Annotated in this window: 49 protein-coding genes and 2 tRNA genes (2 of these 51 only partly in view); 24 read left to right on the plus strand and 27 right to left on the minus strand. The window is 60.9% G+C overall.

Annotated elements, in window-relative coordinates; all coding sequences use genetic code 11:
• Positions 1-784: the 3' portion of a hypothetical protein gene (locus IH944_07275; GenBank protein ID MCH7904355.1), read on the plus strand. Its footprint begins 560 nt before the window's first position; only the last 784 of its 1344 coding nucleotides appear in the window; its start codon lies off the left edge, out of view; it ends in the stop codon at positions 782-784.
• A gap of 108 nt (positions 785-892) precedes the next feature.
• On the opposite strand, the gene IH944_07280 is transcribed toward IH944_07275, so the two are convergent.
• Positions 893-2053 (minus strand): beta-lactamase family protein, encoded by a 1161-nt coding sequence (locus tag IH944_07280; GenBank protein MCH7904356.1) that lies wholly within the window; start codon positions 2051-2053, stop codon positions 893-895.
• 68 nt (positions 2054-2121) lie between these two features.
• On the opposite strand from IH944_07280, the gene IH944_07285 reads away from it, so the two are divergent.
• Positions 2122-4665 (plus strand): PQQ-like beta-propeller repeat protein, encoded by a 2544-nt coding sequence (locus IH944_07285; protein ID MCH7904357.1) that lies wholly within the window; start codon positions 2122-2124, stop codon positions 4663-4665.
• A gap of 63 nt (positions 4666-4728) precedes the next feature.
• Here IH944_07285 and IH944_07290 read toward each other — a convergent pair whose 3' ends face one another.
• From IH944_07290 to IH944_07315, 6 genes are all read right to left on the minus strand, one after another.
• On the minus strand, positions 4729-5292 hold the full coding sequence (locus IH944_07290; protein ID MCH7904358.1) for a HEAT repeat domain-containing protein: 564 nt from the start codon (positions 5290-5292) through the stop codon (positions 4729-4731).
• 68 nt (positions 5293-5360) lie between these two features.
• A tRNA-Ala gene (locus IH944_07295) sits at positions 5361-5436 on the minus strand.
• A gap of 591 nt (positions 5437-6027) precedes the next feature.
• Positions 6028-6870, minus strand: a complete 843-nt coding sequence (locus tag IH944_07300) for a menaquinone biosynthesis protein (GenBank protein ID MCH7904359.1) — start codon at positions 6868-6870, stop codon at positions 6028-6030.
• Positions 6871-7596, minus strand: coding sequence for a class I SAM-dependent methyltransferase (locus IH944_07305; GenBank protein MCH7904360.1), 726 nt, complete (start codon positions 7594-7596; stop codon positions 6871-6873).
• Entirely contained in the window at positions 7586-8329 is a 744-nt protein-coding gene (locus IH944_07310) for a glycosyltransferase family 2 protein (GenBank protein ID MCH7904361.1), read from the minus strand. The genes IH944_07305 and IH944_07310 overlap by 11 nt, the downstream gene beginning before the upstream one ends.
• A 51-nt stretch (positions 8330-8380) precedes the next feature.
• On the minus strand, positions 8381-9115 hold the full coding sequence (locus IH944_07315) for a phosphodiester glycosidase family protein (GenBank protein MCH7904362.1): 735 nt from the start codon (positions 9113-9115) through the stop codon (positions 8381-8383).
• A gap of 326 nt (positions 9116-9441) precedes the next feature.
• Between IH944_07315 and IH944_07320 the strand changes: the two genes are divergently transcribed.
• From IH944_07320 to IH944_07380, 13 genes are all read left to right on the plus strand, one after another.
• Complete coding sequence (locus IH944_07320) at positions 9442-11271, plus strand: protoheme IX farnesyltransferase (protein MCH7904363.1); 1830 nt, start codon at positions 9442-9444, stop codon at positions 11269-11271.
• Between the two features lie 84 nt (positions 11272-11355).
• The gene (locus tag IH944_07325) at positions 11356-12102 is read left to right on the plus strand and encodes a cytochrome c3 family protein (GenBank protein ID MCH7904364.1); all 747 of its coding nucleotides are present in this window, start codon (positions 11356-11358) and stop codon (positions 12100-12102) included.
• 7 nt (positions 12103-12109) lie between these two features.
• Positions 12110-15226 carry a TAT-variant-translocated molybdopterin oxidoreductase gene (locus IH944_07330; GenBank protein ID MCH7904365.1) on the plus strand — a complete coding sequence of 1039 codons (3117 nt, stop codon included), beginning with the start codon at positions 12110-12112 and terminating at the stop codon, positions 15224-15226.
• A 2-nt stretch (positions 15227-15228) separates the two neighbouring features.
• Complete coding sequence (nrfD, locus tag IH944_07335; GenBank protein MCH7904366.1) at positions 15229-16635, plus strand: polysulfide reductase NrfD; 1407 nt, start codon at positions 15229-15231, stop codon at positions 16633-16635.
• Entirely contained in the window at positions 16635-17195 is a 561-nt protein-coding gene (locus IH944_07340; protein MCH7904367.1) for a DUF3341 domain-containing protein, read from the plus strand. Before nrfD ends, IH944_07340 begins: the two co-directional genes overlap by 1 nt.
• Positions 17195-17830, plus strand: coding sequence for a cytochrome c (locus tag IH944_07345; GenBank protein ID MCH7904368.1), 636 nt, complete (start codon positions 17195-17197; stop codon positions 17828-17830). The genes IH944_07340 and IH944_07345 overlap by 1 nt, the downstream gene beginning before the upstream one ends.
• Complete coding sequence (locus IH944_07350) at positions 17830-18990, plus strand: hypothetical protein (GenBank protein MCH7904369.1); 1161 nt, start codon at positions 17830-17832, stop codon at positions 18988-18990. Before IH944_07345 ends, IH944_07350 begins: the two co-directional genes overlap by 1 nt.
• Complete coding sequence (locus IH944_07355; GenBank protein ID MCH7904370.1) at positions 18983-19519, plus strand: hypothetical protein; 537 nt, start codon at positions 18983-18985, stop codon at positions 19517-19519. Before IH944_07350 ends, IH944_07355 begins: the two co-directional genes overlap by 8 nt.
• Before the next feature lies 1 nt (position 19520).
• Positions 19521-20411, plus strand: coding sequence for an SCO family protein (locus IH944_07360; protein ID MCH7904371.1), 891 nt, complete (start codon positions 19521-19523; stop codon positions 20409-20411).
• Positions 20411-21499, plus strand: coding sequence for a cytochrome c oxidase subunit II (coxB, locus tag IH944_07365; protein MCH7904372.1), 1089 nt, complete (start codon positions 20411-20413; stop codon positions 21497-21499). Before IH944_07360 ends, coxB begins: the two co-directional genes overlap by 1 nt.
• Entirely contained in the window at positions 21496-23178 is a 1683-nt protein-coding gene (locus IH944_07370) for a cbb3-type cytochrome c oxidase subunit I (GenBank protein ID MCH7904373.1), read from the plus strand. The genes coxB and IH944_07370 overlap by 4 nt, the downstream gene beginning before the upstream one ends.
• On the plus strand, positions 23178-23843 hold the full coding sequence (locus tag IH944_07375; protein ID MCH7904374.1) for a cytochrome c oxidase subunit 3 family protein: 666 nt from the start codon (positions 23178-23180) through the stop codon (positions 23841-23843). The genes IH944_07370 and IH944_07375 overlap by 1 nt, the downstream gene beginning before the upstream one ends.
• Positions 23840-24211 carry a hypothetical protein gene (locus tag IH944_07380; GenBank protein ID MCH7904375.1) on the plus strand — a complete coding sequence of 124 codons (372 nt, stop codon included), beginning with the start codon at positions 23840-23842 and terminating at the stop codon, positions 24209-24211. The genes IH944_07375 and IH944_07380 overlap by 4 nt, the downstream gene beginning before the upstream one ends.
• A gap of 9 nt (positions 24212-24220) precedes the next feature.
• Here the strand turns inward: IH944_07380 and IH944_07385 are convergent, their stop codons facing one another.
• From IH944_07385 to IH944_07400, 4 genes are all read right to left on the minus strand, one after another.
• Positions 24221-24850 (minus strand): 1-acyl-sn-glycerol-3-phosphate acyltransferase, encoded by a 630-nt coding sequence (locus IH944_07385; GenBank protein ID MCH7904376.1) that lies wholly within the window; start codon positions 24848-24850, stop codon positions 24221-24223.
• Complete coding sequence (gene purN, locus IH944_07390) at positions 24840-25436, minus strand: phosphoribosylglycinamide formyltransferase (protein ID MCH7904377.1); 597 nt, start codon at positions 25434-25436, stop codon at positions 24840-24842. The genes IH944_07385 and purN overlap by 11 nt, the downstream gene beginning before the upstream one ends.
• A 56-nt stretch (positions 25437-25492) precedes the next feature.
• Positions 25493-27376, minus strand: coding sequence for a hypothetical protein (locus IH944_07395; protein ID MCH7904378.1), 1884 nt, complete (start codon positions 27374-27376; stop codon positions 25493-25495).
• A 110-nt stretch (positions 27377-27486) separates the two neighbouring features.
• A tRNA-Sec gene (locus tag IH944_07400) sits at positions 27487-27580 on the minus strand.
• A gap of 70 nt (positions 27581-27650) precedes the next feature.
• On the opposite strand from IH944_07400, the gene IH944_07405 reads away from it, so the two are divergent.
• Positions 27651-28070 carry an OsmC family protein gene (locus tag IH944_07405; GenBank protein ID MCH7904379.1) on the plus strand — a complete coding sequence of 140 codons (420 nt, stop codon included), beginning with the start codon at positions 27651-27653 and terminating at the stop codon, positions 28068-28070.
• Here IH944_07405 and IH944_07410 read toward each other — a convergent pair.
• Genes IH944_07410 through IH944_07420 form a run of 3 tightly spaced genes read right to left on the minus strand, consistent with a single transcriptional unit; the run spans position 28067 to position 31453 of the window.
• Positions 28067-28999, minus strand: a complete 933-nt coding sequence (locus IH944_07410; protein MCH7904380.1) for a polysaccharide biosynthesis/export family protein — start codon at positions 28997-28999, stop codon at positions 28067-28069. The genes IH944_07405 and IH944_07410 overlap by 4 nt on opposite strands.
• Before the next feature lie 57 nt (positions 29000-29056).
• On the minus strand, positions 29057-29746 hold the full coding sequence (gene rsmI / locus IH944_07415; protein ID MCH7904381.1) for a 16S rRNA (cytidine(1402)-2'-O)-methyltransferase: 690 nt from the start codon (positions 29744-29746) through the stop codon (positions 29057-29059).
• Positions 29747-31453, minus strand: coding sequence for a peptidyl-prolyl cis-trans isomerase (locus IH944_07420; protein MCH7904382.1), 1707 nt, complete (start codon positions 31451-31453; stop codon positions 29747-29749).
• 194 nt (positions 31454-31647) lie between these two features.
• Between IH944_07420 and lexA the strand changes: the two genes are divergently transcribed.
• Complete coding sequence (lexA, locus tag IH944_07425; GenBank protein ID MCH7904383.1) at positions 31648-32280, plus strand: transcriptional repressor LexA; 633 nt, start codon at positions 31648-31650, stop codon at positions 32278-32280.
• Here lexA and IH944_07430 read toward each other — a convergent pair.
• Complete coding sequence (locus IH944_07430) at positions 32277-32831, minus strand: hypothetical protein (protein MCH7904384.1); 555 nt, start codon at positions 32829-32831, stop codon at positions 32277-32279. The two genes, lexA and IH944_07430, sit on opposite strands and share 4 nt — an antisense overlap.
• Complete coding sequence (locus IH944_07435) at positions 32828-35050, minus strand: UvrD-helicase domain-containing protein (GenBank protein MCH7904385.1); 2223 nt, start codon at positions 35048-35050, stop codon at positions 32828-32830. Before IH944_07435 ends, IH944_07430 begins: the two co-directional genes overlap by 4 nt.
• Positions 35051-35255: 205 nt before the next feature.
• Here IH944_07435 and IH944_07440 point away from each other — a divergent pair, with 205 nt between their 5' ends.
• From IH944_07440 to IH944_07450, 3 genes are read left to right on the plus strand one after another with little or no spacing between them, the layout of a single operon-like run.
• Positions 35256-36767 carry a hypothetical protein gene (locus tag IH944_07440; protein ID MCH7904386.1) on the plus strand — a complete coding sequence of 504 codons (1512 nt, stop codon included), beginning with the start codon at positions 35256-35258 and terminating at the stop codon, positions 36765-36767.
• 54 nt (positions 36768-36821) lie between these two features.
• Positions 36822-37577, plus strand: a complete 756-nt coding sequence (gene tatC, locus IH944_07445; protein ID MCH7904387.1) for a twin-arginine translocase subunit TatC — start codon at positions 36822-36824, stop codon at positions 37575-37577.
• Between the two features lie 2 nt (positions 37578-37579).
• The gene (locus tag IH944_07450; GenBank protein ID MCH7904388.1) at positions 37580-39817 is read left to right on the plus strand and encodes a DEAD/DEAH box helicase; all 2238 of its coding nucleotides are present in this window, start codon (positions 37580-37582) and stop codon (positions 39815-39817) included.
• Here IH944_07450 and IH944_07455 read toward each other — a convergent pair.
• Positions 39814-40638: a dienelactone hydrolase family protein gene (locus IH944_07455; GenBank protein MCH7904389.1), complete on the minus strand. Its 825-nt coding sequence runs from the start codon at positions 40636-40638 to the stop codon at positions 39814-39816. The two genes, IH944_07450 and IH944_07455, sit on opposite strands and share 4 nt — an antisense overlap.
• Before the next feature lie 68 nt (positions 40639-40706).
• Between IH944_07455 and aroF the strand changes: the two genes are divergently transcribed.
• On the plus strand, positions 40707-41735 hold the full coding sequence (gene aroF / locus IH944_07460) for a 3-deoxy-7-phosphoheptulonate synthase (GenBank protein ID MCH7904390.1): 1029 nt from the start codon (positions 40707-40709) through the stop codon (positions 41733-41735).
• Here aroF and IH944_07465 read toward each other — a convergent pair whose 3' ends face one another.
• Positions 41736-43070 (minus strand): hypothetical protein, encoded by a 1335-nt coding sequence (locus IH944_07465; protein MCH7904391.1) that lies wholly within the window; start codon positions 43068-43070, stop codon positions 41736-41738.
• Between the two features lie 93 nt (positions 43071-43163).
• On the opposite strand from IH944_07465, the gene IH944_07470 reads away from it, so the two are divergent.
• Positions 43164-43817 (plus strand): hypothetical protein, encoded by a 654-nt coding sequence (locus IH944_07470; protein ID MCH7904392.1) that lies wholly within the window; start codon positions 43164-43166, stop codon positions 43815-43817.
• Here the strand turns inward: IH944_07470 and coaBC are convergent.
• Genes coaBC through IH944_07490 form a run of 4 tightly spaced genes read right to left on the minus strand, consistent with a single transcriptional unit; the run spans position 43789 to position 47204 of the window.
• A complete protein-coding gene (gene coaBC, locus IH944_07475; protein ID MCH7904393.1) occupies positions 43789-44970 on the minus strand; it encodes a bifunctional phosphopantothenoylcysteine decarboxylase/phosphopantothenate--cysteine ligase CoaBC in 1182 nt (393 codons plus the stop codon). The genes IH944_07470 and coaBC overlap by 29 nt on opposite strands.
• Positions 44967-45515: a guanylate kinase gene (gene gmk / locus IH944_07480; GenBank protein ID MCH7904394.1), complete on the minus strand. Its 549-nt coding sequence runs from the start codon at positions 45513-45515 to the stop codon at positions 44967-44969. Before gmk ends, coaBC begins: the two co-directional genes overlap by 4 nt.
• Positions 45512-46831, minus strand: a complete 1320-nt coding sequence (yvcK, locus tag IH944_07485) for a uridine diphosphate-N-acetylglucosamine-binding protein YvcK (protein ID MCH7904395.1) — start codon at positions 46829-46831, stop codon at positions 45512-45514. The genes gmk and yvcK overlap by 4 nt, the downstream gene beginning before the upstream one ends.
• A complete protein-coding gene (locus tag IH944_07490; GenBank protein MCH7904396.1) occupies positions 46812-47204 on the minus strand; it encodes a phage holin family protein in 393 nt (130 codons plus the stop codon). The genes yvcK and IH944_07490 overlap by 20 nt, the downstream gene beginning before the upstream one ends.
• Positions 47205-47258: 54 nt before the next feature.
• Between IH944_07490 and mutS the strand changes: the two genes are divergently transcribed.
• On the plus strand, positions 47259-49847 hold the full coding sequence (gene mutS / locus IH944_07495; GenBank protein MCH7904397.1) for a DNA mismatch repair protein MutS: 2589 nt from the start codon (positions 47259-47261) through the stop codon (positions 49845-49847).
• Positions 49848-49941: 94 nt separating this feature from the next.
• On the plus strand, positions 49942-51915 hold the full coding sequence (locus tag IH944_07500) for a hypothetical protein (protein MCH7904398.1): 1974 nt from the start codon (positions 49942-49944) through the stop codon (positions 51913-51915).
• A gap of 207 nt (positions 51916-52122) precedes the next feature.
• On the opposite strand, the gene IH944_07505 is transcribed toward IH944_07500, so the two are convergent.
• The 5 genes from IH944_07505 to IH944_07525 form a co-directional block, all read right to left on the minus strand.
• The gene (locus IH944_07505) at positions 52123-52407 is read right to left on the minus strand and encodes a hypothetical protein (protein ID MCH7904399.1); all 285 of its coding nucleotides are present in this window, start codon (positions 52405-52407) and stop codon (positions 52123-52125) included.
• A gap of 41 nt (positions 52408-52448) precedes the next feature.
• Entirely contained in the window at positions 52449-53357 is a 909-nt protein-coding gene (gene selD, locus IH944_07510; protein MCH7904400.1) for a selenide, water dikinase SelD, read from the minus strand.
• A gap of 147 nt (positions 53358-53504) precedes the next feature.
• A complete protein-coding gene (locus IH944_07515; protein ID MCH7904401.1) occupies positions 53505-54605 on the minus strand; it encodes an XRE family transcriptional regulator in 1101 nt (366 codons plus the stop codon).
• Position 54606: 1 nt separating this feature from the next.
• Positions 54607-54939 carry a killer suppression protein gene (locus IH944_07520; GenBank protein ID MCH7904402.1) on the minus strand — a complete coding sequence of 111 codons (333 nt, stop codon included), beginning with the start codon at positions 54937-54939 and terminating at the stop codon, positions 54607-54609.
• Positions 54940-55122: 183 nt separating this feature from the next.
• On the minus strand, positions 55123-57671 hold the 3' portion of the coding sequence (locus IH944_07525) for a peptidase (GenBank protein MCH7904403.1). 70 nt of this gene lie beyond the right edge of the window; only the last 2549 of its 2619 coding nucleotides appear in the window; its start codon lies off the right edge, out of view — the gene reads right to left on this strand; the stop codon is at positions 55123-55125.

A 57671-nucleotide genomic window follows, 5' to 3' on the forward strand; every position in this document is an offset into this window, starting at 1 on the left:
GGAGAGCCGCGACAACGAGTTCCAGCACGAGCCGATCATCGCCAGGTCGAAACAGGTGATCGACATCCCCGGCGACTTCAACGGAGACATGTCCGACACCAAGATCACGATCGCTGGCCAAGAGGCGACGATTATCGCCGAGAACCCGCGCGGCGCGGTCTTCGCAGTGCCCGACCTCGGTGAGAGGGTCGGCGAACTGGGGTGCGTCGTGGAGGAGGCCGGCGAGACGTATGAGATCCCAATGGTCGCTATCTCACTGAGCATCGAAGGCCCAAAGACCATGGTGCTTGGTCAGACCTCGAACATCAAGATCACGATCAACGGCCTGGGCGCTCTGGAGGACCTTCCAGAAGGGCAGATGGTCGACAGTATCTACATCAAGTACCGCAACGACACCCCTGCGACGATCAGCTTCCCGAACCACAACGTGGACTCGCACGCGGTCGACATCTCGCAGGTCAAGGACGGTTCGTACACGTTCGAGGCGCCGATTACAGCCGTGTCGCCTGGTTCGTTCATGGTCGAAGCATGGAGCTGGGTCTATCTGGAGGCGTCGTACGGCCAATACTGTACGTCGCGGCAGTGCTGCTTGGTCACGTGCGGAACCTGCACAGAGGGCTGGTTCTTCTGCAACGACGACGGCACGGTCAACTGCGCCAAAGTGGACAAAGACAAGATTCAGTGCGGCCGGTGCGGCCAAGCCAACTGCAACAACAACCACTCGGGCGGCGCCGCTTGCGGTCACTGGTGGTGCAGTTGCCCCTTCGGTGCCTGCGGCTGCTGACGCCTCAGGAACGGCTGTGCGTTCCGGTGCGACCTGTCAGGTCGCACCGGAACCCGGAAACTACATCCTGAAACTCAAGTACATCGGCAAGAACCCCCTCTCGAACGGCTACTGCCTCGGCATCGAGTTCATGCGCTTAAGAGATCGACGGTCGAGGGTCAAACATTGCGCCCACGACAAGGACAATGAGTGGCGAACTGAGTGAACGCTGCGCGGCTCGTCTGCCTTGCGCCCGCTCTGCTCCTTGTATGCCGCTAGAATCCCCCGTGCCAGAGACTGCGCCTCGCTTCCAGAGCCGTTTCGAAAAACGAACACGGTCACCCCGCTTTCCAGCCCGCGGATCACGTGCGCCGTAAACCCCTGCGTGTTGCCGTGGTGCCACACCACGCGCTCGCCATCGACCTCGTCCGGAAACCACCCGAACCCATACTCGCCGAGCGAACCGTCGTTCAGGGTGAACCGGGTCCACATCTTCTCCTTGATCTCAGCGCTCAACAGGTCGTCCGACCGCAGGGCCTTGTCCCACAGAGCGTAGTCGAGAACGCTCGTCAAAACCCCGCCGCTGCCGTCGTAAGCCCTTGGCCGCGCGGGGTTGGGGTTGGAGTACGAACCGTCGCGCCGCCGGTAGCCGTTCGCGCGATGAGGGACGATCCGCCCCATCTCATAGTAGTGCGTCGCGGTCATCCCCAGAGGCTCCAATATCCGCTCGGTCACGTACTCGCGCAGTAGCATCCCCGTGACCTTGTGCACTATCTGGCCTAGGGTCGCGAAACCGAAGTTGTTGTAGCGGTATTTCTCGCCCGGCTCCTCAGCAAGCTCTATGCCGTCAAAGAGAGCGACGAACTCCTCCGGCGTGTACTGTGCTGAGAACTGGAAGCCCGGCGCCCTGGGTATCCCCGATGTGTGCGACAGCAGGTGCTTGATCCGGATCTTGCCCCAAGACTCCGGCGCCGTCGGCAGATGATAGACAACGCGGTCCTCCAGCGAGAGCTTCCCCTCCTCGATCAGCATCATAGTCACCGCGGCGCAGAACGCCTTGGAGAGCGAGGCGATCTTGAACACCGTCTCCGGCCAGACCGCGGTGCCCGTCTCGATGTTCGCGAGCCCGTAGCTCCGGCTTTCTTGCAGTACGCCGTCCACGACGATCCCGAGTGCGACCCCGTTGATCCCGTCGGCGTCCATGTTCGCCCGCACCAGGTCGTCGATCTCGTCTGCCCGTGCGACCGAGCCGAGCAACAGCAGGAGAAAAAGCAAGCTCCGAGTTCGCATCAGCGAATCTTACACAGTTTCCGCATTTGAACGGCCAGCCGGGGTCGAGACACTGATAGAATAGAGCCATGCTTGGGGTGCTGTTACTATCGATCGTGCAACAGGGGCAGACCTTCCCGTTGCCGCCATTCGTGCGTGAGTGGACGCATCTTCTCGACCGATCGATGGGCTACATGGAGACTCCCACGGTCGCCGGCAGCTCTGTCTACTTCACGAGCGGGGGTTCGTGCGTTTCGTTCGACGTTTCTGCCCAGAGAGTGGACTGGACGTGGCGGCCTAGAGGTGAGCAGTACGCCCGGTCCGTCGCGGTAGACGAGGATTCGGTCTACGTATTGATTACTGCTTCGGGGGAAGGCCCAGGCTGGATCGCTGCGCTCGATAGGGCCACTGGCGAGCACAAACGGTCAGTCCGCAGGAGCGGAGAGGACTCACCGATGGCGGCCCAGGACGGCGTACTCGTCGCAATGACCGAACCGAGGACTCTCTCCGGCATAGATACCGCCAAGATGGAGATCATTTGGTCGACCGAGGTGTTCGTCGAAAAGGGCGAGGAGGAGTTCAAGTGGTGGGCGCTGAGGTCGCCGCCGGTCATCTCAAACGGTCAGGTGTACATCAACACGTGGGAGTTCGAGACCCTTGCGCTCGACCTGAAGACGGGCGAGATATTTTGGAAGGTCACGAATTCGAGGAGCCAAGTTGCTGTCGCGGACGAGGCAGGGGTCGTCCTTGTTTCACAGGGCGGGGGTCTCGTAGGACGCCAAGTAAAATCGGGCCAAGTAATCTGGCGGGCAGATGGCGACGCAAACGATTACGCGGGAGTATTCGCTGGCAACTTTGTCACGCTGGGCAGAAATATCGTGCGGGCGCTGGACATTAGAACCGGCAGCCTCAGCTGGTCTGTCGACGTAGGCGATCAGAACATGTCGGGCGGTTACCAATTTGGGCTGGTCGCTGACAGCACGCTGATCATTAGATCGATGGATGAACTTGTTGCTTTCTCGCCCACCGGCGCGCGCAAGTGGACTGTTCCAGCGGACATCGGTTTCAGCTTCCCCATCTGGATCCAGGGAGACAAGTTCGTCTGCACCGATGGTGAGCGGTTCTTGGGATACCGGACGGGCGAGTACGACCCGATCCCGGATAGTGCGGCCGGGCGACAGGAGTTGGCCAGGTCGATGGCGTCGCAGTACGTTCTTCTGGACAACGCCGAAAGGGCGCGGCTAAAAAGCATGGGCGCCGATGCGATACTCCCTCTGGCCGAGGCGATGGCCGAAAACGGTCGTCTCTATGACAAGTACAAGGGCAGAGAAGATGAGATCGACAACTTCAGATTCTACTCATTGGTCATGGACATCATGGGGGACTTGGCAGGGATATTCTACGGAGAGCACACGGACGGCATCATGCAGATTGCAGAGGCGCTGCCAAAAGGCAACCTCGCCCGCGACAATCTCCTTCGCCTCCTTGCGGATCGAGGCGACCCAGCTCATTCGACGTCGTATTTCCTCATCCAGGTTGCCGACATCCCAGCTGATGAACTCGAGTTCGGTAAATTCTCGTCGGCGCTAACCTCGCTGGCCAACTCTCCCGAGCCGGAGGCCGTCGAGTTTATGATCGGTCTCCTGCAAAACGAGGCCGTCGATTCGCGTGTGCGCGAGCTCGCCTACGTCAATCTCGCGCGGGTCGGCGGGGCGGCCGGACTGAAGGCGGTGCTGGCCGAGCGCTTTGGTCGTCGACTTCTTGCGCCGCTTGAAAAGAGGATGAAGCTGAGCGAGCTCGTTGAAGACAGCGAGCGCAGGACGGCGATCATCGACACCCGCAAGGACGACGACGGCACTTTGTGGGCGCTGATCACGAGCGACGCGATGGGCAGCTACAGCGACCTCTGGATCGTGCACAGAGAGAACGACAAGTGGGTGCAGCCGCTCTTTACCGGCCTCACCCAGGTCTCAAGGAGGATCAGGAACCGGCCCGACAACGTCGAACAGTCGTACAAGGGGTACTCGGTCAGCGACATCGTCGCCGGCCTCTGGTTCGACCTGCTGGTCGGTGAAAAGACGGTATCGAGCGACAGGGACGGCGACGGCCTGACAGACCTGATGGAGGAGCGGCTGGGGACCGACCCCGCAGACCCGGATACGGACGACGACGGCACCGGCGACCTCGTCGATCCATGGCCGATGGTCAAGCCGAGGACCCTCACGAACAAAGAGGCGTTCTTCGCGGCCGTGTTCGAGGCGCGGTACCACTTCGACACCGACGTTTCACCTGCGATCTTCACAGGCGAGAAGGGCATGGAGCCGTTCGAGATGCCAGGTTGGCACGGGCCGGTCATCTGGACGGACGAAGAACGGCGGTCGAACAGAACCGACAAGCTGAGCGGCCTGTGGGAAGAGGGCGTCGCCTTCTTGGGCTTTGAAGAGGCGAGGGACTTCGACGACGACAGCCCGCCGTCTGGCCAGACGATCACGTGGAACGAAGACTTGAGCGAAGGGACAGTGATCATCTCGACCTACTACGGCGGCTTGAACGGCACCGGCTACTTCGTGCGAGCCAAGAAGTTCGGCAACCGTTGGGTCGTCATCGAGATGTATATGCAGTACATCTCTTAGGCCGTGCTAAAGTTGATCGCCGGATCGTTCTGTGGCTGAAACTGCGAACGACGGTGCTAGACTTCACTTGCCTGAATCGTATCGTTTGAGCGCGTTCATGACTTCCCATCGAACGCCCTCGACCGGGTCGTCCTCCATCGTCTTGATGATCGGGAGTGCCTGCTTAGCAACTTGTCTGCTCAACGCGAATACGCTCACCGACCTGACGGTCGCGTTCTTATGGCGCAAGTCGTTGCACAAGAAAGTCACGTACTTTCGCTCGGTGTACCGGGTCAGTAACAGCCCTATCTCCCAGGCGTTGCCGTCCAGCAGGCTCCTCTCTAGCGCGTGAAACCCCGCAGGCCCTTTGTTCTTCCGCATGGTGTCCCGCGCAAGCTGCCTCACCGACTGGTCCGAATCGGTCATGGCTCCTACTACCAAAAAGAGGTTGTCCTCCGTCCCAGTCCGGCCTAGCACCCTGACGATCGCCCGTCGCGCGGTGACATTCTCGTCGGCGATCACATCTTTCCAAGCCTTGGCGATTTTGAGATCGTCGGCTCGAGCAAATGTGCCAAGCGCGAGAAGAAGGACGACTGCGATTGCCTGCAGCAGGCTCTTGCCGCGAGCTCTCGGTTGTCTTGTACACATGGGTGATCACCTAGCCGTGCTGATATGAGATTAACACGATTTTGTGCTGTTGACTCGATTGCTGGAACTGGTGGAGCTGAGGGGGCTCGAACCCCTGACCTCTGCAGTGCGATTGCAGCGCTCTCCCAACTGAGCTACAGCCCCATGTCGAAGCGGGTGAATTATACCGGGGCGTTGGGATTTGTTCGGGTTTGTCCGGGTTTGTTCGGTTTGGTTCGGACGGGGGCGGCCGTTCTGACCACAGGCTAGGGTGCCACGGTCTGTCCCGAAGGGCAGGCCGTGCCGCAGCTGCGACGTAACGCCAGCAGGGGAGGGCGAGCGTCCCCGCGAGCCGGACGGATGCTCACGGGCTATCGCGCCGTTCGCCGACGCCCTCTAGGTTGCTTGCGGAAGAGCCAGCCCAGGAACAGTGGACAGATGTGCGCTGTAAACCATGTCCTGTCGCAAAGTGTGGCCGCATCCTTCCGGTTGCCTCCGGGCGCGTTGGACGGCCTTGCAGGTGGGAGCCTGTGGTAAGCGCGCAAGCTGAAGCATGCGGCTGCATTTCGACCGGTCTCCTGCTATCCGCGAGCCGTTTCAGCCCATGCGACAGACCCGTTAAGGCTAAAATAGCGGGCACATATGTACTCGTTGACCAAGAACAGCACGCTCAGGGATCTCGCGGTGGTCGAAGCGCCAAGCTTCGCAGTGTCGCTCATTGTCGCCCAAGTCTTCTTCAAGTTCGGCAGCTTCGCCCTAGAGCTTGCTGGCTTTCTCGCGCTGTGGTACGTCACCTCCGGCGCGATCAAGTGGCTGGACGGTCGGAAAGACCGCAGAGTCGACAAGCCCGCAACGTAGGAGCGCGTCCCGGAAAGCAGCCAGACCCGCAAGCTCCCGATCGCCCATCGGGTAGAGCATCGTGCGCGTCAGGTACCGAGCGCAGGCGTTGCGATCCCAGCCGGACGACTCTGCCGCTTGGTCGATCACGTCCTGGATGTGTTCGTTGCTCCACCGTTCAGCCCGGTGCAAGAGCGTTGCTAGCTCTGTCGTCAAACCCTCGCCACCGATCCACGCCGCCCATACGAACGGCAGTCCGGTCATCGACGTCCAGGCCTCACCGAGGTCCAGCACGTGCAGCCCGTCTCCGGACGTCGTCATCCCGATGTCGCCGATCAGCACCGCCGCGTCGTGCAACTCCAGCATCGCATCGAGATTCGGCTTGGCGACTTCGACAGACGGGCGCGCTCCGTAGGTTTCGATCAAAACGATCTGCGCAAGGTAGTTGCTTGTCATCGAACTCTGGTCGAGCGCAAGCGAACCGATTTCCGGGAACGGCACGTTGCTGAAGAGCTTCACGCTCTCCGCTTTGCCGTAGCTCCCAATGCACACGCCTTCTGCGATCCGGCGGCCGGGCGTCACCAGGGCGTCGAAGCTCGATGCCAGCACCGCGTCCGCGCGCCCCTCATCGAGCATTTTTGGAAGCAGGGATGGGATCTCGTAGACGACTCTGACAGGACTCTCGGCACCCAGAGAATCGAACCACGCGACGAGGGGGCGGGCGTTGACGAACGGCACGCATCCTACAGTGAACTTCGCCATCTAGCCCTCCTTGCGCGCCACGGCGACGACACTGCTGCCCCAAGGGAGCGAACCGCCCATGATCCAACGCGCCTCCATGTCCTGCAGTTTGACAAGAAACGTGTTGATTCCGCCCGAAACCCTGGGCAAAGAGACCTTCGCCGGGCCCCAGCGGAACTTGTCGATCGTTCGCACAAGGATCACCATAGGGAACAGCAGGAACACGCTGTAGGAGAGCTTTTCGAGCTTCAGCCCGTGCCGCTCCAGCAGATCCCTGACTTGCCTCTTCGTGTACCGGCGGTGGTGCATCAGCGCCACGTCGTGCGGCCCCCAGAGCCACTTGAAGGCGGGCACGTTCAGAATCAGCACGCCGCCCGGTTTGAGCACCCGGGCGATCTCAGAGACAGCGGCCTCGTGGTCTGGGACGTGCTCGAGGGTGTCGAGAGACACGACCGCGTCGAACTGTCCGCCCCGCACCGGTAGCGTCTCCGCGTTGCCCACCATAAGGTTTGGGAGTCCCCGCTCTTGGCAAAACTGCATCGCCAGAGGGCTGAAGTCGACGCCGCCGGCCCAGCCCAGCTTCTGGAGCTCGGCCAGCACCGCGCCAGTGCCCGACGCGACGTCCAACACCCGCTCTTTTGAACCTGCGAACTGGTCAAGCATCGCCAAAGCCAGTCGACGTCGCGAGACGAACCACCAGTAGTGGTCTTCAGCCTTGCGCATCTTGGCGTACTCTTCAGTCTGCATCGCGGGGCCTCGTGCGGCCTCCTTTGCCCGCTAACCGGAGCTTGACCAACTCGGCCATCATCCTGGACCCGTCGCGGAGCATATTGACCTTCGACCCCTCCTGGTGCGACCAGCGGATCGGGACTTCGGCGATCTCGTACCCCAGGTCGCGCGCGATCATCAGAGCCTCGAAGTCGAACCCGTACCCATCGAGCTTGCTCCGGCCGAACACGTCGCGCGAGACATCCTGCCGGAACAGCTTAAACCCGCACTGGGTGTCCTTGATCCCGCGCACGGCGAAAAGCTGAACCATCAGGTTGAAGGCTCGGCCCGCCATTTCACGGTACCACGGCTGGCGGACCTCCAGATCGGACTCTTTCAGCGGACGGCTGCCGATCGCGATCAGCGCGCCCTTCTCGACTGCGAGGAAGAGCTTCTCGACCTCCTCGATCGGCGCGGCGAGGTCGGCGTCGGAGAAGAGCAGCCACTCCGCCTCGACCTCGGTCATGCCCTTGCGCACGACGAACCCTTTGCCGCGGTTAGGCTGGGAGTCGATCAGCTCGAAACCGGGGTGCAAGGCGGAGAAGTCGGCGACTATCTGGACAGTGGAGTCCGTGCTGCCGTCGTTCACGACCACCACCTTCCACGTGTAAGACTGGGCAGCGAGGTACTCGTTCAGTCGCTCCAGGGTCGGACCGATCCGGTCTTCCTCGTTGTAGGCCGGGACGATGACGGCGAGGTGCGGCTTTTCCAAGTCGGTTTCGAGTCTACCAGTGGAATGTCAATCGCGGGCGCAGCGAATGCGCTAACCTTTTGGTTTGTCCAGTGGTCGCTCGTGGAGGATGAAAATCGTGCTCAGACCGCGCTTAGGCGGAATGACGAGTTTCCCGCGGTAGTAGAGCATGGTCGAGCCTCCGCCATCGAGCGATACCGCGTTGACGACACCGAGTCGCTTCATGGCGTTGCCAAATTCGCGGAGCGTCACGCGGTTGTTGGTCGCCATCATGACCAGTTCGCCCGACGCCGTTAGACCGATGCCGGTCCGAGGAGCTTTGCCCAGCAGTCCGATGTCCGTGAAGTGTTGCGCCCGCGGATTAGGCGAAACCTTTCCGTTGCGAATGAGCCGCACCGTTCCCCGCAGCAGATGCCTATAGCCGTACCAGTCGATCTCTCGCTGGTACGGCGTATCGAAGATCTTGACCTGGCCGTACCAGTCGACGCCGACGGCGCTGCCACGATTGCCTTGGGCGACCAGTTTTCCGTTGACTACCACGTCGGCAACCGGCTGCTGCGTCTTCCAACCGAAGAACGTGCCCGTGATCGCCGCCGCAGGCCGTTGCGCATCGATCATCTTTGAAGCGTTGGTGAGCTTGTCCGCGTAATATGCCTCTGCGGTTACCCTGCGGCTGGGCATGTCTGCGACCACCGCGTGGTAGTAGACGTAGCCGTCCTGAAAGCTCACGTACCTAATCGGTCGATCGGCTGCTCGGCCGTGCGGCGCAAGAGCCACGGCTAGCAGTAGTCCGGCTGCGGGTCCCATAATTTTGCTGCCTACAATTTACTATGTCGGATCAAAGGAGCGCCGCCTTCACGAGCGCTTCTAAAAATGGAGAACGGTTTCATCGTTTTCTTAGGACGTCTGATACCGGTCAATGTGATGGCGTTCCAGCGACAATCGGGATAAAACGACTAGGACTCCGTAGACACGATGCGCCGCGCGCGAGCTAATCTCTTAAGAGTTGGTGTGTATCGGTCTTTCTATTCGTCCCGGGAATGGGCTTGGCTCGCGGACGGATTGGTAGGGCGAAGACTGCAGCACGGTTTCTGCTCGGTGAATTTTCTTGGATATCAGCGGTGTGATTAAGCGTGGCTAACGCGAAGTTTGCGCGGTACGCGTGGATCGTCCTTGCTTACACAATCCCCGTCATCCTGTTCGGCGCGTTCGTTCGTGCCGGACTCCATGGAGACGGGTGCGGGGCGTTTTGGCCGGGATGCAACGGCGCGCTCATCGCGTCCGGCACGGATCTTAGCGAGAGCATCGAGTTCGGTCACCGAGTCAGCAGCGCGGTGCTGCTGCCCTTGGTCCTCGGGCTGCTGTTCTGGGCTATCAGGGCCTTCCCGCGCGGGCACTCGGCCAGGAAGGCCGCCGGCTTCGTCCTCTTGTTCACATTGACCGAAGGCGCCCTCGGAGCGGGCCTCGTCAAGTTCCAATGGGTTGCTCACGACGAGTCGCTCGCCAGAGTGTTCGCTATGGCGTTCCACCTGATCAACACGTTCTTCCTGCTCGGCGCCCAGGTGCTGACCGCGCACTTTGGGGCCGGGGGTGAGGGTATTAGGATCAAGGGACAGGGCTCTACCGGCTGGGCGATCATGCTCGGACTGGGGGCGCTTCTCCTACTTGGTGTCACGGGCGCGATCACGGCTCTCGGCGATACGATCTTTCCGGTCAAGTCTGCGTTTGAATCGCTCTCCCAAGACTTGGCCCCGACTTCGCACGTGGCGGAGCGGTTCCGTCTGCTCCACCCTCTGATCGCGACCTCCGTAGGGCTGTTCCTGCTCTTCGCCTGTGGGCTGGTCAGCAAGAACCGCCCAGTCGGCAAAGCTCGCAAATACGCGCGCTGGGTCGTCGCCGGCTTCATTCTGCAGATGGTGCTCGGGATTGCCAACGTTGCCCTCCAGGCGCCGATTTGGATGCAGATCATCCACCTTGCAGTCTCCGACGGCATCTGGATCGCCATGGTCTTGTTCGGCGCGTCCGCGCTCGCTCAGAGGTTTGCCCAGCCTGTCGAGCGGCGCGAAGAGGCGGTCGCGCCACAGCCCCAGGGGCTCGCGACTATGGTCAAGGCCTACCTCGCCCTGACAAAGCCTCGCGTTGTCAGCTTACTGCTGTTCACGACGGTGGCCGCCATGTTCATCGCGCAGCGCGGTTGGCCAGGCGGGTGGCTCGTGGTGTTCGTGTCGATCGGCGGATACATGGCCGCAGGCGCGGCGAACGCGTTCAACATGATCGTCGAACAGGACCTGGACCTCGCGATGGAGCGCACGGCGAACCGGCCGACGGTGCAGAAGGTGATCTCCACGCGCAACGCGCTGATCTTCGGGTTTGCGATGATGGCGGGCTCGTTCGCGATCCTGTGGGCTGCCGCGAACCTTCTCGCCGCGATGATGGCTCTCTGCGGCCTGCTCTTCTACTTCTTCATCTACACCCTTGCGCTCAAGCGGCGGACGCACTACAACATCGTAATCGGGGGTGCAGCCGGTGCATTTCCTCCGCTCGTGGGCTATGCAGCGGTCACAGGCTATTTGGATCCGCTGGCTTGGTATCTGTTCGCGATCATCTGTCTTTGGACGCCCGTCCACTTCTGGGCACTCGCCCTGTTGATCAAGGACGACTACGCAAAAGCAGGCGTACCGATGCTGCCAGTCGTGAAGGGCGATCGCGTTACTGTCATCCAAATCGCGGTTTACACCGTCTTGACTGCTGTGATCACTGTGATGCCGCTTTTCCAGGGACACGTCGGCTGGGTTTATTTGATCGGTGCCGGGGTGCTCAATCTAGGTCTGATCGCACAGAGTTTGCAACTGCTGCGATACACTGACCGCCCGCACGCGCGCTCACTCTTCAAGTACTCGATGGTCTATCTCGCCGCACTGTTCGTCATGTTTGCCGTCGATAGGGTGGTGCTGCTTTCGTGACCGGAGTTGCAGAAGTCGGCTTTAGTCCAGTAAAGTTAGCGATACACCGGATGTGCACGACCCTAGAGGCAGGAGCGCTATAGGATGGCGCAGTTGTTTTCGCCCAGTGCGAACACTAAGGCGACCGTCGGGCTGCTTCTAGCGGCGGGGGTGCCGTTCACGATCTTCTATTTGGGATCGACGATTACTCGGTCGCCGTTCAACACGGGCGTCACGGTTCCGCTTGACCAGCCTGTGCCGTTCAGCCACAAGCACCACGCTGTCGAATTGGGCATCGACTGTCGGTTCTGTCACTCAGCGGTGGAGAACGGCCCGGTTGCCGGACTGCCGGCGACCGAGGTGTGCATGAGCTGCCACTCGCAGATTTGGACCAACAGCCCCCTGCTCGACATGGTGCGGGACAGTTACGAAACTGGCGTGCCGATCGAGTGGGTCCGCGTGAACAACCTGCCGGACTTCGTGTACTTCAACCACAGCATCCACATCGACCGTGGGGTGAACTGCAACGTCTGCCACGGCTCGATCACGCAGATGGCGATCACGTCGAAGGGGCAGACGTTCCATATGTCCTGGTGCCTGGAGTGCCACAACAACCCTGAAAAGTTCTTGTATCAGGTCGAAGGCGCCGGCGATATGTCACCAAGGCAGCAGGTGTTCTTGCTGTATCAGAAAATCATCGCCGGCGACAAGCTCACGCCGGCAGAGCACAACATCGCCGAAGGGCTAATGGAGCGCGTGCCAAAGGACAAGTACCACGAGAACTTGGAGGTTATGGAGAAGCTCGGCGTCAACCTGACGCAAATGGCGGACTGCTACGTTTGTCACAGATGAAGATTCAATGATGAGCGACAGCGATACCGAGCAGATGAGGCCCGATCGGGGCAAGCAAGCTTCCGGGCCTAAGTATTGGAAGAGCCTGGAGCAACTTGTGGGCTCTCCCGAAATCGAGAAGTGGGCCGAAGACGAATTCCCGTATCGCAAGGATCTGGCGAGCATCGACCGGCGCGACTTCTTGAAGGTGATGGGCGCATCGCTCATGTTCGCAGGGGTGGGTGCCGCTGGCTGTCGAACGACCCCGGAAAGCCGGATAGTTCCCTACATCATTGCCCCAGAGGACAGACCTCTGGGCGAAACCGTGCAGTACGCCACGTCGCACACCGTAGGCGGCTATGCGATCGGTTTGTTGGCCACAAGCTACGAGGGCCGACCGATACGGCTCGACGGCAACCCTCTTCACCCTACAAGCGAATCGGGGGTCGATGCGCGGACGCAGGCTCAGATTCTAGGCATGTACGACCCCGACCGGCTCAGGTCGGTGCAGGATCGCGGCGAATTCAGCACGTGGATTAGCTTTCTGAAGGACGCCAGAGAGAAGCTTGCAGCCGGCGAGGCGAACGATGGGTCCAGAATCGCCATCTTGACTGAGAGTGTCGGCTCGCCGTCGTTGGCCAGTCAGATCAGGGCGTTCCAGAGCAAATACCCTGGAGCGCAGTGGTACCAGTACGACGCGGTGAATCGCGACAGCGTTCGCCAGGGCGCGGTCGCAGCTTTCGGCCAGCACGTCGAGACGCGGTACCGTTTCGATCGTGCAAACGTGATCCTCGCAGTGGACTCGAACACCTTCATGGAAGGCCCGGGAGCGGTTCGATACATGTCCGACATCATGGGCGGTCGGCAGATCGACGCGGACCACGAGGGCATGAACCGCATCTATGTGGTCGAGCATGCACCAAGCACCTTGGGCGTGACCGCCGACCACAGGATTCCGCTGAAGCCGTCGCAGATGTTGCAGTTCGTTCGCGCGCTCGCCGCGGAGTTGGGCATGAGCGGCGCTGCCGGCGTCTCGGCGCCCGACGGCGTGAGCAAAGAGTGGATCGCCGCCCTGGCCGCCGACTTGATGGCGAACGGCGGCGCGAGCGTTGTCGTGCCGGGCGACCACTTGCCTCCTTCGGTACATGCGGTCGTGCACGGCGTAAACGAGTTCCTGGGCAACGTCGGCAGGACGGTCATCCACACTGAGCCGGTTCTGCCGAAGCCAGCCGACAGCGCCGCCGAGATCCGAAACTTGGTCACGGCGATGGAGTCCGGGCTCGATATGTTGTTGATACTGGGCGGGAACCCGGTGTACGACGCGCCTGCCGATCTGGGGTTCGTCGAGGCGCTCAAGGGCGTTTCGCTCACGGCGCACCTATCGCTGCACGCCGATGAAACAGGCGCTGCGTGCGACTGGGAGCTGCCGGACTCTCACTTTCTGGAGTCCTGGTCGGACGGTCGCGCATTCGACGGCACCGCCTCGATACAGCAGCCGCTCATCGAGCCGCTCTACGACTGTAAGTCGGCGCACGAACTGCTCGATGCGCTGGCAGGAGAGTCTCGAGAAGGGCTCGAGATCGTGCGGAGCTACTGGCGCTCGAATTGGAACGCCGACGCTAGCGACGATGAGTTTGACAAGCTTTGGCGAGTTGCACTGAGCAAGGGCGTTTTGGCTGGAACGGAGGCGTCCGAGATCCAGGTGCAAGTGATCGAGGGGCTCCTGAGCGGGATTCCGAAGTCGATGAAATCGTCAGAGCTTGAACTCGTGATCCTGCCCGATCCAACCGTGTACGACGGGAGGTACGCGAACAACGGATGGCTGCAAGAGCTTCCCAAACCGATCTCCAACTTGACGTGGGACAACTCGATCCAGATGAGCCACGCCACCGCGCTCAAGCACGGGGTCGAGATCGACAAGAAGTACCTGTTCGTACCGGCGGTTCGCGACGCGGACGTCTTCAAGCTGACGGCCAACGGTCGGAGCGTGGAGGGGGCTGTCTACGTGAACCTCGGCATGGCCGACGACGTGATCGTCGTTCATCTCGGCTACGGCAGAACGCGCGGCGGTCGGATCATCGAGTCGGACGACAGGACCAAGCACGGCGGCGGTTTCAGCGCATACCGGGTGCGCGACAGCCGGAACATGTCGATGACGACCGAGGGCGTGAAGCTTCAAAAGACGAAAGAGACGTATCCGCTGGCGAACACGCAGTTCCACAACACGATCGACGTCACCGAGGTCGACAGCGACCGCGAGATCTTCCAGGAGATGACGCTGGAGCGGTTCAGGAACCTGAACAGCGGCGTCGAGGAGCTGCCGGAGAAGCACGAAGCGCCGTCGATGTACGACAACGACAGGAACCTTCTGAGCGGCATCTTCCCCGACGTGAACGCCGACGACGACGCGAACTACCAGTGGGCCATGACCATCGACCTCACGCTGTGCACGGGCTGCAACGCGTGCGTGATGGCGTGCGTCGCGGAGAACAACATCCCGGTAGTCAACAAGTACCAAGTTCAGCGCGGTCGCGAGATGCACTGGATACGCATCGACCGCTACTACACCGGCGGCAGCAGCGACGAGTGGCCGATAAAGAACCCGCAGATCAAGTTTCAGCCGGTCACGTGCATGCATTGCGAGCATGCCCCGTGCGAGCCGGTCTGTCCGGTCGCAGCGACCATCCACAGCAAGGAAGGGCTGAACCAGATGGTTTACAACCGGTGCGTCGGAACGCGCTATTGCTCGAACAACTGCCCGTACAAGGTTCGCCGGTTCAACTTCCTCAACTACGCGAACCTGCACGGAATCGCAGTCAAGGACATGCGGCACAACCCGTCGGTGACGGTTCGCGGCAGGGGCGTGATGGAGAAGTGCACGTACTGCGTCCAGCGCATCAACGAGACTAGGATTACTGCGAAGAAGGAGCGGCGCAAGATAGGCGGCGACGAAGTGCGGACGGCGTGCCAGGTGGCGTGCCCGACGAACGCGATCGTGTTCGGCGACAAGAGCAACGAGGCGAGCGTGGTCGCCAAGTCGCGAAAGGACAAGCGCAACTATATCCTGCTGGAAATGGTGAACACTCGGCCGCGCACTACGTACCTCGCGCGGGTCACGAACCTGAACGAGGAGGTCGGCGTCTAGCAATGCCGGTTGACCAGAAGTTCGATCAGCGGCTGCTGACGGGCGACCACACCAACGAATCGATCGACGCCACGCTCGGCAACATCGTCCTCGATCCGAAGTCGCACAAGAGACCGTGGATGGTGATGGTCGGCATCGGTTTCTTGTTCGTCAACATCATGCTGATTTCGATCACGGTGCTGGTATTCACCGGCATCGGGATCTGGGGCAACAACCAGCCGGTTGGCTGGGGGTTCGACATCATCAACTTCGTTTGGTGGATCGGCATCGGTCACGCGGGGACGCTGATCTCGGCGATCCTGCTGCTGATGCGGCAGCGCTGGCGCAACTCGATCAATCGATTTGCCGAAGCGATGACGATCTTCGCCGTGATGTGCGCAGGGATTTATCCGCTGTTGCACACCGGGCGTCCTTGGGTCGCGTACTGGCTGCTCCCTTATCCGAACATCATGGGGCTGTGGCCGCAGTTCCGATCTCCGCTGATTTGGGACGTGTTTGCGATCAGCACGTACTTCCTGGTCTCGGTGATGTTCTGGTACGTAGGGTTGGTGCCGGATCTCGGCACGTTGCGCGATCGCAGCAAGAAGCGCATCTCGCAGCTCGTCTACGGTGTCTTGTCGCTGGGGTGGCGCGGTTCTGCCCGACACTGGCACCGCTACATGCACGCTTCGATCATTCTTGCCGGGCTATCGGCCCCGCTCGTGCTGTCCGTCCACTCGATCATATCCTTCGACTTTGCGATGTCGATCGTTCCGGGGTGGAACGTTACGATCTTCCCGCCGTACTTCGTGGCTGGCGCCGTGTACGCCGGGTTTGCAGTCGTGATCGCGCTTCTTGTGCCGCTGCGCCGGTGGTACGGGCTCCAAGAGTTCGTCACGATGAAGCACATGGACTGGATGGCAAGGGTCATGCTGGCGACCGGCCTCATCGTGGTGTACGGGTACGCGATGGAGTGGTTCTATGCGTGGTACAGTGGCGAGCCGGTCGAACTGTCGCTCATCTACAACAAGATGCACCTGTTCGACGCCCCGTACTCTTGGATCTACTACCTGCTGCTGCTGTGCAATTTCGTCATCCCGCAGATGTTGTGGTTCCCGAAGATTCGGCAGAACTTGAGGGCTCTGTTCTGGATTTCAATCGTCATCAGCATCGGCATGTGGTTCGAACGGTTCGTGATCATTCCGATGAGCCTGACGCGCGACTACCTGCCGAGCGCGTTCGGATACTACTCGCCGACGATTTGGGACTTCGCGATGTTCTTTGGCACGATCGGGTTCTTCATCTTCATGATCTTCCTGTTCGTGCGGTTCCTCCCGATGATCAACATTTTCGAGATGAAGGAGATGGTGCACACTGAGAAGCACGAGGACGATTCCGGGCAGGAGTCGGAGGAGGCGAGGAAGAACTGATGTCGCACCGAGACACATCGCCAAAGCCGTACGGAGTGGTCGCCGCGTTTACGACCCCGGAGGAGCTGCTCGCCGCGACCAAGAAGGCCAAGTCGAGCGGCTACAAAGACATGGAGGCGTATTCGCCGATCCCTGTAGAAGGGATCATCGAAGTCTTTGAGTGGAAGGACGACCGCCTCGGATACATCGTGTTCTTCGGCGGGCTGATTGGCATCGCCGCGGGGCTCGGGCTCCAGGTGTGGAGCCAGGGGATTGCCTACGCTCACAACGTTGGCGGAAAGCCGTACCTCACGCTTCCGATGTTCTTGCCCGTCTTCTACGAGGCCACGATCCTCTTCGCTGCGCTTGCTGCTACCGTCGGTATGTTCATGCTGAACGGGCTTCCGAAGCCGCACCATCCGATCTTCAACGCCGAAGTCGGCCCGCGAGCCTCGCAAGATCGATTCCTGCTGTGCATCGAGGCCACCGACGCCCAGTTCAGCAGAGAGTCGGTCGTGGAGTTCTTGAACTCGACAGGCGCGGAGTCGGTCGAGTACATCGAAACCTCGGAGGGCTACTGATGAAGCGTTCTAGAGTTCTTCAGGCGGCGTGCGCGGCGATCTTTGTTTTCTCGATCGTCGGGTGCCACAACGACATGTGGCTGCAGCCGAAGGTGATGGCGCAGGACAAGAGCGAGTTCTACGCCGACAACATGGCAAGCCGTATGCCCGTGCGAGGCACGGTGCAGTATCTGAAGCCCAGAACGGATGATGTCTATTACGGCTATATCGACGGCAAGCTCGTCGAGGAGTTCCCGATCGTCGTCACCGAAGAGGTTATTCGGCGGGGCCAAGAGAGGTTCAACATCTTCTGTCTGAACTGCCACGGCGCGCTGGGCGACGGCAACGGGATGATCGCTAAGCGCGGATTCAACCTTCAGCGTCCGGTCGCGACGTACCACACCGATCGGCTGCGCGAAATGCCCGTCGGTCACTTTTTCGACGTGATCTCGAACGGCTACGGCGCGATGTACTCACTCGCGGCGCGCATCACGCCGGAGGATCGGTGGGCGGTCGTGGCTTACGTGCGCGTCTTGCAGCGAAGCCAGAACGCGACGCTCGACGATGTGCCGGTAGAGCAGCGAGACTTGATGGACGCGCCCGAACTACAGCTCGACGATGAGAACGACGCGAGCACAGGAGGAGGGCACGACTAGTGGGCGACAACAAGTTCTACAAGGTGTTCGCCGTGCTGGGCGGCGCGCTGCTGGTCGCTGGCGTCGCGCTGTACTTCCTCGACCCCGGCGGCGGAACCTCGAAGGAGTACCTTTTGACCTACCTTTACGGGTGGCTGTTCTGGGCGTGCTTGACCTTCGGATGTTTCGGGCTGTCGCTTTTGCACCACATGGCCAAGGGCCACTGGGGGTATCCGGTCATGCGCCTCCTCGAGGCTGGCGGAGGCCCGCTGATGCTCTTGGTGACCTTCGTCCTGTTCATCCCAATCCTGGTCAACGTAGAGACCGTCTACCCGTGGGTAGGGATGACCGTAGAGGAGATTGGGCCGAAGGCAGAGTGGTACCTGACGACGACGTTCTGGCAGGTTCGGACCGTCGCGTACTTCGCGATCTTCATCTTCATGTCGTACCGCAACCGCATGTGGCAGCGGAAGCTCGACGACACCGGCGACGTGAAGTACCTGCGTTGGATGACGAACTGGAGCTCCGGGTTCTTCCCGATCTACTTCCTCCTGATGAACTTTGCGATCACCGACTGGGCGCAGTCGATGCTGCCGCACTGGTTCAGCACGATGTACGGCATCTGGTTCATCGTGATGCAAGCGCTCGGCGCGATCGGGCTCGTCGCGATCATCATCGGGTGGCAGGCGAACAAGCCGCCGTTCGACAAGATCGTTACCCCGGGCTTGACTAAGGACATCGGCAACCTCATGCTGGTGCTCACGATGCTGTGGGCGTACTTCAGCTTCAGCCAGTACTTGATCATCTACTCTGGCGACCTGCCCGAGCAGACGCAGTACTTCATCACGCGGACCAACGGAGGGTTCGAGTACCTCGGCCCCGTCCTGATCACGCTCGGGTTCTTCGTCCCGTTCCTGATGTTGATTTCACCGAGAATGAAGCGCGAACCGCGGCTCTTGATGGTCGCAGGCCTGTGGCTGTTCGGCGTGCGTTTCCTCGACATGCACTACGGGGTCGCCCCGCTGTGGGAGACCGGGGTGATGGACGGGATCGTCGGCAAGCTGGGAGCTTTGGCCATGTTCGGAGGCGTGTGGTTCTTCCTGTTCGGCCGAGGGCTGACGTCCGCACCGCTGTTCGTCAAGGACCAACCTCACTTGAAGGAGGCGGCAGATCATGCATGAGCACGATCAAGACGATCGGCAGACGATAGACGAGTTGAAGGAGTTAGGCTACGACACTCGCGACGTGCCGGTCGAGAAGATGCCGATTCACGCCGGCGTACTCTACGGGTTCGTCGGCATGGTGATGGTAGTTGCGTGGCTGTTCATGTCGCTCGTCGACAACGACCTGGTGACGGTTCCAAGTGCCGAAAGCATGGAGCGGACAAGAATGCCGGACGACGACGCTCCAATCATCCAGGGCCCTGTGACTGCAAAGACGGACATCGAAGACTTGCGCCTGAATGAAAGAATCCGCCTGAATACCTCGGCTTGGATAGACGAAGAGGCCGGCGTTGCCCGAATCCCGATAGACCGCGCGATCGGCCTCATGCTTGAAGAAGGGTTCGCTCCGCCAGGACGCGAAGTAGCGGTGCCAAGCCGCCCGACGATATCGTTCGGCTCAACCGACGACGAGCCGGAGCCAGAGCCGGAGGCCGAGTCTGAAGGAGCCCCCGGCGCAGAGCTGATACCGGCCGAGGAGGATGAATAACATGTGTGCTAGAGCATTCGTCAGACATTTCTGCGCAGCGGCGTCGTTGGCGCTCTTTTGCTCCATGGCATCGGCCCAGTACTACGGAAACATGAACGAGGCGGCCCAGCCGGGAACTGGGCGCGTTGCGAGCACCCGTGCAAGGGCGGGCGTGCGCGTCGACCAGAACCTCAAGAACTACCTGCCGCTCGACTTGGTGCTGACCGAGTCGGACGGCACGCGGGTCGCCCTCCGAGAGTACTTCAGCGACAAGCCCGTACTGCTCCAGCTCATCTTCTACAAATGCCCCGGGGTGTGCACGGCGGAGCTGAACAGCCTGACGAACGCCATGCGGAGTTTCGGCAAGTACGAAGTTGGCAAGCAGTATGACGTGCTGACCGTCAGTATCATGCCGACCGAAACCGAAGAGATGGCGAAGAACAAGAAGATGGCGTATCTGGACATCCTTAACCGTCCTGGTGCAGAAGACGGCTGGCACTTCTTCGTCGGCGATTACGAAACGGTCAAGGAGCTGGCCGACGCGATCGGCTTTCGGTACGTTTACGACGAGACGAACGACACCATTGTGCATCCGGCCTGTCTAGTCGTCCTAACCCCTCAGGCTCAGATAACACAGTACTTCCTTGAGACGGAGTACGCGCCCAAGGTGCTTCTGAACTCACTGATAGAAGCCAAGAAAGGGCGCATCGGCGTCCGGCAGGAGAATCCATCCTTCTGGTCCTGCATAGACCTCGATCCGCTCACAGGTCGGCGGAGCCTCAACGTGCTCAAAGCGGTAAAGATCGGCGGGGCGTTGACCTTGGCTGCGCTTGTGATCTCCATCGTGTTCATGACGATCAAGTACAAGGTCTCGTCCGTCTCAGCAGACGGCGCATCGGGTGAGGGCAGCTAATGGAAAACTTCCCGATGCAGCCGCCACAGGCATCTGAGCACGCGGAAGCGTATGACGCCCTGTTCATGGCGATCGCGGGCCTTACGATCCTGTTCACGGTTATCGTCGGGATCATGGTTCTCTTCTTCGCGATCCGGTACCGGTCGGACAAAAAGATCGACCGGAAGAACCCGATGTCCCACAACATCAAGCTGGAGATGACCTGGATCATCATCCCGACGATCTTGGGCTTGGGGATATTCGTTTGGAGCACGCTGAACTTCATCAAGGTCAGAACGATGCCGGAGGACGCAACCGAGATATATGTGATCGGCAAACAGTGGATGTGGCACATCCAGCACATGAACGGAATCCGCGAAATCGGCGAGCTGCACATTCCGATCGGCAAGCCGGTCAAGTTGACGATGATCTCACAAGACGTCATTCACTCGATGTACCTCCCGGCGTTTCGGACTCAGTTCCACGTCGTGCCAGGCATATACACAGAGCTGGCCTTTACTCCCACGAAGACAGGCCGGTACAGAATGCTCTGCGCGATGCACTGCGGCACTCAGCATTCAGAAATGGTCGGCTGGGTGTACGTGATGAGCGAGGTCGACTACAACCGGTGGCTAGAAACGGACGGCAACAGCCTCAAGCCGCAAGGCGAAACGATGCCAGAGGCCGGTGCTCGGATCTTCAAAGAGAAGGGATGTGGCAACTGTCATACAAACGTCGACACTGATCGTGCTCCGACGCTGCTCGCGCTGATGGGACGACAGCGGTCCTTCAACAACGCCGCTCCTCGCATCGCCGATCGGTCCTACGTTCGAGAGTCGATCACGGAACCGTGGGACATCATCACGCAGGGATACACCAACACGATGCCAGCGTATCGCGGCGAGCTGACCGAAGAGCAAATCCTCGATTTGGTTGCCTACATACAGTCGCTCGGAAGACCGGCTCCCGACGGCGAGCGAGAGAAATTCGAGCGCCCCGGCCCGCCTTCCGCAACTGGATCCAGTGCGCCCGACACGGTAACCGATATCGCGAACGCCCGAAAATCCGCCGGCGATGCTCAGAGTAGGCGCACGGAGGACCAGCGATGAGCGCTCAAGCAGATACGCACGAGCCTGCGCCGAAGAAGAACTACCTGACGGCGGATCACACGATCAAGTCGTGGCTGATGACGACTGATCACAAGAGAATCGCCGTTCTATACCTGATCTCGATCACGCTGTTCTTCTTCATCGGCAGCATCGCCGCCGCGCTCTTTCGCGTCGAGCTCACTTCAGCGCACGGCCTCTTGTTGAGCTCCGAGTCGTACAACAAGGCGTTCTCGGCTCACGGCGTGATCATGGTGTTCCTCTTCCTGGTCCCGTCGATCCCGGCGGTGATCGGCAACTTCGCCCTGCCGATCATGATCGGCGCCAGGGATCTGGCGTTCCCCAGGTTGAACCTGCTGAGCTGGTACCTGTACGTTCTTGCCGGCACGATGATCATCATCGCCCTCGCTATGGGCGGCTTCGACGCAGGTTGGACGTTCTATACGCCGTTGAGCTCGCTGTACTCCGACACGCAGATTACCCTTGCGCTCATGGCCGTGTTCGTCGCCGGTTTCTCGTCCATCTTCACGGGGCTCAACTTCATCGCGACCGTGCACAAGATGCGTGCGCCTGGAATGACGTGGATGAGGATGCCGCTGTTCGTCTGGAGCATGTATGCGACCAGCGTGGTGATCGTTCTGGGCACGCCGGTCGTCGCGATCACGCTGCTGCTCGTCGTCGTCGAACGAACGATGGGGTTCGGGATATTCTCGCCTGAGATCGGTGGCGACCCGGTGCTGTTCCAGCACATGTTCTGGTTCTATTCGCATCCCGCGGTCTACATCATGATCCTGCCGTCGATGGGCGTGGTCTCGGAGCTGATCGCCGCGTTCAGCAAGCGGCGGATATTCGGCTACACGTTCGTGGCTTACTCGTCGCTGGCGATCGCAGGGCTGGGGTTCTTGGTATGGGGCCATCACATGTTCGTCAGCGGGCAGTCGATCTACCTGGGCATCATCTTCTCCCTCATTTCATTTCTGGTAGCGGTCCCGTCGGCTATCAAAGTGTTCAACTGGTCGATCACGCTCTACAAAGGCCGCATCGAGCTGAAGACCCCGATGATCTATGCGCTGTCGTTCATCGGGCTGTTCGTCATCGGCGGGCTCACCGGGCTGTTCCTCGCGTCGCTTGACACCGACGTCCACCTGACCGGCACGTACTTCATCGTAGCGCACTTCCACTACGTCATGGTCGGGGGCGGCGTGCTCGGCTTCCTCGGAGCCGTGCACTTCTGGTGGCCGAAGATGTTCGGCGTCATGTACAACGAGTTCTGGGGGCGGCTCTCTGCGATCGTCATCTTCCTGGGGTTCAACTTTACGTTCTTCCCGCAGTTCATTCTCGGGTATCTCGGAATGCCTCGCCGGTACCACTTCTACTACTTCGCTCCCGAGTGGCAGGTTTATCACGTAATGTCCACGCTGGGGACGACGATCTTGGCGATCGGCTTCCTCATGCCGGCGTTCTATCTGACCGCGTCTCTGCTGCAGAAGCGAAATCCGGGTCGCAACCCGTGGGGCGCCAAAGGGCTGGAGTGGGAGCAGGCTGACTCCCCGCCGATAACGTTCAACTTTGAGGAGCCCGTGGTGGTCACCGAGCCCGCGTACAACTATCCGGAGGAGCACGACGAGCCGGCAACGACCGAGCCAATGGCGCCAGTCGGCAAGGCGGGGGACAAAGGGTAATGGCCAACCACGCAGCCGAGCGCGAAGCTGTCGTCTACGAACAGTACGAGACGATCAGCCAGCAGCAGGAGACGTACATCGTCGGCATGTGGACGTTCGTCGTCACGGAGATCATGTTCTTCGGCGCGATGTTCCTCGCGTATACGCTCTACAGGTCGCAGTACTCCGAAGTGTGGGCTGCCATGTCCGACCACCTGGACTTCGTTCTTGGCGGCATCAACACCACGGTGCTGCTGGTGAGCTCGTTCTTCATCGCCATGGCCGTGCACAAGGCGCAGCTCGGCAAGACGCGGGCTCAGATCAACTACCTGGTCGGCACCATCGGGTGCGCGGTGATCTTTCTCGTCATCAAGTACTTTGAGTACAGCGACAAGATCTCGCACGGGCTATTGCCGAACTGGTCCTACGTTGGGCTCCCCGGAGTCGAGTTAGGACCGAGCAAGATATTCATGAGCCTGTACTTCTCGATGACCGGCCTGCACGGCCTCCACGTATTGCTCGGGATCGTCGCGATGGTGTGGCTCATCATCTTGATCAAGCGCAAGTCGGAAGTTATCACCGATTACATACCGACGGAGATGTTCGGGCTTTACTGGCACTTCGTCGACCTCGTCTGGATATTCCTGTACCCGCTGTACTATCTAATACCGCTAGGTGGCAAATGAGCAATAGAGAACACCCGCACCACGTAACGCCGATCAAGCTCTTGATGACAACGCTGGGCGCGTTGCTCTTCCTGATGGTGCTGACTGTCTACGTGGCGCGTTTTACTCACGTGCCGTGGCTCCCGCTCGCTAACGTGATCGCCATGTCCATAGCGATAATGAAGGCGACGCTCGTCATCGCGATCTTCATGGCCGTCAAGTACAGCTCGAACTTGACGAAGCTGTTCGCGATCGGCGGCTTCGTCTGGCTGTTGCTTCTGGGCGGCATCCTGATCGACTACCTGGGACGTCCTTGGGAGCCGGTGCCGGGTTGGGAGTCTGGCGTCGAGCAGGAGCTTGGCGCGGCCACCGAGCACGAGCCTGAGTAGAAGCGGCTTCTAGGTCGATCCAGTCTGGTCCGTCAAGGTCCGCAGTTCTGTCTCGGCCCAAGCCAGGATTTCGGCAGAACCGGCTGTTTCGTCAAAGCTCTTTGTTTCGCCCCATGCAGCTTTGGTGAGACAGAGCGATATCCGAGGGCGGAACGAACCGTACGGGAGAATTCGATTCGTCCTTTGGAGCCCGCAACAGATAACCGGACTCCCAGCCTTGCGAACGACAAGAGCGGCCCCGCGCTGTAGAGCTTGCAGCTCTCCGCTCTGGCTCAGTTCGCCTTCGGGAAAGATGCAGACCGCCTCGCCGAGCTTGAGCAGTTCGATCGCGTGGCGCAGCGCAGCTCGATCCGGCTCGCCCCGCTTGACCGGAAACGTGCGGAACCAGCGAATCAACGGGCCCAGCAGCTTGATCTCGAACAGCTCGCTCTTGGCCATGAAGTGAATCGTCCTGCGGCACGCCAGTTGCACCAGGATCGGGTCGATGTCGGAGATGTGGTTTGAGAGGATCAGCACGCCTCCCTTGCGAGGCACGCGCCGCGATCCGCGAACGATCGGCGGTCCTAGCACAAGGAATATCAAAGCCGTGAAGAGACGGAGGAACGGAAGGGCAAGCCTGAGAGCGAGGCTATGCTTCAACTCGCGTTGCCAGCTCCTTGAGCGCCTCCGAAAAGGCGACGTGTTCCAGGTCCAGCACCCTCTCCGCAAGCGTTTCCACCGTGTCGTCATCGAGTACCGGGCAGCGCTTTTGCAAGATGATCTCGCCTTCGTCGTATCGGTCGTTCACCAGGTGCACGGTGCAGCCGCTCTCCGTTTCGCCAGCCGCGAGCACTGCCTCGTGCACGCGCCGCCCGTACATGCCCTTGCCTCCATACTTCGGCAGCAGCGCGGGGTGGATGTTGAGAACGCGCCCTTCGTAGCGCTGCACGATGTCCGGCGGTAGCAGGAACATATATCCGGCGAGGCAAATGATGTCGACGCCTGCGGATGACAGAGCCTGCGAAAGCTGCTCGTCGTGCGCCTCCCCCTTTGCAATGACGGTCACTGGGACGCCTAAGCTGGTGGCGCGAATGGCCGCCGGCGTAGCAGCCTTCGGCGATACGACCAGCACGGCCTCTGCCGACACGTCGCCGCTTATGCACGACGCGATCAGGCTCGCCATGTTCGTGCCGCGCCCCTTGGTTCCTACCAAGATTGCGACGCGAGGCTGGCGACCGTTGGACACGGACGGGTTTTACCCGGCGAGGCAAGGCCGCGCAGGTGAAGAACCGCGCATCCAGCTCATCGCAGAATCTTCCAAACGGCTTGATCGAACTCGACCGTGAACGGCCAGTTCACGATCGGGCGATCCACGAAAAACCCAACCCTCGTCCGCATTTGGCCTGTCCCTGGATCAATGTATCGGGCAGTGTTGCTCCAGATGTTCGCCTCGACGTACAAGTCGCTGCGCGACGAGTCGCCGTCGCTGACCGTGTCCCACGTATTGGTCGAATAGTTGAATATGCGCACGCGCTGTCGCATCACGGACGAAGACCGGGCCTCGAGCTCAAACCTGAGCGCACCTGGATTGAGCTCAGCTGCGTTTGCTCTAATTGGAGTCGTCGTGAACTCAACCCAAACAGCCGGCTCGCTGGCCAACGCCGTCGGCCCAGCCTGGATTGCAAGACGCAGATCGTCGCTCAAGTTCAGGTCCGACAGCCCGCCGTTCCCCTGGCTGCCTCGCAGGATCGTGTAAGAGGTCGTCAACACCGGCCGGCCGATCGTGACCATCACCTGCATCAAGCCATTGACGACCCCGACCGGATTGATCGATAACTCGGTGTAGAGGTCGTTCCAAGTTTGGCCGGATCGCAGATTGGCGTTGCGCATCTCGTTGTCGCCCGGAGTCATGTCCGCGTTGTACGAGCGGGCGCCCGTCGTGAAGTCGTAGTGCAGCAACAATCCATCGTAGCTCTGACCGCTGAAGTAGTTGACCTCCTTATCGAATCCAATTGGCTGTCTCCACTCTGCAAAGATGTATTCGCTGCGGCCTCGTGCGGGGCCAAAGCCCCGATGGATGCGCAGCACCTTGGGGACGTTGGACGCGATTGCGTACGGGTCGATTTCGTATAGGCCAGAGCGCGTCACGTTCACAACGTTCTCCTCCTCGAACCAACCGAGCCGGTACTTGTGCATGGCGCTGAAGTGGCCTGGCCGCCAGCTTCCGCCTAGCGAGCAAAACCTGTCGCCGTATGCGGTGACGGTGCGTTCGCATCCGCCGCAGTCGAACGGGCCGAGCGATCTGCCGGCGTTCCACCTGATCGCTTCTGAATGGTGCCTGCCAAAGTTGTGCCCGACCTCGTGAGCGGTCACGAATATGGGTCGTCGTTTGTTGTGCAGCGTTTCATTGAAGTACTCGGACCTGGTCCAAGAGGTCGTTGTCGTCCAAGGGCCGTTGCTTGTCTGATACGTTGTAAACCCCAACGTGCCGAGCCCACCCCAGCCGCAACCGCCAGCACCCGGCACCAAGATGTACAGCCGGTTGTACTGCGTCAAATCAGTCAGGTCATCGAGCGCCCGGATCGCCAGGGTTCTCCAGTAGCCAGCGTTGCACGAGCGGTTTACAGGGAGCGTAATCCAACCGAACACGTCGCCGGTAGCCCAAGTCTTGCCGTACGAGTTCTCCTGCCACCACTCATCAGCGGAGTAGGTCGGGCCGAACATCCGGTTCTCAACCTCTTGGACGGTGACGTTCTCAGTCAAGTCGTCCAGAAAATTAATCAGCACTACGACGATGCGTTGCTCGCCGCTTGACTGATGGCTGGTCGGTACCAGAAAGGTATCGATGACTGAATCGACGAAGATGGTGTCTCCCTTCGCCTTTCCGCTGAGGGTGACCCTAGCGCCAGGCTCGGGAATGATGTGATCGGGCTCGAAGATGACCGTGTACTCCCGCCCCTTGGCGGTCCTGAGGGTGTATGTCGTCTCGGATCTGCCTTCGTCGAAGAAGTCTGCCACTCGTCCGTTGAACTGTCCGCTAAAGTTGCGTGAGCCGTTTGCAGGATCGTTGTTGGCGAACGTCGCGGCGAACACGGCGATCAAACCGATGACCGATGCAACGAGTAACAAGCGGGCGTATAGGTGCTTCATTTCAGCTTCGACCTCGTCAGCCATGCTACCCGGCATCACTGAGTAGAGTGCCCAGCACTATTGCTTGGCGGAGCCACTCCTGCGGATCTGGTCGCAGGGACAGGCCGTCGCGCGGATCGAATTCTTGAGCCAGCGGGAGGAGAGCTTGGCGGGAACGTGTGGGAATCGAACCCACCCAGCGCCCGAAGACGCCACAACGGTTTTGAAGACCGCGGAGCACACCAGCACTCATTCGCTCCCGAGCAATTCGTCCCTTATTACCCGGTTTCGTGCACTACACTCTCTGTCGGTGGCCTTTAGGACTGACGAAATGAAATTTGAAGTGAAATGGATCGGCGACACGGCGTTTCGGGCAGATCCGCCCAGCGGGGTTAGTTTCGTGATGGATAGCCACGCAGAGTTTGGCGGATCGGGCAGCGGACCGTCACCTATCGAGACGCTGCTCAGCTCAGCGGCGGCCTGCTCGGGCATCGACGTGCTTTCGATACTGAAAAAGAAGAGACAGCCAGTGGATAGCTACACGATTGAAGTGAGCTGGGAGCGCGGTCCTCACGGCGAATGGCCGAGGCCGATCACGTCGGTGCATCTCAAGCACATAGTCCGAGGGAGCGGGCTATCCCGAGAAGCTGTCGAGCGAGCGGTTCAACTCAGCGACGAAAAGTACTGCAGCGTCGTTGCAACCCTGCGGATAGCGACGAAGGTGACCTCGAACTACGAGATCGAGCCTTAGCGACCTGGGATCAGACCGCCCAGCCTAAACCCGAATCGTTGGAAGATGAACAGGATATTCGCGAGCGAATTGACCTGGCCAAAGTTCAGGTTGTTGCTGTCGGGCACCCACACGAAGTCGCCCGGCTGTAGCAGAATGTTCTGCGCGTAATCGCCTTCGTTCATGTACTTGACCAAGTCCGCCTCGATCTCGATGACCTGCCCTGGTCGACCGGGCAGTTGCCGGAACACCTTCACTGCGCTGAGCTTGGAACGAAACTCGATCTGTCCTCGCCCCAAAGCGATCGCGTCCATCAAGGTCATCGGCTCTCTGTAGGGGTACGCGCCGGGCGCTACCACTCTGCCTAGGACGAGAATGCGATTCTTCGTCTCCGTCGGCACGAGTAGCTCGTCACCGTCCCTCACTTCGTAGTTCTGAGACATGTCGCCACGCGTGAGCATGGCGTACAGGTCGATCGGGATGAGCTCTCGGCTTCCCTTGCGCCTGAGTGTCGCGCGCCGCAAGTCGGATGTGTTGTTGGCAAGTTCGCCGCCACCTTGGGTGAAAAGGGTGATGATGGTGTCGCCCGGGCGCATTGTATACGTTCCGGTAATACGGACAGCGCCGGAGATTGACGCGCGAATAGTGCGGTACTGCTCGATAGATACGGAAACGATCGGATCGCGAAGGCCCAGCCTTTCCATGTACGCTTCGGCTAAATCAGCCTCAAGCTCTGCGGTTGTCTTCCCCTCGGCCCGAATCGTTCCAACGAACGGGGCACTGACGTTGCCGTCGCGACCAATTGGCAGAACGGCGGTGATATCCTGTTCGTTATAGACCTGAATTCGGATGACGTCCTCAGGTTGCAGGCGGTAGGTTCCTTCCTGGGCGAAGAGCGTTGATGCGAGCAGCGCAAGCAACACGCAAACGAGCGTTCTCTTAGACATCATTTTTGGACTCACATCAAGCATCCTTGCCGACTCGGCACCATTATACTCGCGTCGGCCTCACGAACTGGCTCGCTTCCCCTCGACTACGACGGTGAACTCGCCTTTGCGCGGAACCACATCCTCGTCCGGCACAGCGGGAAGGGTGCTTCGCCAAACCTGCTCGTGCCTCTTCGTCAATTCTCGGCAGATTGCGTACCGCCGATCACCCAAAGCCTCAAAGCAAGCTGCAAGAAGCTTGCCGATCCGGTGCGGGGATTCAAAAGCGACGAGCGTCAGCGTTGAATCTGAGAACGGCAGCAGGGTCGAGCGCATCGGGCCCGGCTTGCGTGGGAGGTATCCAAGGAAGGCGAACCTCTGCGCGTAGAAGCCGCTCAGGCTCAGCGCGAGCGTCGCCGCGCTGGGACCGGGCACCCCACAGACGCTCAGGCCTCGATTGAGGGCCGCGTCAATGAGTTCGGATCCTGGATCGCTCACGACGGGCGTGCCTGCGTCAGTTATCAGCGCTATCGACGACCCCGCCGCGACGACTGCGACCAGTTCGTCGATCCGATCTCTGGTTGAGTGATCGTTGAGGACCTTCATCGGTCGCTTCACCCCTAGGTGCGCCTGGAGCTTGCCGCTCACCCTCGTGTCTTCGACGATCCACGTCTCGGCCGCAGACAGCTCTTCGGCGGCGCGCGGTGAGAGGTCGCCTAGATTACCGATCGGGGTCGCGACGACCACTAGTCGGCCGCATGAGTCCGGCAATTAGCCTCCCTCGTCAGCGTCTGTCTCTTCAGACTCGTCGGAGTCGTCGTCTTCGTCGCCGGTGCTCGTCTCGTCCGTCTCGTCGCCGTCTTCGGGCTCCGCGAGTTCGGCCAGCTCCTTGTCAACCGCCTCCTGCTCGAGCCGATCCGCCTCCTGCTCTTCTCGGACCGCGTCCAAATCGTCCTCGTAAGCCTTCAGCACCTTCAAAGCCGAGATCACGTCATCTTCGCCGATCGCATCGGCACCGCGCAACGCCGACAGCTTGGCTCTAATCGTGTCGTAGAACGACTCGTGAATCGGGTTGTACGCATCGAGCATCCGTGCGGCTGAGATAAGAGCTTTGCCAGTCGCCGATACGTCTCCGACCGTTTCGTAGAGGTCGATCAGGGCGAAGTACAGAGTGAAGCTGGTGGAGTACGTCAACATGGCGTCAACGATCTCTGCGCGCTCCCCTGCGGCTTCAGCCTTGCCTTCGGCGTCCAGCGAGCGGTACCACTGCGTGTGCGCGTAGTAACGGGCGTAGATCAGCGGTTCTAGGTCGTAATCTGGATCGTCTTCCAGGCCCAAGCTTTGGCTGTACGCCTCGTAGTACTTCGCTATCCTGGCGTCGTCATCCTCAAGGCTTTCGTCTTCCCGGATCAAGTACAAGTTGTAGGCGAACTCGTAACCCTTGTCGACCCATTCCAGGACGATGTTCTCCTGTGCCTCAGTGATCGCTGCATCGGCCAGTTCAGCCCCCTTCGATAGCTTGTACTGATCGATGTACGGCTTGCTGTTCTGTTCGAAGTCCTCCGGAATATTAGGTTCGATCGCACGAAGCTTGTAGACGCCAACGATGCCGAAGTCGGTGCCTTTGGCTACTTCGCCTGGCTTGAGATCAAGCAGATCTGCCAGGTCTGGCGAAATCTCAAGCAGTCGTCGGCTTTTCCGGACTGGTTCGCCAGTTGGCGAATCCACGTACTGTGCCTGCATCTCGGCAAAGTCTGCGCCGTCGTTGAGCTTTTCTAGTATTTCGTCTGCCAGCGTCTCCCGTTCCACAAACGACAGTTCCGGGTCGTTCATGGGTATGACGTCCAGAACGAACTCGTCGTAAGCCGCCCTGAGTTCCTCCTCGGTTACGATGACCTCGAGCGCGAAGCTGCCGGTGACAGCTTCGACCAAGAATTGGAAGATAAAGCGTTGGCGCGTCAGCGGGTCGTCGAGCAGATTCTGAGCGATCTCCATCCTTCGTTTTCGATACTCCGTTGCCGTGATGCCATTAGCTGCAAGAAACGCTTCTTGGAACTCTTGATTCGTCGCGCCAACGAACAGAGTGCCGTTCGCCTCCAGTCTCAGCCTCAGTTGGAGTATCTCGCTATCGACTTGGTTACCTTCGAGCTGCATTGCTTGTGCGTCCGACAAGACTATGCCGCGCTGGCTGGCCATGCCTTCTAACACCGCGCGACCCATCAGCTCACGGAGCGCATCATAGTAGTTTCTCAGCTCGTTCACTGGGTCGGAAATCCCGAAGAAAGCCGTCTGTTGGCGAATGACGCCGAGAGTGGCCTGTAGCTGGCTGAGGCGGATCGGCGTACCGTTCACGGTGACGATGACCGGAGACGCGAACTCAGGGCCGTCGCCTTGGTTCCTGTTGGCGAAGAAGCCGCCGATCGCGGTGCTCAGCAAGCCGACAGTGACCACTACGCCGATGATGATCAGAACGACCATACAGCTCTTTTTTTCAAATGAGGATCGAATTTTCGAAATCGACAACCGAACGTGCTCCTGTACCCGAATCTAACCTAACGATTATGGCATGGGTTCCCTGAGGGTCCAAGGCCAACGGGGCTTGACAGGTAGACAGAATACGGTTATAATCACCCTTGGTAAGCGCAATTCAGTCTTGCAACAGGAGTAGATTTTTGGCTAAAGGACTTACGAAGCGACAAGAGACGATCTTGCAGTTCATTTTGGACTACATTCAAGACATCGGATATCCGCCGTCGATCCGGGAGATCGGCGACCATTTCAGCATCGGGTCGCTGCGAGGCGTCACGGTTCACCTGGACGCGCTCAAGCGCAAGGGGTATATCGAGCGGTCGAACAAGCCGAGGTCGATTCGCGTCGTCCACCCAGCGTATCAGCGCGGTCAACAGGTCAAGATGCTGCCCTTGGTGGGCCAGATCGCTGCCGGCGAGCCGATCTTGGCGACGGAGCACGTCGAGGATCTCTTGCCGGTGCCCAGCGCGATGGTCAAGAACATTCAGGGCGCGTACATCTTGCGCGTTCGGGGGGACTCGATGTCCGGCGAAGGCATCAATCCGCGAGACCTCGTCGTGATTAAGCCGCAGGAGACCGCGAATCACGGCGATATCGTCGCGATCATGATCGACGATGAGGCGACAGTCAAGAGGATTCACTACGTTCAAGGCGGAATCCGACTCATGCCGAGCAACCCGTCTTACGAGCCGATCGAGCTGAGCGCCGACGACAACCCGAAAATCCTCGGCAAGGTGGTCGGCCTGCTGCGGGACTACGAGGGGATGGCGTTCTAGGGGCCGCTGAGGAACTCTATCGAATGGTCGAACGTTAGGGGGGTTCCTCGCCGTTGCTCCTGTCGCACGATGCCGATGTCCCGCGCAAACCAAGTCATGAGTTGGAGCGGTTCGCCGGCGATGTCGATGTCCAGCGTCGTCTTGATCGTCTCGTGCCGCGTGCCGCCGACGTCCAGGGTCTCCTCCGAAACAGTGAGGGTTGCCCGGGCGCTGTACTCTTCTCCGTTCGTGATCGCCGTACCGGCCCACGAAGTCGATTCGCTTGCGTATATCGGGATCGGAGGCTGAAACCTGGTGCCTGCCATCTGTGCCGCGATCAGTTCCGAGCCTTGCCAAGCTAGATGGCTCTCTCCCATCAAGCTTGAAAGCTCCCAGCCGTACACGGGTCCGACCGCGACTTTGCGGCTCACCCTGACCTCTGCGACGACCTCCTCGTACGTCGAATTGTAAGCGTACGTCCAGGTGTTGCCCTGTTCGAGCGGCATCATGCGAGAGTGGGACTGCGAGCAGCCGATCAGAAGAAACGCGAACGCCGCCGGGCCGATCTTCACACCGCCTCCAGCTTTGCATGGCTCTGCGCCAGCTTCTTCACCCCGACGGCGCCGGGGAATGCGACAGTCACCTCGGCGTCCGCCTGCAAGGGGTTGCAAGCGACCACAACGCCGACGCCGAACTTCCTGTGCGAGACCTTCTGGCCGACTTGGAATGGCGGCTGCCAACTCGGCGCTTGAGTTTCCGATTCCTCATCGAACTGCTCATCTTCGGCTTCCACGGTGCTGTATCCGCCGCTCCGCTCTTGGTGCACGCTGCGGATGGCGCTCGTCGGCCTCTGCGAAGCCCCGGGCAGCGGCTCGGTGAGCGATGACGGGATGTCCACGAGGAACCGTGACCGCGGGTTGAAGTTGGCCTGGCCGAACTGCGTGCGTCGTTGCGCGTGGATCATGTGCAGCTCCTCCCTCGCTCGCGTCATTCCAACGTAGCAGAGCCGTCGCTCTTCATCGATGCCGCCGTCGTCGCCGAGCGATCGCGAGTGCGGAAAAATCCCCTCTTCCATCCCGATCATGAACACGCACGGGAACTCAAGCCCCTTCGCCGAGTGGATCGTTATGAGAGTCACCGCTTCACCAGTTACAGTGAGGCTGTCGACGTCGGAGATCAAGGCGATGGTCTCTAGGAATCCGCCGAGCGACGGCTCATCCTCGCGCTCATCGTACTGCTGAGTTACCGTGATCAGCTCTTGTAGGTTCTCGAGTCGGCTCTGCGCTTCATCGGTGCGCTCGGACCGCAGGGCATCCAAATAGCCGCTCGAGCGGAGCAGCGACTTGAGCACGGGTGTGACCGGCCCCTCGACGATCATCGGTTGAACGTCCTGAATCGCTTTCGCCAGCGTCTGGGCGCCCATGCGGGTCCTGTTCGGGATTTCTGCTAGCCAGACAGGGTCGATCAAGGCTTGCCAAAGCGAGCTGCTGCTGTCCGCCGTGCGTCGATCCAGCTTGGAAATCGCTCCTGCGCCGATCGCGCGAGTCGGCACGTTGATGACCCGCCGCAGCGCGCCGTCGTCCAATTGGTTCAGCGCCAGCCGCAAGTAAGAAGTCATGTCCTTGATCTCCTTGCGCTCGTAGAACCTCTGCCCCCCTACCAGCACGTGAGGGATCCGCATCGTGAGAAACGACTCCTCGAGCACTCGGCTCTGGGCGTTGGTTCGGTACAGCACCGCAAAGTCCCCGTACTTGCGCTCGCCAGTCCGCACGGCTTTCATCAGCGTGTCGGCTACCAACATCGCTTCGTCCTGCTCGGTGCCCGCCTCAGAAACGGTGATCGCCGCACCAGCGCCGTTCTCGGTCCACAACTTCTTTTCGGCGCGCCCGCGGTTGTGGCGGATGACTTCGTGCGCCGCCTCAAGGATTTTGGACGTGGATCGGTAGTTCTGCGTCAACGTGACCACCTTGGCGCCGGGGTGATCGGTAGAGAACCTGAACATGAGCGACACGTCCGCGCCGCGCCAGCCGTAGATCGACTGATCGTCGTCGCCGACGATCGTGATGTTGTTGTGCTTTCCGCTGAGCAGCTGGATCAACCGGTACTGGGCGAAGTTCACGTCCTGGTACTCGTCGACGAGAACGTGCAGGAACCGCTCCTCGTACTTCCTTCGCACCTGCTCGGACTGTTCGAGCAGTCGGACGGCCTTAACGATGATGTCGTCGAAGTCGAGCGCGTTGGCAGCCTGCAGCGCCGCAGTGTAGTCCGGGTAGATGCTCGCGACTATTTTCTCGAAGAACCCGGCTGTGCGACTGGCGTACTCGCGGTGATCCCGCAAGACGTCCTTGGCTCGCCCGATTTCAGAAAGCACGGCGCGCGGGGCGATCGCCTTTTCGTCCAGGCCCTTCTTCTTGATGATTCCCTTGATGAGCGAGATCTGATCCGCGTCGTCGTAGATCACAAAGTTCCTGTTCAGGCCGATCGCCTCGCCGTCGACGCGCAGCATCCTCGACGCGATGGAGTGAAACGTGCCCCCCCAAACCTGGTTGGCCTCAGGTCCGACGAGTTCGACCGTCCGGTCTTTCAACTCGTTGGCGGCCTTGTTCGTAAACGTCACCGCGAGGATTCTGTGAGCCGGTACTCCGCTCTCGATCTGATGGGCGATCCTGCTGGTGATGACCCGCGTCTTGCCCGAGCCCGCGCCTGCGAACACCATCAATGGCCCATCCCGGTGCAGCACCGCCTCGCGCTGTTCGGGGTTCAGTTCGCTCAGGGTGGAGGGGGCGCTCATCGGTGATCTCTCTGTTCGCTGGCCTCCCCGCCCAGTCAAACGGAACGGCTGAGTGGTTCAAGACGGCAGCCGAACTCAAAAAGTAGCCGGTAGGGATCGCGGCGAACAGTCTCCAGAGTGTAACATGGGGGGAGCATCCAGCGTCGGTACTTGTAGAACGGCGCGGGGCAGGTATCTGACTCTGCCCAGCCAGATGGTGAGATTAATGAGCAAATTTTTCGGCGTAGTATTAGGATTGGCTTTGGCCGGGTCGGTCTTGGCCCAGGGCACGTTCACGATTCGCAGGCCGGTAGACGGCGCGACGGTTCGCGAGGACGTCGCCGTCAGAATCCCCAAGGACTCTATTAAAGAGGGCGCCTACATCGGCGTCTTGATCAACGGCAAATTCATCGAGGCGGTGCTTCCGCCGATCGAGGGTGACGACTACGTCTACCGCTTGAAGTCCAAGGAGCGCGGGATTCCCGACGGGGACATGGAGATCGAGATCGTCCTTTTCATGGACTTTGCCGATCGCGCCGAGATCGTTGAGCGGTCATCGGTTCACGTGACCCTGGACAACTACACCTCCATCAAAGTTCCCGAAGACGGCTTCAAGCTCAGGTACAAATTCGTTCAGGGGAAGGAGATGGTCTACCGCCACACCATTACTCAGAGCGTTGGATTGCTCAGCCAGGCGATGGCGCAATCTGGCAGCAGGCTTGGTGTCTTCCCTCAGGAGACTGAAGAGTTCAGCATGATCTACGTTCCGGACATCGTAGAGGACATGGGGGACCACTATGAAGCTGTCCTTCGCATGCAAGCCCTGCCGGACAAAGGCAGCAACTACGTGTGGCTGACTCCGCTGGGTCACACAGAGTCCACGAAGTATTACGACTTCGAGATGCACCCGGTGTACATGCGGATCAGCGACGTCGGACGAGAGGTTTTCGGCGCGGCGCCGCCTTACTTTGCGATGGAGGGAACCGCTGGCGAAAGCCGCCGCCTCGACCTGTACGCGGTGGTTCCGCTCCCCGTGTTGCCGAGCAAGACTGTGCTGCCTGGCGATTCCTGGACGGCACCGTATCTATTCAGCGCATTAGACTTGGAACGGCTCGCCGAGATCGACACCGTCACGACAGCTCTTACGGCTAGAGGCGAGTTGGTCGGGGTCGAGTGGCAGAACGGAATCCAGTGTGCGAAGGTTCGCATCACGATTACGGCTGGCAGCAGGGAGATCGCATCAGTCCGGAATCTCAACCAGCAGCCTGGCGAGGCTCAGTCTCTAACGCTGGAGAACGTTTATTGGTTCGCATTGGAGGGCGGGTTCATCGTTCGCGCTGAGTCGACGATGACGCAAGAAATGATCATAACTGTCGGCTCTGCTGTCGGTGGCGGCGGAGCGGGCGGGGGCGGCGGTCGACCGGGCGTCGGTGCGGACAGCGGTGGTGGTGGTCGCCCTGGCGTCGGTAGTGCTGGTGGCGGATCCGGCCGGACGGCATCTGCCGACGAATGGATGAATCCAGGCAGCTGGCGCTACGATCCGGGTATGGACAGCAGTGGCAACTGGCGATTTTTCCGCCGACAAGGTAGCAACAGTGCCGATGAAGGTGCTGGAATTGGCCAAAGAGGCAGCGGCGGCGGTCTAGCTCCTGGCGGTCGGACCGGAGGCGGAAGCGGTGCCGTAACCAAGCAAGTGCTACGAATCACGATGCAGGTCGTCACCGAATTGGAGCGGTAGATTCGCGGCCTATTTCAGCGACTAACACGCAACTCCCCGGGGCAACCCGAGGAGTTGCGCGCTACGTTAATTGAGCACCTGAACGAACTTCGCGTTCGGCTGTTCCGCGTCATTCTGCTGCTGGCCGGTGGCATGGTCGCCGGCTGGTTCTTCTACCTCCCCGTATTCAACGTGTTGGAAGACATAGTGCGGGCGAACATTCCGGAAGGCGTCGAATACGACCCGATCTTCATCAATCTGACGGCGCCGTTCATGCTCAGGCTGAAGATGGCGTTCTACATCGGCCTGTTCTTCACCCTGCCGTTCACGGTCCTCCAGCTCTGGGGGTTCGTCTCGCCCGGCTTGCGGGGGCACGAGAAGAAGCCGATCAAGGTCGTGGCTCCGGTCAGCATCGTTCTGTTCTTCATCGGCGCTGGAATGTGCTGGTTCGTCCTGCCTGCGACGATTACCTGGTTCGTAACGTTCGTCCAGGCCTTCCCCGACACGAAGCTCATGCCGGAGGCCGGCATGATGGTCTTCCTGATGATCAAGATGATGCTCAGCTTCGGCATCGGATTCCAGATGCCGATCGTCGTGTACTTCCTCGCCAAGTTCGAGATCGTCACGCCCAAGGCGATGCTGAAGTACTGGCGGCAGGCGATCGTCGTAATATTCCTTGCGGGCGCGATCATTACGCCGTCCGCCGATCCGTTCACGCTGTTCGCCTTGTCGCTGCCCCTCGTCGGGCTGTTCTTCGGCTCGGTATGGTTCGCGCAATGGACGATAAAGAAGAACCGCAACGACGACGACGAGCTTGACAACCTCGACTAGAGATGGCTGCTGCACGGGCGATTGATCGGTATTTCTCGCGAGAAGACGTCCGAGGTACGGTCTCCGAGACCATTTTGATCCCCGAGCAGAAAGCCGTATTCGGCGTGCCCGAGGCCGAGCTGCACACACACATCACCGGGATGCTCGGCCAGCTTGGCATCGAGAGGCTTTTCGCCCATCAGGCGCAGGCTCTGGACGCGGCCCTAGCTGGCAAAAACGTCGCGGTCGTGACCGGCACGAACAGCGGCAAAACGATGTGCTACAACCTGCCGGTCGTTCATACGTGCCTCACGGAGCCGCTCGCGACCGCGCTGTACATCTATCCTACGAAAGCGCTGGCCCAGGATCAGCTCGGCAAGTTTGAGATGCTCGCCGAGGGCACCGATCTCCGCGCCGCCGTGTACGACGGCGACACCCCGCGCCCCCAGCGCCGGGCGATCCGCAAGAGCGCGCACGTCGTTCTCACCAACCCCGACATGCTGCACATCGGCATCGTGCCTGGGCACGAGAGCTGGCGGCGTTTCCTCAAGCGCCTCCGCTTCATCGTGATCGACGAGATGCACACGTACCGAGGCGTGTTCGGGTCGCACGTCGCCGGCGTGTTGCGGCGGTTGCTCCGGATCTGCGAGTTCTACGGCGCGTCGCCAACGGTGATCGCCTGCAGCGCGACGGTCGCCAACCCGCTGGACCTGTTCGAAGCGCTGACCGGCCGCGAGGCGGAGCTGATCGACCAGGACGGAGCGCAGAAAGGAGAGCGGTCGATTGTGCTGGTTCTGCCGCCGGACCCGGGCGAGGCTCAGCGCTACAGCCCGAACTTTGAGACCGCGCGACTGTTGGCAGAGCTCGTGGCCGAAGGAGTCCGCGTCATGGCGTTCTGCAAGTCCAGGGTTGCGACGGAGCTGGTCGTGCGCTACGCGCGCGAAGCACTCTCGGAAGCAGGTGAAGACCCGGCTGGCATAGAGTCGTATCGCGGCGGCTACACCGCAGAAGAGCGACGGGAGATCGAGCAACAGCTGTTCGAGGGGCGCATCAGCGGCATCGTATCGACGAACGCGATGGAGCTGGGCGTAGACGTTGGCGGCCTGGACGCCGTGCTGCTGAACGGCTATCCGGGGAACCGCGCCAGCTTTTGGCAGCAGGTCGGCCGGGCTGGTCGCTCGACGCGGCCCGGCGCGGCGGTGATGTTCGCGCACGAAGACCCGCTGGAGCAGTATCTGGCGCGGAACCCCGAGGCGTTGACAGGCGACCCGGTCGAAGGGGTGTCGCTCAACCCCGAGAACCGGTTCGTGCTCGCTGCGCAGATCGGGTGCGCGGCGTATGAAAGGCCGCTTTCGCTCTCAGACCTCGATGCGTTCGGACGGTCGGCGCAACGGATCGCCGACGAAATGGCGAGCGCGGACGAGCTGCAGTTCAGCGCGGAGCGTTACTTCCTGCCGTCGTACGACAACCCGGCGGCCAAGGTCAACATCCGCGGATCGGGAGACCAGAAGGTCGAGCTGCGCCTTGAGGGCCAGGCGATAACCGAGATGGAGCTTTGGAGGGCGCTGCAGTACGCGCACGAGGGAGCGGTCTACATGCACCGTGCTGAGACGTTTCTCGTCACGTCGCTGGATCTTCAGCAGGGTGTCGCCGAGCTCGAACGAGCCGAGCCCGATTACTTTACGCGGCCGGTCGTGCAAGCGCTTATCGAGCCGATTCTGGATCTTCAGCGGGACGATCTGCCGGGGTGCGAGCGCGTACTGTCAGGGCTGAAAGTGACGACGATCGTGTCCGGCTTCCGGTCGATCTCGCGTGACGGTTGGCACGTCGTCGGCGAGCAGCCGCTCAAGCTGCCGCCGCAGACGATCGAGACGATCGGGATTCTCGTCGAGCTGCCGGGTTCGGCCGGTGACGACGCGGTTCCGGCCGTACACGGCGTCGAGCACGCGCTGATTACGACCGCGCCGCTGATCGCGGGGTGCGACACTCGGGACCTCGGCAGCGCGTGGTACGCCATCGCGCCGGACACGCTGGCGCCGAGGGTCGCGGTGTTCGATCAGGTCGCCGGCAGCACGGGCCTATGCGAGCAGTTGCTGAAACGCTGGAGCGACTGGCTCGCGGCCTCGCTCAGCCTGCTCGAAACCTGCGACTGCGAAGACGGCTGCCCGCGATGCCTGTTCACCTCAAGGTGTGAGATCTCGAACAACGCGCTTAGCAAGCCGCTGGCCGTGCGGCTTCTGCGCTCGATGCAGAAACGCTAGCCCCCGCCGAGATGCTCTTTGTAGAACGCGATCGTCTTGCGCCAGGCATCGCTCGCCGCTTCCTCGTTGTACCGGGCGCTGCTCGGGTTCGCGAACGCGTGGTCGGCGTCGTAGCTCTCCACTGTCAGCTGCTTGCCCGCAGCCTTCATAGCTGACTTGAAGCTAGCCACGACGCTGGCGTTGATCCACGCGTCCTTGGTCGGCCAGATCATGAGCACCGGCGCTTGCAGCCGCTTGAGCGAGCTTGCGCGGGTGTCCGGCATCCCGTAGTAGACGACGCATGCGTCGACGTCCTCTCCTCCCGCGATCGCGGTCTTGTGCGACCAGCCGCCGCCGAAGCAGTACCCGACGGTGCCGACCGCAGACGCCTCGTAAAGCTCGCCATGCTTGACCGCCTTGACCGCGCCAGCGACGACCGCTTGGGCCTGGTCCTCCTTAACGCCGTTCATGTACTGGTTCGCCTCTCCGCCGTCGGTGGCTACCTTGCCCCGGTACAGATCGATCGCCAGCACGCCGTAGCCGGTCTCGGCGCTGAGCTTCTCGGCGGTCTCCTTGATGTGGTCGTTCAGCCCCCACCATTCGTGCACCATGATGATGCAGGCCTTGTCCTCACCACTTGGTTTGACCCAAAATCCGCTCGCCTTCGATCCGTCAGTCGCCGAATACGACACCATGACGCCGTCCGTCGGCTGCCAGCCCGTGGGCTCCTTGAGCGGGTGCATCGTTGCGAACAGCGGATCCTTGGCGAACGACGCGAAGTCGCAGCACGCGGCTTGCGGCGGATTCTGCAAAGTGGCGAGTAGTAAAACGGTAGTCAGCATCAATGCTCCAAACGGCACGAGGTGTGCCCGGGTTCCATTACGATACCAAAGGTAAAGTTTGAATTCCCATGATCATTGTGATGCAAGTTGGGGCGACGCAGGCACAGATTGACGCTGTGTCGAAGGCGATCGAAGACCTGGGGTTCGAGCCCCTCGTCATGCCCGGCGAGGATCGGGTCGCCATCGGCATACCGGCCTCGCTGGCCTCGGATCAGCGTTCGTCGGTTGAGTCTGTTGTCTCCCGCCTCGACGGCGTCAGCAAGATCACGCAGACGAGCAGGCCGTTCAAGCTGGCGTCGCTCGAGTGGCACCGCGAGAGGACGACCGTCACCGTATCGGGAGTGGATATCGGGCCGGGGAACTTCGTCATCATCGGCGGTCCGTGCTCGGTCGAGAGCTACGAGCAGTACCGCGCCTCGGCAGACGCGGTGAAGGCGGCCGGCGCAAAAATCCTTCGCGGCGGCGCTTTCAAACCCCGCACGTCGCCGTACTCGTTCCAGGGCTTGCAAGAGGAGGGGCTGAAGATCATCAAGCAGGTCGGCGACGAGACCGGGCTGGTCACGATCAGCGAGGTGATGACCGCAGACATGGTCGGCAAGGTCTCCGAGTTCGTCGACATCCTGCAGATCGGCGCTCGGTCCATGCAGAACTTCCCGCTGCTGATCGAGGCCGGCAAGAGCGGCAAGCCGGTGTTCATCAAGCGCGGCCCGTCGGCGACAATCGACGAGTTTCTTCTTGCGGCTGAGTACGTGCTGAACGAGGGGAACGAGGACGTGATCCTGTGCGAGCGCGGGATCATTCCGCACGACCGCGCCTACACGCGCAACACGCTGGACTTGGCTGCCGTGCCGGTGCTGTTGTCGCAGTCGCATCTCCCGATCATCGTCGACCCGTCTCACGGCACAGGGGTCGCCAAGTTCGTCGCGCCGATGTCGAAGGCCGCGATGGTTGCCGGCGCGCACGGCGTGATGATCGAGATGCACCCGAACCCCAGCGCCGCGCTCTCCGACGGCTCGCAGGCGCTTGAGATCAGCGAGTTCAAGGAGCTGGCCGCAGAGCTGAGACGGCTTTCCGAATACGCTGGCGTAAAGATGTAGCTATGGGTCTGGCTCCCAGACAACGCGAGTGTCGGCGTAGGCGATCACCCTTCCACCGTCAATGCGAACGTATCCCATAACGGTCCCAGCAACGTCCTTGATGTCGGCCATGATTTCACCGTTGCCGAGGTATTGAAATCCGTCCAGCCCCTCCAAGTTTGGAAAGTATTGAGCCACTGCTGCCTGAAACTCGCTGGCATATGGCATGCGGTCGTTGTTGTCGCTCGCGAACATCACCACTGCTGTCATCGCCCGCTTCGCCAAGCTCATCGCCTCAAATTGGCGGCGGGCTGCGAGGATAGCCTCAAGATCTGCAGCCGAGAGGCGGTTGAGCCTGCGGACAAACAGTGCGTTGCTCTGGCGATACGCTACGTAATTCGCAGAAGGGCTGATTTCGGCGTCCTTTGCGCCGACTGCGACGAACGTTTGCGACATTCCACCGGTCAAATCGCTGACGAGCCAAGTGGCGCTGGCGAACACGGCCTGGTCCTCGCGCTGGACGTCGATCGGAAGCTGTTCGATCCTCATATCTTCGTGCCGATTCGTCTGCTGATAGACTGCGACGGACCCGTCGTGCTCGACCAGCGTCATCGTCCTGGGATCGATCTCGAGAACTATCTGGCGACGACCGCCGGTAGAGGATAGTCGCTGTGCGGCGATCAACGCGCGGGTGCCGTCAGCCGACCAGAAAATCTTGCCTGGTGGCACCATGTTCTCGTCGTAGTCCAGGCGCCCTGTCACTCTTCCCGCTGCGTCGAGAGCCTCGAATGAGACCGTGAACGCCCATGGCGTCGTTGCGCCCCTGCGCCCGCGTATGTTGGCCAGCAGGGCGTACGGTACCGTCGGCGAGCCGGATGCGTTGAAGAAAGCGCCGTCTGCATCTGTTCGCTTGACGCGCCGAATTGAAGCCGAAGAAGCGTTGACGAACCATAGGTGCATCGTTGTCGAGGAATCGTAGAAAACGACCAATCCCGTGCTTGTTCCGCCAAGCCAGGTGATCGTCGGTGCGGGACGGTCGCTGGCATCGGCGGGAAAGCGGGCGATCGTCTGCTTCCTCTTTCGCGACGAGTCCCACAGGACGAGTTCCCTCTTCTGCGGGCGTCCGGCCCGCAAGAGTGCGACCTCATCGACTGGCTCGCCCTGGATCGCCAAGATGTAGCGCCCGTTTGGAGAGATCGAGTACTGCTCGATCTCGGGCTCCAAGGCGATTTCGGGATCGGACAGTACGAACGCCCTGGTCGTTGTTCTGAGAACCGCCAAGTTTGCCAAGCCCAGGCTTTGAACCGCCGGATCGCCGACTGCAATCGCTGTCGAGAGAATAGCGAGAGCAAGCATGATTTCAGTATATACGACTCTTTTGCTCACGAAGCTTTGGCAACGTTCACCCCTCGCGAACGTCTATCAGTACGTATGATCGCGATGGTTTTGATGTCGGCGGCTACGCTTGGACAGCAGCAGGATCCGGCGTTCGCGCTGCGGTGGATGCCGAAGGTCGGGGAGAAGCAGGTCTTCGAGATATTCCTGTCGATCGAGGCGCCTGATTCACCCGCGCTGGTCGTCGAGGCGGCCATGGAGAGCGAGGTCATCAAGGTGTCGCCAAAGGAGTACGCAGTGCGCACCAGATCGCTGGGCGCGCTGTTCGGCAGCGGCGGGCAACAGACTCGGGACGACCGACCGAACACGCGGGAGATAAGGTTTACGAACCTCGGAGAGCTGATCGAGATCGCTTCCGGCAACAAGGCCGTCGCGTCGTATCAACAGGCGATGCTGACCCGCTTCATCAGCCCTGAGAACCCGCCGCGAATCCGGGAGGGGTGGGTCGTCGAGCGCAAGAAGGACAACCCCAAGGGGCTGGCGCAGAACCGAATCGAGTACAAGCTGTTGGGGATCGAGCAGGGCGGCGCGAAGGTGAGTTTCTCCTTTCGAGAGATCGGCCCGTCTTCTCCGCAGAGCGCCGAGGGGCACTGGTGGGTGGACGTCGCCACCGGCCAGCCGAACAGAATGGAGTGCACGGTGAAGAACTTTCTCGGGGTCGCCGGAAGCACCGCGACGATCAAGATGACTCGTCGAGTATCTGGTTGAGCAGCCACACGGCGCACTGCAGCTTGCTGACCTTGCCGGACGACACCGGCTGCTTCCCAGGTCGCAGCAGCGTTAGCTCGTTCGAGTCCGAGTCGAAACCGACATCGCCGCGTCCGACGTTGTTGACCGCGATCGCGCTCACCCCTTTCTTATCGAGCTTCTCCCCGGCAGCGCGGAGGTCGCCGTCTGGCTCGGCAGCGAACGCGACGACGATGCCGTTCGTCTCGCTAGCCAGCTTGGTGATGATATCGGGCGTCGGTTCCAGATCCAAATGCAATCCACTTTGACCGCTTCTGATCTTGCCTGCCTGGGGCGAAGATGCGCGGTAGTCCGAGACAGCGGCAACGCCGACGATCAGGTCGGCGTCCCTGGCCAAGGGGAGCGCAGCCGCGAGCATCTCCTCCGCAGTTCTGACGTTGATGACCTTGGCCCGGCTCGGCAACGGCTCGCGCTGTGGGCCGGCGACGACCGTCACGTCCGCTCCCATCATCAGCGCGGCCTTGGCGAGCGCCGCGCCCATCTTTCCCGTCGACCGGTTCGTCAGCATGCGAACGTCGTCGATCGGCTCCTCGGTCGGGCCGCTCGTGATCAGGACTTTCTTGCCCGCAAGCGCCTCGGACATCTGGCACACCAGTACCGTCGCAGCAACGATCGATTCCACCGAGGCGAGCTTGCCCTGCCCGCTTTCGCCGCACGCGACGTCGCCCTCGGCCGGCTCGACTACCAACGCTGCCCGAGCGCGCAAGAGTTGCAGCGACGCGGCGGTCGCGGGATGGGCCAACATCGTGGGGTTCATCGCGGGCGCGACGACGATCGGCCCCTCGAACGCGAGGGCGAGCGATGTCAGCATATCGTCGGCGTAGCCATTGGCGAGCTTGTTGATCGTGTTGGCGGTCGCGGGGGCGATCAGCAGCGCGCTGGCCTGCCGAGCCCAGTCGATGTGCGCCATGCGGCCTTTGTCCGGCTCTTCAAAAGTGTCCACGAGACAAGGCTCGCCGGTGAGCGCCTCGAAAAGCTCGGCGGTGACGAACCTCTGCGCGGAGTCCGTTAGGCAGGTGCGAACTGTGAACCCGCGCCGCATCAGCTCCCGCGCGATGTCGCAGGCTCGGTACGCCGCGACGCTTCCAGACACCCCGAGAACGATCGTCTTCATTCGGCCAAGATCTCCTGCAGTTCTCTAACGGTCTTGGCAAGATCGTCGTTCACGACACGGTGCTGGTACAGGCCAGCGCATTCGATCTCTTTCTTCGCTGTTTCAAGGCGATGATTGATCGTAGCCTCATCCTCCGATGCGCGCTCGCGGATTCTTCGCTCCAGCTCTGCCTCGCTGGGGGGCATTATGAACACGGTCACGGCCTCAGGGCAGAGCCTCATGACTTCGAGCGCGCCCTGCACGTCGATCTTCAAGATCGCGACGCGGCCCTGCTCCAGAAGCTGCTCGGTGTCGGCCTTCGGCGACGCGTACATGTGGCCGTGCACCTTTTTCGACTCCCAGAAACGGCCAAGCCCCGCAAGCTCGGCGAACTTTCCTGGGGTGACGAAGTTGTAGTCGACTCCGTCTGTTTCGCCGTCCCTCGGCGCCCGCGTCGTGTACGTGACGACGCGCGTGACGCGCAGGTTGGCTGCGATCCACGCGTCGATCACGGCGTCCTTTCCCACGCCGCTGGGTCCGCTCAAAATGACGAGTTTGCCGCTCATTTGTACAAGAGGTCGATCAGTTTTTGCGCCAGTCGAGCCGGCTCGTGGCGCACGAAGTCGGTCTCGTTCATGAAGTCGCCGATGATCGGGCGATACCCCATCGCGCTCACGCGGTCGACGTCCGCCTCGACGACCTCCTGCCCGGAGGCGCGGTACCGCTCGATCGTGTCCGCGTGCGGCGTAGCGGTGTTCATGATGACGAAGTCGCAGACGCGCTGGTCGATGTTGGCGTCGAGCGCGACGAGGTGCTCCGCGGCCGTGAAGGCGTCGCTCTCGCCGTGCTGCGTCATGACGTTGCAAATGTAGGCCTTGATCGCCGGGGAGTCGTGCACGGCCTCGGCGATTCCCGGCACCAGCAGGTTCGGGATGACGCTCGTGAACACGCTTCCTGGGCCGATGCAGATCAGGTCGGCATTGCGGATCGCCTCCAGCGCATCGGGGTGCGGCATCACCTTTTCCGGCTCCAGGAAGATTCGGCGAATCCGCTGGCTGGACTCGACGATCGCGGTCTCTCCCGTGATCTCAGAGTCATCGGCCATGATCGCACGCAGTCGAACTTTGTCGCGCGTAGAGGGGATGACGCGCCCTCGGATCGCCAGGACTTCGCTGGCCATCTGGAGCGCGGTGTCGACGTCTCCCGTCTGCTCGAAGAACCCGGCGATCAGCAGGTTCCCGATGGAGTGGCCGCTGAGCGGTCCGCTCGCCTGGGTGAAACGGTGCTGGAACAAGTCTGTCATCCGCCCTTCCGCATCGGCCAGCGCGACGAGACAGTTTCGGATGTCGCCGGGCGGGATGATCCCCATCTCGCTGACCAATCGGCCGCTGCTGCCCCCGTCGTCCGTGACGGTGACCACTGCCGTGATGTTCGACGTGTGGTGCTTGATTCCTCGCAGCAGCGTGCCGAGCCCTGTTCCGCCGCCTAGTGCGACGATCCGCGGCCCTCTCGCGAGCATCTGCTTCCGTCCGTACACGTCGAGGACTCCGCGCTTGGCCCGCGGGTCGAGCGCCTCGGCCATCTGCCGCACGAAGGCACGGATTCCCCAGAACGCGAGGTAGGTGCCGGCCAGCAGCAGCAAGAGCCCGAGAACGTGGTTGGCGAGGTCGGCCGCATCTTGCGAAGCGACCTGCGACAGCACGCCGTCCCACCTCTCGGCGAGCGATTCGAGCGCGGGCAGCAGCAGCGTTTGAAACGAGATGATGAACCCGAGGCCGAACAGGAGCGCGCCGACGATCGCGGCGAGCACGCATCGGTACAGCCCTGCCGTCGGAGCGAACAGCCTCCGCAGCCTGATTCGACTAGTCCTTCTCTTTGTCATCTGGAATGACGGTGCCAAGAATCGAGTTGATCACCGCTAGCAGAACCGCGCCGATCAGCGCCGGCACGAAGCCGTCGACCCTGAACCCAAGCTCCAGGCTACCCGCGGCCATCAGAACTCCGGCGTTGACGACGAGAGAAAACAGCCCGAGCGTCAAGCATGTGAGCGGGAGGGTCAGTATCCGCAGGACCGTGCCGAGCGTTGCGTTGATCAGCGCGAGCGCGGCCGCGCCGGCCATCAGGCGCAGTCCCTGGCCCACCGTCTCGATATCATCGACGTGGAACCCATCGACGAACGCGGACGTGACCCGAGCGGCCAAGAAGAGCGAAACAGTGAAGATGACCCAGCGCCAGAAAAGTCTACGAATTGCTATGCCTCGTTACCGTGATTGTATCTGCCCGACGGGCGATGGGCAGGAGCCTGCGCGATCAAGCTCCGGTTTCCGCCATACTCAAGGAGTCCGGTGAAAGCGCAGACACCACTGCTCCAACAGTATTTCAAGGCGAAGGAGTCCCATCCTGGCGTTCTCGTCGCCATGCGCGTCGGCGACTTCTACGAGTTCTACGGCGAGGACGCCGAGACCGCTGCAGCCGCCCTAGAGATAACTTTGACCGGGCGCGAGGACGGCAAGAACGGCCGCGTACCGATGGCCGGCGTGCCGTACCACTCCGTCGAGAAGTACCTGGCTCGCCTCGTGAAGCAAGGTTTCAAGGTCGCGCTGTGCGACCAGGTCGAGGACCCGAAGCTCGCCAAGGGGCTCGTTCGGCGAGAGGTGACCCGGGTGCTGTCGGCTGGCACGGTCATGGACGACTCGATGCTCGACGCGGGGGCGAACAACTTCCTCGCGGCGATCTGCATGATCGAGGGGAAGGCCGGGCTGGCGATGCTCGATCCGTCGACCGGCGAGTTCTCGGTAACGGAGATCGAGGGGGAGCAGGCGGCGGAGCGGATGCTGCAGGAGCTGGCGCGGCTCAAGCCTTCAGAGCTGCTCTACGCGGAGGACGGGGAGGAGGTCGGTGCGCTTGCGGCGAGCGGGCTCGGCATCGCGACGTCGCCGTGCAAGAGCCTGAGCCTCGACAGGGCGGAGCGGGTGCTGAAGAGGCAGTTCGACGTTACGAACCTGCAAGGTTTTGGGCTCGAGGACAAGACCGGCGCGATGACCGCGGCCTCCATGATCCTCGAGTACGCCAAGGGCCACGGGCTGGAGCTGAACCACGTCGATACGATCAGTACGTACTCGGTCGACGGGTTCATGAAGCTCGACCCGGCCACTCGCAGCAGCCTGGAGCTCACGCGGAACATATCCGACGGCTCGCGCCAGTACACGCTGATCGACGTGCTCGACGAGACGGTCACCTCGATGGGCGCGCGGCTGCTGAAGCGGTGGATCGAGCAGCCGCTGCTGGACGTCGAGACGATCTCGCGCAGGCACGAGGCGGTCGGGCGGCTGATCGAGCACGCGATGACGCGCGGCGATCTGCGGGACGCCCTCAAGAAGGTCGCGGACATCGAGCGGCTGGTATCTCGGGCGGCGACCGGGCTCGCATCTCCTCGCGATCTGTCGGCCTTGCGGACTTCGCTCCTCGCGATGCCGGAGCTGGACGACGCGCTGCGCAAGGTCGCGCTCGGCAGGCTGCAAGACCTGCGCGCCCAGACGGCGGATCACCAGGACCTCGCGCACCACTTGGACAAGGCGCTGATCGCCGATCCGCCGCACGCGCTCCGCGAGGGAGGAGTGATCAAGCCGAACTTCGACCCCGAGCTGGACAAGCTGCGCGGCCTGAGCAGGGACGGCAAGCGGTACATCGCGGAGCTTGAGAAGAAGGAGCGCGAGGCGACCGGGATCGCGAAGCTCAAGGTCGGATACAACTCGGTGTTCGGCTACTACCTCGAGGTCTCGAAGCTCCACCAGGAAAAGGTGCCGGACCACTACATCCGCAAGCAGACCCTGGTCAACGCCGAGCGGTTCATCACCGCCGAGCTGAAGGAGCACGAGTCGGCGGTGCTCGGCGCGGAGGAGAAGGCGGTCGCGCTGGAGTCGGACCTCTTCTACCGCATCAGGAACCGCGTAGCGGACAACGCTTCGGCGCTGCTTCAGACGGCGCGCGCGATCGCCGAGCTCGACGTGCTGATCTCTCTTACAGAGTCCGCGGTGCGCCGCCGGTTCGTCCGGCCGGAGATCGTCGAGGACGACGTGCTGGAGATCGACGCCGGCCGCCACCCGGTGGTCGAGGCGCACACGCCGAACTTCGTCCCGAACGACCTGACGCTCGGCGACACGCGCGTCGTTATCCTGACCGGCCCGAACATGAGCGGCAAGTCGACCTACCTGCGGCAGACCGCGCTGACTGTTCTCATGGCGCAGATCGGGTCGTTCGTGCCTGCGGACTCGTGCCGCGTCGGCCTGTGCGACCGCATCTTCACGCGCATCGGCGCTAAAGACGAGCTTGCTTTAGGGCAGTCCACGTTCATGGTCGAGATGGTCGAGAGCGCCAACATCCTCAACAACTCCACCGAGCGCTCGCTGGTCATCCTCGACGAGGTCGGGCGCGGGACTTCGACCTACGACGGCCTCGCGATCGCGTGGGCGATGGTCGAGCACCTCGCGCGGGTCAAGGCGAAGACGCTGTTCGCGACGCACTACCACCAGCTCAACGCGCTCGCCGAGCAGATCCAGGGGATCTCCAACTTCCGCGTTGCGGTCGAGGAGGTCGGCGACAAGGTCGTGTTCGCGCACAGGGTGCTGCCGGGCGGCACCGACCGCTCGTACGGCGTGCAGGTCGCGAAGATGGCGGGGCTTCCGCGATCCGTCGTCGCGCGCGCAGCCGAGATCCTCGCCGAGCTGGAGCAGCGCGAGTCCACGCCGTCCATCGGGCCTGGTCTCACGAGCGTGCAGATGACGCTGTTCGAGGCGCCGGAGTCCGAGGTCGAGAAAGAGCTGAAGCAGATCGACGTTGATTCGCTGACCCCGATCGAGGCGCTTCAGAAGCTGGACGAGCTGAAGAAGCGGCTTTAGGTGCGAGATGCAGGGTGCGAGGTGCAGGGTCAAACCCGAACTTCCGAACCCCGAAACCTTCCCCAAACGTTCTATCCTGTAGCAAGGTGCAAAGATGGGATTCGTAGCACTGGCTCTGGCGGTCGCCCTGTATCAAGGGCCGCAGGTGTCCGAGAAGGTCGTCCGCGAGCTTGTCGCATTGCCGGCGAGGGACGAGTATGTCAACCGTCGGCTGGCCGAGACGCTCATCGATCAGGGCGAGCACGAAGCGGCCTTCATCGTCATCGACTCGCTCCCAAGAAAGACCGCTGGAAACCTCTACGGATGGTACAAGCGCGATGGTGACGTCGCGCGAATGTTGCACGAGATCGATGAAAGCTACTACGGCCCGGAGGCGCTCCCAAAGATCATTGAGGAGGCGATCTACTACGGAGGCGTCGAGCGCGCGCAGGCAGCCCTTGCCTACATGGAGGAGTACGGTTTCTACTCTGCGAGGAACTTTCTGCGCGACTTGGACAAGTACTTTCACGATTGCAGCCCCGCGCTCCAGGCCTACGTCCTCTTCGCACGAGAAGGGCTTGCCGAAGAGGCGACCAGTCTGCTGCCGTACGTCGAGGTGCAGGAGGTAAGGCACCACTGCGATATCTTGCGGATGATTCTCGGAACCGGTAGGCTTCCGCTCATCAAAGGGTTTTTGGCGGTCTACCCCTATTACTTCGAACCAGGGTTCCTGTTGTATCGTGCTCGCCTGTTGGAGGACGATGATCTGAAAGAGATGGCGTTGCAAGTTCTCCTCTTCGGTAGTGAGCCAGGTGTGCCCATTTTCGGCCCGAGCTTCTGGCAGCCGATTGAATTCGGAGTACCGGGGCAACTGGTATTGGAGTTGTACGAAGAGGGCAGCCGCGCGACCGCTACCCGTCTAGTGCACAAGTATTGGCCAAATTCCATCGCTAACTACAAAAGATGGGGGCCGTGGGACAGTTCCGCGCGGTTCTTCGACGTCTTGGCCGAGAACGGACACGGTGAATTGTTGTTGGAGTTGGCGGAGACCGCGCTTGAGGCGGCTCGATCCGAATTTCAGCCAAACGCAAGAATCACGGCTGATCGCGGTCCATGGCAGAGAAAGCACTATGAGACCGCATTGAGCATTTATGTCGTTCTTAACATGAACGCACAGGCGAATTCTTTGGTCGTCGAATACGCGGCAACGCTCGACCCAAAAACGGAAGTGATGTTCGGCGGTGGTAGTTTGCAGGGCTTTATGACGAGCACGCTGGCTGCGATCGGTCGTCACCAGGAGGCCGTCGAGTATTGGTTCGATGAGGGATCGGTTGCTGGGGCGTCGCAAGCGGTGAGAAATTGGATTCAGGCTCTGCAATCTGTCGGAGATGAAGACGGGGCACGGGCCGTAATGCGGCGATTTCTTGTTTGGCTTAGAGAGGCCGACACAGAGCCACCGGACTATATGGGTTGGTCTAGTGAATTCTCCCTCATTCAGATGTTGCGCGAACTGGGACTTCACGACGAGCTGCGAGCGCTGGCAGCAAACCGGTGGAGCGGCAGTGCCGACGAGTACTCGGTTTACGACGCGTGGTCGGCTGTTCTTGGATTTTCGGCCCTTGGCGATCTAGACCGTGCGCGAAAGTTCATGCGGATTGTCTTGGAAGACCCGTTTCGCTTCCGCTACGGTCCTGGATCAGCCATTGCAAGTTGGATGAGCATAACGGGACTTGATGCGCAAGTTCTTGAAAAGCTCGGTGGCGCAGAATGGATACAAGTTTCCATGGATCGCTTTATCGGACCGGGCGTAGCCGAGAGATCGCGCTACTTTTCAATGGCGGAGAATCTTGTCGCGTCGCTGGGTTACGTCCAGGGCAATGCCAAACTTGTTGAAGCGGTCCTTCGTCAGATCGAGCGGCTGCTCGAACACACGACCGAGGAGCGCCGCCAGCGCGTCGAGCGCGAACTGTTGGACGCGGCCATCCGACCGGATCGGCCTCCCCCATCTTACGTTCCAACCTCGACCCCGCTGCGACTCGACCTCCAGGAGCGCGTGCTGCAGGCAATATTGGGCGCGAGAGCCGCTTGACTCACGGGCTACCGCGCCGTTCGTCCTTGCGGTGCGCGATCCTAGGGTCAAGGGGCGATCCGGATCAACCCGAGCCCCGTGGCGCTCGGCGGGCCAAACGCCCGCAAACCAGGGTGCGGGGCAAACCCCCGCGCTCCAACTCCCGAACCCCCGAACTCCCGAACTCCCGAACTCCCGAACTCCCGAACTCCCGAACTCCCGAAGTCGTCACTTCTTGTCAATTGCCTTCTTTTCGTTCTTCCGTTCTAGCGAAATCCGCCCGATCGTCGCGACGCCGATCACGACCCAGACGACGTTGAGCCCCATCGCAGCCCACGCGCCGGTGACGGCTGTCAGAACCGCGAGCATAGCTGCGCCGGTGACGTTCAAGAGCTGATAGAACCGCGACCCGCCGTCTACCTTCTTCTTCGAGACGAGATAGTAAGCCAGCAGGAGGAGAGCCGCGCCGACTGTGCCGATGACGTGCACCCAAGATGCCCAAGAGAGTTCCACACCCGGAGGATACGTGAAATGCGGCAGCTAAGTTGCTGCGGCTAGCTTACGACGATGCGGGGCGGGCCGCTGACCGAACGCCCAATCTTGACCGAGCCCTCGACCGGAACGGTGCTGAAGGTGGCGAGCCCACCGCTGGTCTGCGGGTCGAGTATGAGCTGCTCCATCCACGGCGCAACCCCGCTGCCGAACTCCAGCGCGTCGCCGATGTACTCGCGCGTTTTGATCGCCGCGCCGGTGATTGCGCCAGCAGCGACAAGTCGCTCCACACCCGGCAGAAGCGGTAGGGCCGACGAGTCGATCTCAAGCGTCACGCCCGATGCGCGCGCGATGTGGAACAGGTGCCCGGCGAGCCCGAAGCCCGTGACGTCGGTCGCGCAGCGCACCCCCGCCGCGTGCGCGAACTCGGCAGCGCGCGCGTTGAGAGCAGACATCACAGCGACCGCCGCCTTCAGCTCCTCGTCGCTGCACAGGTCGTTCTTGAAAGCCGTCGTGACGATCCCGGTGCCGAGCGGCTTGGAGAGGTAGATGTCCTGTCCCGGCTTGGCGTTGTCGTTGCGGAAGATCGTCTCCGGGTTGATGAGCCCCGTCACTGAAAGCCCGAACAGCGGCTGATCGTTTTCGACCGTGTGCCCGCCGGCGATCACCGCGCCGGCCTCGATCGTCTTGTCGTGCATTCCTTCGAAGATCTTCGCCCAAACTTCGGGCGGCGCCATCGTCGGGTCGAAGCAGCAGATGTTGAGCACAGTGATCGGCTTGCCGCCCATCGCATAGACGTCGCTAAGCGAGTTGGCCGCAGCGATCTGGCCGTAGTCGTACGGGTCGTCGACGATCGGCGTGAAGAAGTCGACGGTCTGCACCAGTGCCTGAGTCTCAGACAGCTTGAACACCCCCGCATCGTCGCTGGTTTCAATTCCGACGAGCAGGTTAGGGTCTTTCGACTTGGGCAAGACGCGGAGAACCTCCGCCAGCTGGGTCGGCCCCAGCTTGCTCGCTCAACCGGCGCATTTCACGAGGTGCGTAAGCCTCATACAAGATCAGGATACCGTTTGGCCGAAAACGGTTCCCCGGGGTCGGACGTTTGCCGAAGCTAGTCGCTACCACCCGGCGTGGCCGGGCTTAATCCACTCGTATTTGACTTTCAGATCGTTTAGCTGCTTGTGCGGTAGCAGGTTGTCGTGTTGCAAGCGTCCAACGACAATTCCAGGCGCGATTCCGATGGCTTCGGCAAACAACTTGACGGCGATTCTAGAAAAGTCTTCACCTCTAACAAATTCAGCGTATCGGCTCGATGGTATTAGCAATGTGGCTGCCATGCGATCGGCATCCCGCTCGTCAGCATCTTTTTCACCTGACACCTCTAGGAAGACGCTCTTCTTCTTGTGTTTGATGACGTGTGCACACTCATGAAACAGGGTGAACCAAAAGTGGTCGTTCCGCTTGTATCTCAAGGAGATCTGCATGAGGGCACAGTCGGGACGCTTCCATCTTACGGCTCCAGAAACGCCTAGGCTGGGAAGCTCCGGCACAAACTCTATGATTACACCCGCTTGCGCAAAGGCCTCCTTAAGTAGCGGCACGAACTTTCGCGGGGCAAGTTGAGTCCAGCCGCGTGCCCTAGTCACTGCGTCACGAAATGCAGGTTCATCATATGATGCAGCTTCAATCGATGATGACTGAATCTCGCCTTGCCGGAGCCAGGCAGAAACCAAGTGAAGCCTGTCTTCAACCAAGTCGGACCGTCTGAACCGAACCATGGCTGAACGATCTTCCCAATACGATCGATATGCCTGCAGGCTTGCCATTCCAAAGAATTGAAGGAGGGCGTAGACTCGTTCTGGACCAGGATTTGCGGCAGGCACCCAGCCATACCTAACCATCGCAGGATATGGAAACAACTTTGTCCACTCAAGTTCTTGCGCAGAGGGATTTGGTCGTGCATTCCGAGCAAGCCACTCACGGTAGGCAGATTCCCGGTTGAGCCAAAACCGCGCCGGTGTTCCCAGTACTCGCTCGAGATCTAGCGCAAGATCACTCGATATCGTGGCCTTGCCTTTGATGATTTCGTTGATGAGTTTATCTGATCGTGCCAGTCGAACCGCCAATTGCTTTTGAGAGATACGACGTTCTTCCAGCAGATCGCTGAGCGTATCTCCTGGCGGCGAAACTCTGTCTGGTCTATATTCAAGGGTAGCCATTCTAGTGATAATCGACGACCTCGGTCACTTTGATCTTCGTGATGTTGAGCCAGTCGAGCCCGCCGTCCTCCTTCAGTACGGGTGGATCGTGATCGGGTACGAATACAAGTCGGTAGTTTCCTGTCAGCGATACTGCCAATTGCCCCTTTCGATCCGCTGACAGCTCATGACAATTACCAGTAATATCCTTCATTACCTCCAGACAGTCCGCAGCTGCAAGATCATCCAAGCGAGCCCGAATCTTCTTGGCTCTCTCCATGCCAAATTTCCTCGCGAGCTTCTGGTCGCTGTTCATGATCTTAGCGAGCCTGTTGGTTTCAAAAGATACTTCCAACCTATTATTCCATCTTATTTACGTGATTGGTAAAGACTTTACGGATTTTTAGGTCATTTTGTCAACTTTTTTTAAGACTTTCGCCCTCTGATATTTGAATCGGTGCATTTTCGAACCTGATCTGCCCGATCCTGGACCGTTCGACAGCCGTCTTGGTGCAAGCGACCGAGATGGCCGTGTCACCTAGCTGCCCATTACCAGCGCGTTGAACAGCAGCTTGAACGTGCCGTGCGGCTGTCCGCGGAAGGCGATCTCGGGGCCGAACAAAACTAGGTGCCCGTCGCCGACTGAGAACGTCGCCATCGCCGTCCCGCCGTTCAGGACCTTCTGTCCCCAAGCCCAACCGCTGCGCAGGGGGGTTTCAGAATCGAACCACGCGAGACGCTGGCCGCCGTCGATCTTGAACACGGGGCTGGAGCTGAAGATCACGTCGATCTCCTCGTCCATCCCCATCGCGAGCGGGTGCGAAGTGTCGAGCTTCACGCGCAGGATCGAGCCCGGCACGAAGAAGTCCGCGCGACCGAGCGCGTTCCCTTCGTCGTCGATCAAAGCGCTCGTGACGGGCAGCTCCAGCTGTGTCGCCAGCCGCGTCGCGCTGCCGATCGTGACGACCGTGCCCCCGCCCTCGATGAACGATTTGATCTGAGGCAAAGAAGTATCGACAGACAAAGACCCTTGGCGCGAAGCCCAAGGCTCCGGCACGTTGGTCGGGGGTCCGCCTCCTCCCCGGCCACCTCGTCCGCCGCGACCGCCGCCGCCGATCACCATGCCGCTGACCATCACAAGCACGTCGTAGTCGGACAGAACACCCGCGTCGATCTCCGGCGGATAGACAACGGTGAACGGGAACTCGAACTGCTCAAGAATCCAGCGCGTCCATCCCGACTGCATAGACCCGCCGTAACGGTCGAGCAGCGCGATGCGCGGAACCTCGATTTTCTTGAGTCCGACGACCGGCGTACCGGCCGCGCTGGAAGAACGAACCCCTTGGTCGTGCGCCATTCGTTGCAAAATTGACCGCGACTCGCGCGAGGCTTCAACAATGAACGACCCGCGCGGGACAGCCGAGTTTGCCTCCGTCATCCGGAAAACGTCAATGCCAGCTTTCTGCAAACGGTTCATGGCCCGGAAGGAGTCATTTACGCGACCATCGATCACGTACCAGTCGGGATACTTTGATAGGTCTGAAGAAACCGTCGGTTTCACAACGTCCTTCAGTTCTTCCAGCCGCACTTCGAACTCCTCCACAACGCGCACAACTTTGACGCCCATCGAGAACGCGAGCGTCCAGCCAGAGCTGTCATACGGCGGAGTCGGAGGAGCGCCCGGATAGGCGAAGTCGTCCGGGTGGACCTGCGGCTCGAACATGCTTATCACGTGCGCGCGGAACGCTTGATCCGCCTGAACGATGTACGAGCCAGCCGGATAAATCTCACCGCCGTAGGCGAACAGCCGCCGCGCCCGGTGCACTATGATTCCGTTCTCGATGAGGGCGTTTACGAACTTCGTCGCGGTCGCATAGTCGGCTTGGTCCGAGGGGATGATGTAGGCGCGGGCGTCCTTGTTCTCGTCGGTGCGGACGCCGTCCCCGTTGCGGGAGCCTTCGAGCAAACGAGGGTTCGGCACCCACGAATCACGACGCCCCTTCTCGATGGCATTGCGCCCCATCCGCCAGATGTTCGTCAGCAGAGTTTCCCGATAGCGCGACGCGTAGTCCAACACCGCGTAGTTCGCAGTCAAGGAGTAATCGACCGACTGCCGGAAGTGCCACTCCTGCGGCTCGATCGGCAACGGCAGGTCGGCGTGCGGCATCTGCCTGCGCTGAACGTACGGAATCGTGATCGGAGTCGGGTTGCCGATCGTCTCGGTCAGGATCCCGACCATGTTGTGGAAGTACGCGGTCGTGCGCAGCCCGCCGTTCCACCAGCCGGAGTAGGTCGCGCCAGTCCGCATCGTCACACCCGGTTTATCTTCTTGCAAGAACCTGTTGTGCATCGCCGCGCTCACCATGTCTAGCCCGGTGCGCACCAGCGGATCCACTTCAAAGGCGAACGGATCGCGGAAAGGCGGCGCGAACATCACGGTGCCGCTCGGGCCGGTCTGGTGGTGGTTGAACATGATCTGCGGGAACCACTCGCGGTACATCACGCGGTTCATGTTCTTCGTCTCTTTCTGCGTCGATGCGAAAAAGTCGCGGTTGTTGTCGTGGCCGACGTACTTTTGGTACAGCCGCGGCACGCCGCGCGTCGAGCGCTTCAGCGGATCCTCTTCGCGCATGTACCAGTCCGCGACCAGGTCGTGTCCGTCGGGGTTCGCGTGCACCAGCAGCACGATGACGTCTTTGAGGATGCGCTTGGTTTCTTCGTCGTCGCGGCTGACGAGCTGCCACGCGGTCTCCATCAGCACCTGCGCGCACAGCACCTCGCTCGCGTGCAGACCGCCGTCGATCCAGATGACCGCCTTGCCGTCGCGCGCGAGCCTCTTCGCCTCCCTTTCGTCGACGCCTTCGGCTCTGGCTAGCTTTGCGGCTATGGCCTTGTACTTATCGAGCCGCCACATGTTCGACGGGTCGGTGATGACCGCCATGTACTGCGTCCGCCCCTCCTCGGTCTTGCCGATGTCGACCAGCTTGAACCGCGGCGACTCCTTGTCGAGCTTTTTCCAGTATTCGGTGAGCTGGGCGTAGTTGGCGAGGAAGTAGTCGTCGCCGAGGTTGTGGCCGAACTGCTCCA

It is taken from the genome of Armatimonadota bacterium (assembly GCA_022563855.1).
Classification (GTDB): domain Bacteria; phylum Armatimonadota; class Fimbriimonadia; order Fimbriimonadales; family Fimbriimonadaceae; genus JADFMN01.

Coding starts and splice junctions, on each gene's coding strand:
- IH944_07315 (MCH7904362.1), bottom strand. CDS start 9,115: ATGGGACCCGCAGCCGGACTACTGCTAGCCGTGGCTCTTGCGCCGCAC.
- IH944_07410 (MCH7904380.1), bottom strand. CDS start 28,999: ATGATGTCTAAGAGAACGCTCGTTTGCGTGTTGCTTGCGCTGCTCGCA.
- nrfD (MCH7904366.1), top strand. CDS start 15,229: ATGCCGGTTGACCAGAAGTTCGATCAGCGGCTGCTGACGGGCGACCAC.
- IH944_07340 (MCH7904367.1), top strand. CDS start 16,635: ATGTCGCACCGAGACACATCGCCAAAGCCGTACGGAGTGGTCGCCGCG.
- IH944_07515 (MCH7904401.1), bottom strand. CDS start 54,605: ATGGCTACCCTTGAATATAGACCAGACAGAGTTTCGCCGCCAGGAGAT.
- IH944_07285 (MCH7904357.1), top strand. CDS start 2,122: ATGCTTGGGGTGCTGTTACTATCGATCGTGCAACAGGGGCAGACCTTC.
- IH944_07355 (MCH7904370.1), top strand. CDS start 18,983: ATGCATGAGCACGATCAAGACGATCGGCAGACGATAGACGAGTTGAAG.
- IH944_07405 (MCH7904379.1), top strand. CDS start 27,651: ATGAAATTTGAAGTGAAATGGATCGGCGACACGGCGTTTCGGGCAGAT.
- IH944_07345 (MCH7904368.1), top strand. CDS start 17,195: ATGAAGCGTTCTAGAGTTCTTCAGGCGGCGTGCGCGGCGATCTTTGTT.
- coxB (MCH7904372.1), top strand. CDS start 20,411: ATGGAAAACTTCCCGATGCAGCCGCCACAGGCATCTGAGCACGCGGAA.
- IH944_07380 (MCH7904375.1), top strand. CDS start 23,840: ATGAGCAATAGAGAACACCCGCACCACGTAACGCCGATCAAGCTCTTG.
- yvcK (MCH7904395.1), bottom strand. CDS start 46,831: ATGACAAAGAGAAGGACTAGTCGAATCAGGCTGCGGAGGCTGTTCGCT.
- aroF (MCH7904390.1), top strand. CDS start 40,707: ATGATCATTGTGATGCAAGTTGGGGCGACGCAGGCACAGATTGACGCT.
- IH944_07360 (MCH7904371.1), top strand. CDS start 19,521: ATGTGTGCTAGAGCATTCGTCAGACATTTCTGCGCAGCGGCGTCGTTG.
- IH944_07325 (MCH7904364.1), top strand. CDS start 11,356: ATGGCGCAGTTGTTTTCGCCCAGTGCGAACACTAAGGCGACCGTCGGG.
- IH944_07435 (MCH7904385.1), bottom strand. CDS start 35,050: ATGAGCGCCCCCTCCACCCTGAGCGAACTGAACCCCGAACAGCGCGAG.
- IH944_07370 (MCH7904373.1), top strand. CDS start 21,496: ATGAGCGCTCAAGCAGATACGCACGAGCCTGCGCCGAAGAAGAACTAC.
- IH944_07420 (MCH7904382.1), bottom strand. CDS start 31,453: ATGGTCGTTCTGATCATCATCGGCGTAGTGGTCACTGTCGGCTTGCTG.
- IH944_07395 (MCH7904378.1), bottom strand. CDS start 27,376: ATGCCGGGTAGCATGGCTGACGAGGTCGAAGCTGAAATGAAGCACCTA.
- coaBC (MCH7904393.1), bottom strand. CDS start 44,970: ATGAAGACGATCGTTCTCGGGGTGTCTGGAAGCGTCGCGGCGTACCGA.
- IH944_07470 (MCH7904392.1), top strand. CDS start 43,164: ATGTCGGCGGCTACGCTTGGACAGCAGCAGGATCCGGCGTTCGCGCTG.
- IH944_07280 (MCH7904356.1), bottom strand. CDS start 2,053: ATGCGAACTCGGAGCTTGCTTTTTCTCCTGCTGTTGCTCGGCTCGGTC.
- IH944_07305 (MCH7904360.1), bottom strand. CDS start 7,596: ATGCAGACTGAAGAGTACGCCAAGATGCGCAAGGCTGAAGACCACTAC.
- IH944_07375 (MCH7904374.1), top strand. CDS start 23,178: ATGGCCAACCACGCAGCCGAGCGCGAAGCTGTCGTCTACGAACAGTAC.
- IH944_07440 (MCH7904386.1), top strand. CDS start 35,256: ATGAGCAAATTTTTCGGCGTAGTATTAGGATTGGCTTTGGCCGGGTCG.
- IH944_07300 (MCH7904359.1), bottom strand. CDS start 6,870: ATGGCGAAGTTCACTGTAGGATGCGTGCCGTTCGTCAACGCCCGCCCC.
- IH944_07465 (MCH7904391.1), bottom strand. CDS start 43,070: ATGCTTGCTCTCGCTATTCTCTCGACAGCGATTGCAGTCGGCGATCCG.
- IH944_07500 (MCH7904398.1), top strand. CDS start 49,942: ATGGGATTCGTAGCACTGGCTCTGGCGGTCGCCCTGTATCAAGGGCCG.
- IH944_07450 (MCH7904388.1), top strand. CDS start 37,580: ATGGCTGCTGCACGGGCGATTGATCGGTATTTCTCGCGAGAAGACGTC.
- IH944_07290 (MCH7904358.1), bottom strand. CDS start 5,292: ATGTGTACAAGACAACCGAGAGCTCGCGGCAAGAGCCTGCTGCAGGCA.
- gmk (MCH7904394.1), bottom strand. CDS start 45,515: ATGAGCGGCAAACTCGTCATTTTGAGCGGACCCAGCGGCGTGGGAAAG.
- IH944_07455 (MCH7904389.1), bottom strand. CDS start 40,638: ATGCTGACTACCGTTTTACTACTCGCCACTTTGCAGAATCCGCCGCAA.
- IH944_07330 (MCH7904365.1), top strand. CDS start 12,110: ATGATGAGCGACAGCGATACCGAGCAGATGAGGCCCGATCGGGGCAAG.